This is a genomic window from Eubacterium segne (assembly GCF_014287775.1).
Lineage (GTDB): Bacteria > Bacillota > Clostridia > Lachnospirales > Lachnospiraceae > Eubacterium_G > Eubacterium_G segne.
In genome coordinates, this window is the sequence record NZ_JACOOZ010000007.1 from 1 (window position 1) to 57,671 (window position 57,671).

At 36.0% G+C, this 57,671-nt stretch carries 43 protein-coding genes (1 of these 43 running past the window's edge); 7 read left to right on the plus strand and 36 right to left on the minus strand.

The annotated features are described in order from the left end of the window. Positions 1-401 precede the first annotated feature (401 nt). The 6 genes from H8S00_RS09990 to H8S00_RS10015 all read right to left on the minus strand — a co-directional run bounded on the left by H8S00_RS09990 (position 402) and on the right by H8S00_RS10015 (position 10,899). The gene (locus H8S00_RS09990; RefSeq protein WP_118590404.1) at positions 402-1,634 is read right to left on the minus strand and encodes a nucleotide sugar dehydrogenase; all 1,233 of its coding nucleotides are present in this window, start codon (positions 1,632-1,634) and stop codon (positions 402-404) included. A gap of 227 nt (positions 1,635-1,861) precedes the next feature. Then, complete coding sequence (locus H8S00_RS09995; RefSeq protein WP_118590401.1) at positions 1,862-3,349, minus strand: glutamate synthase subunit beta; 1,488 nt, start codon at positions 3,347-3,349, stop codon at positions 1,862-1,864. Positions 3,350-3,363: 14 nt separating this feature from the next. Beyond that, entirely contained in the window at positions 3,364-7,911 is a 4,548-nt protein-coding gene (gene gltB / locus H8S00_RS10000; protein ID WP_118590398.1) for a glutamate synthase large subunit, read from the minus strand. Positions 7,912-8,121: 210 nt separating this feature from the next. After that, positions 8,122-9,228, minus strand: a complete 1,107-nt coding sequence (gene rpoD, locus H8S00_RS10005) for an RNA polymerase sigma factor RpoD (RefSeq protein WP_243169579.1) — start codon at positions 9,226-9,228, stop codon at positions 8,122-8,124. Positions 9,229-9,544: 316 nt separating this feature from the next. Continuing rightward, entirely contained in the window at positions 9,545-9,982 is a 438-nt protein-coding gene (locus tag H8S00_RS10010) for a hypothetical protein (RefSeq protein ID WP_021951825.1), read from the minus strand. A gap of 110 nt (positions 9,983-10,092) precedes the next feature. Continuing rightward, positions 10,093-10,899, minus strand: coding sequence for an HAD family hydrolase (locus tag H8S00_RS10015; RefSeq protein ID WP_118590395.1), 807 nt, complete (start codon positions 10,897-10,899; stop codon positions 10,093-10,095). 165 nt (positions 10,900-11,064) lie between these two features. On the opposite strand from H8S00_RS10015, the gene H8S00_RS10020 reads away from it, so the two are divergent. Next, complete coding sequence (locus H8S00_RS10020) at positions 11,065-12,654, plus strand: potassium/proton antiporter (RefSeq protein WP_021951823.1); 1,590 nt, start codon at positions 11,065-11,067, stop codon at positions 12,652-12,654. Positions 12,655-12,741: 87 nt separating this feature from the next. On the opposite strand, the gene H8S00_RS10025 is transcribed toward H8S00_RS10020, so the two are convergent. Then, positions 12,742-13,281: a ferritin-like domain-containing protein gene (locus H8S00_RS10025; protein ID WP_021951822.1), complete on the minus strand. Its 540-nt coding sequence runs from the start codon at positions 13,279-13,281 to the stop codon at positions 12,742-12,744. Between the two features lie 243 nt (positions 13,282-13,524). Here H8S00_RS10025 and H8S00_RS10030 point away from each other — a divergent pair, with 243 nt between their 5' ends. After that, the gene (locus tag H8S00_RS10030; RefSeq protein ID WP_021951821.1) at positions 13,525-14,445 is read left to right on the plus strand and encodes an aldo/keto reductase; all 921 of its coding nucleotides are present in this window, start codon (positions 13,525-13,527) and stop codon (positions 14,443-14,445) included. Positions 14,446-14,759: 314 nt separating this feature from the next. Here the strand turns inward: H8S00_RS10030 and H8S00_RS10035 are convergent, their stop codons facing one another. The 5 genes from H8S00_RS10035 to H8S00_RS10055 all read right to left on the minus strand — a co-directional run bounded on the left by H8S00_RS10035 (position 14,760) and on the right by H8S00_RS10055 (position 22,586). Then, entirely contained in the window at positions 14,760-15,395 is a 636-nt protein-coding gene (locus H8S00_RS10035; RefSeq protein WP_021951820.1) for an HdeD family acid-resistance protein, read from the minus strand. 340 nt (positions 15,396-15,735) lie between these two features. After that, positions 15,736-19,491, minus strand: a complete 3,756-nt coding sequence (locus tag H8S00_RS10040) for a phosphoribosylformylglycinamidine synthase (RefSeq protein ID WP_118590392.1) — start codon at positions 19,489-19,491, stop codon at positions 15,736-15,738. Between the two features lie 144 nt (positions 19,492-19,635). Then, the gene (locus tag H8S00_RS10045; RefSeq protein ID WP_118590390.1) at positions 19,636-20,391 is read right to left on the minus strand and encodes a TIGR03915 family putative DNA repair protein; all 756 of its coding nucleotides are present in this window, start codon (positions 20,389-20,391) and stop codon (positions 19,636-19,638) included. Continuing rightward, complete coding sequence (locus H8S00_RS10050) at positions 20,384-21,715, minus strand: putative DNA modification/repair radical SAM protein (protein WP_118590387.1); 1,332 nt, start codon at positions 21,713-21,715, stop codon at positions 20,384-20,386. Before H8S00_RS10050 ends, H8S00_RS10045 begins: the two co-directional genes overlap by 8 nt. A 190-nt stretch (positions 21,716-21,905) precedes the next feature. Further along, entirely contained in the window at positions 21,906-22,586 is a 681-nt protein-coding gene (locus H8S00_RS10055) for a hypothetical protein (protein WP_186840501.1), read from the minus strand. 281 nt (positions 22,587-22,867) lie between these two features. On the opposite strand from H8S00_RS10055, the gene H8S00_RS10060 reads away from it, so the two are divergent. Continuing rightward, the gene (locus tag H8S00_RS10060; protein WP_021952111.1) at positions 22,868-23,671 is read left to right on the plus strand and encodes a zinc dependent phospholipase C family protein; all 804 of its coding nucleotides are present in this window, start codon (positions 22,868-22,870) and stop codon (positions 23,669-23,671) included. Positions 23,672-23,747: 76 nt separating this feature from the next. Here H8S00_RS10060 and H8S00_RS10065 read toward each other — a convergent pair whose 3' ends face one another. From H8S00_RS10065 to gatC, 18 genes are all read right to left on the minus strand, one after another. Then, positions 23,748-24,572, minus strand: a complete 825-nt coding sequence (locus H8S00_RS10065; protein ID WP_118590381.1) for a hypothetical protein — start codon at positions 24,570-24,572, stop codon at positions 23,748-23,750. A gap of 938 nt (positions 24,573-25,510) precedes the next feature. Next, a complete protein-coding gene (locus H8S00_RS10070; protein WP_118589861.1) occupies positions 25,511-26,641 on the minus strand; it encodes a glycoside hydrolase family 25 protein in 1,131 nt (376 codons plus the stop codon). 70 nt (positions 26,642-26,711) lie between these two features. Continuing rightward, positions 26,712-27,899, minus strand: a complete 1,188-nt coding sequence (gene coaBC / locus H8S00_RS10075) for a bifunctional phosphopantothenoylcysteine decarboxylase/phosphopantothenate--cysteine ligase CoaBC (RefSeq protein ID WP_118589903.1) — start codon at positions 27,897-27,899, stop codon at positions 26,712-26,714. Positions 27,900-27,923: 24 nt separating this feature from the next. Continuing rightward, on the minus strand, positions 27,924-28,325 hold the full coding sequence (gene panD / locus H8S00_RS10080) for an aspartate 1-decarboxylase (RefSeq protein ID WP_118589863.1): 402 nt from the start codon (positions 28,323-28,325) through the stop codon (positions 27,924-27,926). Positions 28,326-28,339: 14 nt separating this feature from the next. Next, complete coding sequence (gene panC, locus H8S00_RS10085) at positions 28,340-29,182, minus strand: pantoate--beta-alanine ligase (RefSeq protein ID WP_118589865.1); 843 nt, start codon at positions 29,180-29,182, stop codon at positions 28,340-28,342. Positions 29,183-29,194: 12 nt separating this feature from the next. Then, entirely contained in the window at positions 29,195-30,022 is an 828-nt protein-coding gene (gene panB, locus H8S00_RS10090) for a 3-methyl-2-oxobutanoate hydroxymethyltransferase (protein ID WP_021952116.1), read from the minus strand. Continuing rightward, positions 30,019-30,858 carry a Rossmann-like and DUF2520 domain-containing protein gene (locus H8S00_RS10095; RefSeq protein WP_118589867.1) on the minus strand — a complete coding sequence of 280 codons (840 nt, stop codon included), beginning with the start codon at positions 30,856-30,858 and terminating at the stop codon, positions 30,019-30,021. Before H8S00_RS10095 ends, panB begins: the two co-directional genes overlap by 4 nt. A gap of 214 nt (positions 30,859-31,072) precedes the next feature. After that, positions 31,073-32,185, minus strand: a complete 1,113-nt coding sequence (locus H8S00_RS10100; protein ID WP_186840502.1) for a PP-loop family protein — start codon at positions 32,183-32,185, stop codon at positions 31,073-31,075. A 103-nt stretch (positions 32,186-32,288) separates the two neighbouring features. Next, the gene (locus H8S00_RS10105; protein ID WP_186840503.1) at positions 32,289-32,594 is read right to left on the minus strand and encodes a hypothetical protein; all 306 of its coding nucleotides are present in this window, start codon (positions 32,592-32,594) and stop codon (positions 32,289-32,291) included. Positions 32,595-32,865: 271 nt separating this feature from the next. Then, positions 32,866-35,139 carry an amidase gene (locus H8S00_RS10110; RefSeq protein ID WP_186840504.1) on the minus strand — a complete coding sequence of 758 codons (2,274 nt, stop codon included), beginning with the start codon at positions 35,137-35,139 and terminating at the stop codon, positions 32,866-32,868. A 205-nt stretch (positions 35,140-35,344) separates the two neighbouring features. Next, a complete protein-coding gene (locus H8S00_RS10115) occupies positions 35,345-36,514 on the minus strand; it encodes an FKBP-type peptidyl-prolyl cis-trans isomerase (protein WP_186840505.1) in 1,170 nt (389 codons plus the stop codon). Positions 36,515-36,751: 237 nt separating this feature from the next. Continuing rightward, positions 36,752-37,612, minus strand: a complete 861-nt coding sequence (locus tag H8S00_RS10120; protein WP_021952122.1) for a phosphoribosylaminoimidazolesuccinocarboxamide synthase — start codon at positions 37,610-37,612, stop codon at positions 36,752-36,754. Then, the gene (locus H8S00_RS10125) at positions 37,599-37,847 is read right to left on the minus strand and encodes a hypothetical protein (RefSeq protein WP_186840506.1); all 249 of its coding nucleotides are present in this window, start codon (positions 37,845-37,847) and stop codon (positions 37,599-37,601) included. Before H8S00_RS10125 ends, H8S00_RS10120 begins: the two co-directional genes overlap by 14 nt. 115 nt (positions 37,848-37,962) lie before the next feature. Then, the gene (gene purB / locus H8S00_RS10130; protein WP_186840507.1) at positions 37,963-39,393 is read right to left on the minus strand and encodes an adenylosuccinate lyase; all 1,431 of its coding nucleotides are present in this window, start codon (positions 39,391-39,393) and stop codon (positions 37,963-37,965) included. A gap of 27 nt (positions 39,394-39,420) precedes the next feature. Beyond that, on the minus strand, positions 39,421-40,863 hold the full coding sequence (purF, locus tag H8S00_RS10135; protein ID WP_347497913.1) for an amidophosphoribosyltransferase: 1,443 nt from the start codon (positions 40,861-40,863) through the stop codon (positions 39,421-39,423). Positions 40,864-41,496: 633 nt separating this feature from the next. Further along, entirely contained in the window at positions 41,497-42,927 is a 1,431-nt protein-coding gene (gatB, locus tag H8S00_RS10140; RefSeq protein ID WP_021952125.1) for an Asp-tRNA(Asn)/Glu-tRNA(Gln) amidotransferase subunit GatB, read from the minus strand. Positions 42,928-42,938: 11 nt separating this feature from the next. Continuing rightward, a complete protein-coding gene (gene gatA / locus H8S00_RS10145) occupies positions 42,939-44,411 on the minus strand; it encodes an Asp-tRNA(Asn)/Glu-tRNA(Gln) amidotransferase subunit GatA (RefSeq protein WP_118589877.1) in 1,473 nt (490 codons plus the stop codon). A gap of 30 nt (positions 44,412-44,441) precedes the next feature. Further along, positions 44,442-44,738 carry an Asp-tRNA(Asn)/Glu-tRNA(Gln) amidotransferase subunit GatC gene (gene gatC, locus H8S00_RS10150; protein ID WP_021952127.1) on the minus strand — a complete coding sequence of 99 codons (297 nt, stop codon included), beginning with the start codon at positions 44,736-44,738 and terminating at the stop codon, positions 44,442-44,444. 236 nt (positions 44,739-44,974) lie between these two features. On the opposite strand from gatC, the gene H8S00_RS10155 reads away from it, so the two are divergent. From H8S00_RS10155 to H8S00_RS10170, 4 genes are all read left to right on the plus strand, one after another. Continuing rightward, positions 44,975-45,940, plus strand: coding sequence for a glycosyltransferase family 2 protein (locus H8S00_RS10155; RefSeq protein WP_118589879.1), 966 nt, complete (start codon positions 44,975-44,977; stop codon positions 45,938-45,940). After that, positions 45,941-48,250 carry a polysaccharide pyruvyl transferase family protein gene (locus H8S00_RS10160; RefSeq protein WP_118589881.1) on the plus strand — a complete coding sequence of 770 codons (2,310 nt, stop codon included), beginning with the start codon at positions 45,941-45,943 and terminating at the stop codon, positions 48,248-48,250. Between the two features lie 9 nt (positions 48,251-48,259). Further along, complete coding sequence (locus H8S00_RS10165) at positions 48,260-49,216, plus strand: lysylphosphatidylglycerol synthase domain-containing protein (protein WP_021952130.1); 957 nt, start codon at positions 48,260-48,262, stop codon at positions 49,214-49,216. A gap of 151 nt (positions 49,217-49,367) precedes the next feature. Next, a complete protein-coding gene (locus tag H8S00_RS10170; RefSeq protein ID WP_021952131.1) occupies positions 49,368-50,015 on the plus strand; it encodes a phosphoribosyltransferase in 648 nt (215 codons plus the stop codon). Positions 50,016-50,223: 208 nt separating this feature from the next. Here H8S00_RS10170 and H8S00_RS10175 read toward each other — a convergent pair whose 3' ends face one another. From H8S00_RS10175 to H8S00_RS10200, 6 genes are all read right to left on the minus strand, one after another. Beyond that, entirely contained in the window at positions 50,224-50,769 is a 546-nt protein-coding gene (locus H8S00_RS10175; RefSeq protein WP_021952132.1) for a TIGR01440 family protein, read from the minus strand. Positions 50,770-50,876: 107 nt separating this feature from the next. Then, complete coding sequence (gene glpK / locus H8S00_RS10180) at positions 50,877-52,367, minus strand: glycerol kinase GlpK (RefSeq protein ID WP_118589883.1); 1,491 nt, start codon at positions 52,365-52,367, stop codon at positions 50,877-50,879. A gap of 232 nt (positions 52,368-52,599) precedes the next feature. Then, positions 52,600-53,385, minus strand: a complete 786-nt coding sequence (locus H8S00_RS10185; protein WP_021952134.1) for a peptidoglycan DD-metalloendopeptidase family protein — start codon at positions 53,383-53,385, stop codon at positions 52,600-52,602. A gap of 55 nt (positions 53,386-53,440) precedes the next feature. Next, on the minus strand, positions 53,441-54,427 hold the full coding sequence (locus tag H8S00_RS10190) for a SpoIID/LytB domain-containing protein (RefSeq protein WP_186840508.1): 987 nt from the start codon (positions 54,425-54,427) through the stop codon (positions 53,441-53,443). Positions 54,428-54,556: 129 nt separating this feature from the next. Beyond that, complete coding sequence (locus tag H8S00_RS10195; RefSeq protein WP_118589887.1) at positions 54,557-55,078, minus strand: hypothetical protein; 522 nt, start codon at positions 55,076-55,078, stop codon at positions 54,557-54,559. Positions 55,079-55,503: 425 nt separating this feature from the next. Further along, positions 55,504-57,671: the 3' portion of a glycogen/starch/alpha-glucan phosphorylase gene (locus tag H8S00_RS10200; RefSeq protein ID WP_118589889.1), read on the minus strand. Its footprint extends 310 nt past the window's final position; the window shows 2,168 of its 2,478 coding nt (coding positions 311-2,478); its start codon lies beyond the right edge, outside the window; it ends in the stop codon at positions 55,504-55,506.

Here is a 57,671-nt window from a genome sequence, read left to right on the forward strand (position 1 = left end):
TAAACACATCTGCAAATCTCACATTATCTGACATGTACTTCTTGGTTGCTATATCCTTGTTTCCCATATAACACCTCTTTCCTTTAATATTTCGAGGTGTATACTATTAGTTTTTCTTAATCTTTTTATAGTATACACCGGATGTAAAAAAAATACAATAGTGAGCATTAGAATCCACTTGCAATCCTCACATCGCAGTATTTTTATTACATCTTACATTTATTATATTACATATATTTTGTTGTGTAGTCAAGTTGTTTTTGTTGTTTTACATATTTTTTGTGTTTTATCGTGTAACCAGCATAAAACATAAATTGCATATTCATTGTCAAGTACCCCACAAAAAATGGAGACATCCTGCGACATCTCCACTTTCACTTAATCTCTATTATTTATCCACATTAATCTCTTTCAAAGATATCTCTTGTGTATACCTTGTCTCTTACATCATCTAAGCATGAATCATATCTGTTGGCAATAATTGCCTGGCTTAATTCTTTAAACTTAGCCAAATCATTTACAACCCTGCTTCCAAAGAATGTTGAACCATCCTCTAATGTTGGCTCGTAAATAATAACTGTGGCACCTTTAGCCTTGATACGCTTCATAACACCCTGGATTGATGACTGACGGAAATTATCTGAATTAGACTTCATTGTAAGTCTGAATACACCAACAACAACTTCCTTTTCCTTTGATGCATCATAAGCATCACTACCGGTATATGCGCCTGTCAGTTCAAGAACTCTATCTGCTATATAATCCTTACGTGTTCTGTTAGACTCAACTATGGCAGTCATCATGTTCTGTGGAATGTCAGCATAGTTGGCAAGCAACTGCTTTGTATCCTTTGGAAGGCAATATCCACCGTAACCAAATGAAGGATTATTATAATGAGTTCCAATACGAGGATCTAAGCAGACGCCGTTAATAATCTGCTGGGTATTAAGTCCCTTAGACTCTGCATAAGTATCAAGTTCGTTAAAGTATGATACACGAAGTGCAAGATATGTGTTAGCGAAAAGCTTTACAGCCTCTGCCTCTGTAAATCCAATAATTAATGTATCAATATTTTCCTTAATGGCACCTTCCTGTAAAAGACCTGCAAATGTATGTGCAGCCTCTACTAAACGAGGATCGTCTAAATCAGTTCCCACAATAATTCTTGAAGGATAAAGATTGTCGTAAAGAGCCTTAGACTCACGAAGAAATTCAGGGCTGAATATAATATTCTTTGTGTTGTATTTTTCACGTACTGACTCAGTGTATCCTACCGGAATAGTTGACTTAATAACAATAATTGCCTCCGGATTATACTTAAGAACCAATTCAATAACAGCTTCAACTGCTGATGTATCAAAGAAGTTCTTCTTGCTGTCATAATTAGTAGGTGCAGCTACAACTACAAAATCTGCATCCTTATAAGCTGCTTCGGCATCAAGAGTTGCTGTAAGATTCAAATCCTTCTCTGCCAAATATTTTTCAATGTAATCATCCTGTATTGGTGATTTCTTATTATTAATTAACTCTACCTTCTCCGGGATAATGTCAACAGCCATAACCTCATGATGCTGTGACAAAAGTGTTGCTATAGACAAGCCAACATAACCTGTTCCTGCTACTGCAATTTTCATAAAGTAACCTCACTTTCATTTATGTTTATAAAATAGTATTTTCTGTTTAATCAAAATGCTTTCTATATTATAAAGCATTTTGTTAAAGTGTGCAAATTATTTAAAGATTTTATTATTAATATTTCAAACTTTTCAAAGAAAAAGCGGAAACACCTCTACGATGCCTCCGCTTTTTCACTATATTTGCTTCACTAATGTAAAGCCATTATTTTTATCCTAATTTTTTCCTACAAATTCGTATATCCCATCAGTGACTCATCTACTTCCTTTGCGCAGTCTCTTCCCTCACGGATAGCCCACACAACTAATGACTGGCCTCTATGAACATCTCCTGCCGTGAATACGTTTTCTACACTTGTTGCATATTTTCCGGGCATTGTGGCAATGTTGGTTCTAGGAGTTGTATCCACCTTAAATGCCTTTGTCACATAATCTTCACTACCTAAAAATCCTGCTGCAATAAGTACTAACTGACAATCAACTTCGTATTCACTGCCCGGTATTTCTACCATGTTCATACGACCTGTTTTCTCGTCTTTTTTAGCCTCCAGTTTAACAAGGATAAGTTTACATAAGTTTCCTTCTTTGTCTTTAACAAACTCCTTAACTGTAGTCTGGTATACTCTTGGGTCATGACCAAACACAGCTATGGCTTCTTCCTGACCATAATCTGTTTTGCAGATTCTAGGCCACTCAGGCCAAGGATTATTAGCTGCTCTCTCATCCGGTGCCTTAGGCATCATTTCCAACTGCAAAACACTTTTAGCTCCATGTCTGATACTTGTTCCCACGCAGTCATTTCCTGTATCACCACCACCGATTATTACTACATCCTTATCTTTTGCAGACACATAGGTGCCATCAACTAATTTGCCGTTATCCAGAAGGCTTTTGGTAGTAGACGTAAGGAAGTCAACAGCGAAATAAATTTCCTTTGCATCTCTTCCCTTTGCATTAATATCTCTTGCATGCCTTGAGCCACAGGCTAAAACTACTTTATCGTATTTCTTAAGAATATCTGCTGCCTTAACATCTTTTCCTACATTTGTGTTAGTAACAAATGTAACTCCCTCTTCCTTCATAATATTAACTTTTCTGTCAATAATATGCTTCTCTAATTTCATGTTAGGAATACCGTACATGAGAAGTCCGCCGATTCTGTCGTCTCTTTCATATACCGTCACACTGTGACCACGCTTATTAAGCTGATCTGCCACTGCCAGTCCTGAAGGGCCTGAGCCAATTACAGCAACCTTCTTTCCTGTTCTTACATGAGGTGCCTTTGCACTGGCATATCCCTTTTCATAAGCATTTTCTATAATAAGGTGTTCATTTGCCCTGACACTTACCGCATCACCGTTTAAACCGCATGTGCAGGCTTTCTCACATAATGCCGGACAAACTCTTGAAGTAAACTCCGGAAAGTTATTTGTTTTATGAAGACGATTATAAGCCTGCTCCATATTTCCGTTGTATAACAAATCATTCCACTCAGGAATTAAATTGTTAAGAGGACATCCTGAAACCATTCCTGCTATAACCTTACCATTCTGGCAAAACGGGACTCCACAGTCCATACATCTTGCAGCCTGACATTTCTGTTTATCCACAGACAGAGGTTCGTGGAACTCGTTAAAATTTTTTATTCTCTCTTTTGGCGAAGTTGCCTTTGCTTCTTCACGTTCATATTCTAAAAATCCTGTTGGTTTACCCATCTTCGTTTCCTCCTCTATCTTGTAGCTGCATAGAATGCTTCAATCTGTGCCTGTTCAGGATTAAGACCCTTTTCTTCCATCTTTGCTATTGCGTTAAGCATCTTCTTATAGTCATAAGGTATAATCTTTTTGAATTTCGGAAGGTACTCTTCAAAATTATCCAAGATTTCTTTACCCTTAACTGAATTTGTATATTTAACATGGTCTTCTATCATTGCCTTAAGTTCTAATACATCGTACTTATTTGAAAGTTCCTCCGTAGATACCAATGACTTATTAACCTTTCTGTACAAATCATTATTTTCATCTAGTACATAGGCAACTCCGCCACTCATACCTGCTGCAAAGTTCTTTCCTACCTTACCGATTACTGCGACACGTCCGCCTGTCATGTATTCGCATCCGTGATCTCCTACTCCTTCAACTACAGTAGTTGCACCGGAATTTCTTACACAGAAACGTTCTCCGGCAACACCGTTAATATAGGCTTTACCACTGGTTGCACCATAAAAAGCAACGTTTCCAATGATGATATTTTCATCCTGCTTAAAGGTTGAACCCTTTGGCGGTTTAACAACAATTTTACCACCGGACAATCCCTTTCCTAAGTAGTCATTGCTGTCACCTGTAAGCTCAATTGTCATGCCGTTTGGTATAAATGCACCAAAGCTCTGACCACCTGCACCGTTACATTTAATAATATACATATCATCATCTAATGTGTCGTTATAGCGTTTTGTTATTTCAGAACCAAATATTGTACCAAATGACCTGTCAATGTTAGTTACATCTACCTCAACTGTTGCAGGCTTTTTAGCCTCCAGCGCCTTTCCTAATTTTTTAAGAAGAACTGTCACATCCTTAGTACTTTCTAACTTAAAGTCATATACATTTTTCTTTAGGTACTGAACCCTTGTGTCTGCAAAATCTGTGCTTAAGATTCTTGACAAATCAACTTCCTTTGCTCTCTCAGGTGCAATATTGTCTTTAACCTTTAATAAATCAACTCTTCCTACTAATTCATCTATTGTTCTTACACCTAACTTAGCCATGTATTCTCTTAATTCCTGAGCAATAAACTTCATGAAATTAATTACATATTCAGGTTTTCCCTTAAATCTCTTACGAAGTTCAGGATTCTGTGTTGCCACACCTACAGGACATGTATCAAGGTTACATACTCTCATCATTACACAGCCCATTGTTACAAGAGGTGCTGTGGCAAATCCATATTCCTCTGCACCAAGCATGGCTGCAATTGCCACGTCTCTACCACTCATTAACTTACCATCTGTTTCCACTACAACCTTATTTCTAAGTCCGTTGGCAATAAGAGTCTGATGAGCTTCTGCCAATCCTAATTCCCAAGGAAGTCCTGCATTGTAAATTGAGTTTTCAGGAGCTGCTCCGGTACCTCCGTCAAAACCTGAAATCAGTATTACCTGGGCACCTGCCTTTGCAACACCTGCCGCAACTGTACCAACACCTGCCTCTGACACTAATTTAACTGAAATTCTTGCATCTCTGTTAGAATTCTTCAAGTCGTAAATCAACTGTGCCAAATCTTCAATAGAATATATATCATGATGTGGTGGTGGTGAAATAAGACTTACTCCCGGTGTCGAATATCTTGTTTTAGCTACCCATGGATAAACCTTCTTTCCAGGCAAGTGTCCGCCTTCTCCCGGTTTTGCTCCCTGTGCCATCTTAATCTGAATTTCTTCAGCACTTACAAGATATCTTGATGTAACACCAAAACGTCCTGATGCCACCTGTTTAATTTTTGAACATTTATTAAGTCCGTCTTCTCCTATTGTAAGACGCTCTACGGATTCTCCACCTTCACCTGAGTTTGAACGGCCGCCAATCATATTCATGGCAATAGCCATTGTCTCATGAGCCTCCTGTGAAATGGAACCATATGACATGGCACCGGTTTTAAATCTCTTTACAATAGAATCAACACTTTCTACTTCATCTATAGGAATACCACCGTCTTCCGGATAATTAAAGTCCATAAGACCTCTTAAATGTACCGGTGACATTTCCTCATCTATCATATGAGTATATTGTTTAAACAGCTCATAATTATTAGTCCATGTTGCCTGCTGCAATGTATGAATAGTAGCAGGATTGTACTTGTGTTCCTCCTTACCGCTTCTAAGCTTGTGGTCACCACTGCTTTCCAATGTAAGGTCTACATCTAATCCCAATGGGTCAAATGACTTAGAATGAAGTGTTTCAACACTGTTTTCAATATCCTTTAATGTAATTCCTTCCACACGGCTTACTGTTCCTGTGAAATATTTATCTATAACATCTTTACTGATACCAATTGCTTCAAATATCTGTGAGCCCTGATATGACTGGATAGTTGAAATTCCCATTTTTGATGCAATTTTAACTATTCCGCTAAGTATTGCCTCGTTGTAATCATCAATTGCCGCATATGGATCTTTGTTAATCATTTCCTCTTCTACCATTTGTTTAATGGTGTCATGGGCAAGGTATGGATTAACGGCACTGGCACCATATCCTAATAATGTTGCAAAGTGATGTACGGCTCTTGGCTCACCACTTTCTAATACCAAAGAAAGTGTAGTTCTTTTCTTTGTTTTAACTAAATACTGATGTACTGCCGAAACTGCCAGCAATGATGGAATCTGTACATGGTACTCATCCACTCCTCTATCTGATAAGATAATAATGTTAGCTCCATCTTTGTGTGCCTTATCCACATCCACAAATACCTGATCTATAGCTTTTTCAAGAGATATTCCCTTGTAATATACAATAGGAACAACTGCTGTTTTAAATCCCGGTACATTAATGTTTTTAAGTTTCAAAATATCCGTATTAGTAAGTATCGGATTGTGAATCTTCAATACTTTACAGTTTTCCGGCTTTTCCTCTAAGATATTTCCGTCTTTACCAATATATACCGATGTAGAAGTTACTATTTCCTCTCTGATTGCATCAATTGGAGGGTTAGTAACCTGTGCAAATAACTGCTTGAAGTAGTTAAATAACGGATGGGTTCTGTCACTTAAAACTGCAAGAGGTGTATCTTTTCCCATTGCCTTTGTAGCTTCCATTCCATTATTTGCCATTGGAATAATTCTCTTTAAATCTTCAAAAGAATATCCAAAATTTTTCTGCAATCTTTGTCTTTCTTCTTTTTCATATGTTTCTACCTTAACATTAGGAATATGAATGTCCTTTAAGTACACAAGATTGTTGTTAAGCCATTCACCGTATGGCTTTCTTGCTGCATATTCTTCTTTTAATTCATCATCATCTATTAGCTTTCCATTTACTGTATCAACTAACAGCATACGACCCGGGCGAAGTCTTTCCTTGGCAACTATTTTAGACGGATCAATATCTAAAACACCTACCTCTGAAGAAAGGATCAGCTGGTCATCATTTGTAATATAATATCTTGACGGACGAAGACCATTTCTGTCAAGAATTGCTCCCATGTAATCTCCATCGGAAAACAGGATAGATGCAGGTCCGTCCCAAGGTTCCATCATTGTGGCATAATACTGATAGAAGTCTCTCTTTGACTGGCTTATTGTGTCATTTTTCTCCCATGGTTCAGGGATACACATCATAACTGCCAATGGCAAATCTACACCATTCATTACTAAAAACTCTAATGTATTATCAAGCATTGCTGAGTCTGAGCCCTGTGTGTCTACTACAGGCATAACCTTTGTCAAAGACTTCTGCATATATTCGCTGGACATGGATTCTTCTCTGGCAAGCATATTGTCGGCGTTACCACGGATTGTATTAATTTCTCCATTATGAACAATAAATCTGTTTGGATGTGCACGTCTCCAGCTTGGCTGTGTGTTAGTTGAAAATCTTGAGTGAACCAAAGCTATTGCTGACTCGTAATTTTTGTCCATAAGGTCTGCGAAAAACGGACCTAACTGATTAACAAGAAACATTCCCTTATATACAATAGTTCTGCTGGAAAGAGATACTGTGTATGTTCCTGTATTACTGTGAGAGAAAACTCTTCTTACTATATAAAGCATACGGTCAAAGGCTATTCCCTTTTCAACTTCTTCCGGTTTCTTAATGAAACACTGCATTATATGTGGCATGCACTCTAATGCCTTTGTTCCCAACACTTCCGGATGAACAGGTACTTCTCTCCATCCTAAAAACTCTAATCCCTCTTTCTGGGCAATGATTTCAAACATTTTCATTTCCCTGTTACGCTTTAACTCATCCTGTGGCATGAAGAACATACCTACGCCATATTCTCTTTCTCCTCCAATGTCAAAGCCTAAAGGTTTAGTAACCTTCTTAAAAAATTTGTGGGAAATCTGTAGCATAATACCTACACCGTCACCGGTTTTTCCTTCAGCATCTTTACCTGCACGATGTTCAAGGTTTTCTACAATTTTTAAGGCATTTTCTACTGTGGCATGACTTTTTACACCTTTGATGTTTACAACAGCTCCTATACCGCAGTTGTCGTGTTCAAAGCGTGAATCATACAAACCATCTTCTTTTGCTTTTTCAAATAACACATTTTGATCCATGAATTTGTCCTCCTGTAAAAAAAGAGGTGCAAAGGGACATAGTATCTCTACTATGGTGCCCCATTGCACCTCTTTCTTGTTCTTTACTTAATTTTATAAACTATTTTATCAAAAAAATCAAGTAAAATTAAGTTTAAATATTAAGTTTTATGATTTTATTAAGTTCTGATGTGTTAAACTTTCCCACCAGCCCTTTGTTTCTTTAAATTTTTAATCATTTAAGAAGTCTTTAATCTTTTTGCTTCTAACAGGATTTCTCAGTTTTCTTAATGCCTTTGCTTCAATCTGTCTGATACGTTCCCTTGTTACGTTAAAGATTTTTCCTACTTCTTCAAGAGTTCTCGGATGTCCATCCCTTAAACCAAATCGTAAAATAATTACTTCTCTTTCTCTATCCTTCAAATCCTTAAGCAGCACATCAATATGTTCACGAAGCATAACCGACTCAATATTGGCTTCCGGTGTAACCGTATTATTGTCTGCTACAAAATCTCCTAAGTTAGAGTCATCCTCTTCACCGATAGGTGTTTCAAGGGATGCCGGCTCTCTTGCAATCTGCATAATCTCTAAAACCTTCTCCTCAGTCATGTCTAAGGCATCTGCTAATTCCTTAGTAGATGGCTCATAACCTAACTCAAGAGTAAGTTTTCTCTGCATCTTTGACATTCTATTAATAGTTTCTACCATATGAACAGGTACTCGGATAGTTCTGGCATGATCCGCTAAAGCTCTTGTAACGGACTGTCTAATCCACCATGTTGCATATGTACTTAACTTGTAACCTTTAGTATAATCGAACTTTTCTACGCCTTTAATAAGACCTAAGTTTCCTTCCTGAACCAAATCAAGGAAACTCATTCCACGTCCGGTATATCTTTTTGCAATACTAACTACAAGACGGAGATTAGCCTCTATTAATTTCCCTTTTGCGGCAACGTCACCTTCTGTCTTACGTTTTGCAAGTTCAAGTTCTTCATCGGCGGTCAACAATGCTACTGTACCAATTTCCTTTAAGTACATTCTTACAGGATCTTCAGTTCCTACACCCTCGAGCAAATCCACGGCATCTAATTCTACTGCCTCTTCATCATCATTTTCAAAATCCTCGTCTGTAGGTCCTAATAAATCTTCTGCATCAATGTCTACCAATGCTATGTCTTCATCAGTCGGTTCGGCAGCAAGGTCTGAATCACTGGGTTCTACATCATCTAGTGAATCTGACTCAAACTCATCTTCCTCATTACCTTCCTCAACCGGTTCCGGTTTCTTAGCATCTTTCACATCTTTTTCTGCACTTTTTGGCTCTGCATCAGACATAACAACGCTAATTTCAGCCTCACTTAGTCTCGCAAGTATAGTGATTTCCTGCTTTGCAGTCAACTTGTCCTCTGAAAAATAATCTTTAATTTCTGATGTTGTTATCTGGTTATTCTGTCCCTGACATTTTTCAACCAGCTCTTCAACTTTTTGATTAAAATCTTGTTGTTTCAATACAGTATCCTTTCTAAATCACGAAACTTCTGTTTCTCTTTAAAGTATCTGTCGGTCCACATTATATTATACACAAAAATTGACCGGTGTAAACACACCAGTCAATTTTTTTTGTTTTCTTGTTGAAAATTACAACTATATGTTATTTTTTCAAATCATCCGGTGATACAATAGGTGACCAGCCGTCATCCTGCCCCGGATATTCTTCTGTTACTGTTTCGCCTTTTTTATTTGTCTTTGGCTCTTTGTTTTGAGATTCTTCTATAATAGAAATATTATCCCAGTAGTTTGTTTCTTTATTGTTCTTATTACCTTTTTTGCTGCTCTTTTTTGAGTTTTTTTTGCTTTTTGCTGTTGTTTCATCACCTGCTACCGGTAAATCTTCGTTACCATTTTCAGCTGTTGTCACATTTTCATTACCTGCTTTCACTGTTGTCTCAACCTGAGCTGCTGTTGCGTTATTAGTCTGCGGTGTATCACTATCTTTGCCTTTTTTTGAAACAACTACTGCCACTATTATTGCAATTACTATAACTGCTACTAATGCTATGGCAATTATATTTTTTTTCTTTTTATCCATCTCTATCTCCTCCTTGTATAATATGCGATGCCACCTTCTTCGATCAGCGGCAGTTCATCGGAAACGTTTTTCTAAAATGTTCCCTCCTCTTTATTTAGTGTAACATTTTTCTATAATTGTCCCAATTCCATTATAATCCGGGCTATGGCATTTTCTGTGTTTTTAACCGTAATTCTGTCTGCTATTTTCTTTACATATGGAATAGCATTACCCACTGCATAGCCTATATCTGCACATTCTAAAAGAGATATATCATTTTCATAATCTCCTATGCCTAACGTGGTATGAATGTCAATACCTAAATGTTCCTTCATGTATCTGACCGCTGCCCCCTTACCACTGTGTGCACTGTTTACTTCAATGCCCTCCGGCCAGCTTAAATCAAATATGAAGTCTTCTCCAAACTTCTCCTTTAAATCCTTTTGAAGTTTAGGGGTTATATTTTCATTTTGGAAAAGCAATATTTTTAACGGTTCACTGTCTAAACTGTCCATAAACCGGGCTAAAGCTTTAGGTTCGCCTTTATGCTCCTTTGAATCAAAATGAGCACTTTCAAACTTACCGTCTTTACTTATTGTGTTAACCCAATAAGTTTCTGCTTCCTTCCAGTTGTCATTTACATATGTTAAAAGTTCAAGGGTCTTTTTCCTGTTCATATGCCAGGTTTTAATAATCCTATCCCTTTTCTCATCATAAATAACTGCACCATTCAGTGATACTATGGGAGCATTCACCTTGAACTGACCTTCAAACAGCTTTGCATGGTCGGGAAATCTCCCGGTGGCTAAAGTAAACAACCCACCTTCTTTTTGAAAATATCTGATAGCTTCAGCATTTTCCTGTGATACTTTTCCCGGTTCATATGTTAATGTTCCATCGCAATCTGTACAAATCAAATACCCTGTAAATTTTCCCATTTTACTTTTCCTGTTTTTGTATTTCTATCCTTTTCGACACATTTTACAATTATACCAAAAAAATACAGCTAAATCAATGGCTATTGGATATAAATCATAAACTAACATTTTAAAGTCATTTTTATGTTAATATAGACATAGTTTATCATCGAAAGGAGGCTTTATATGGCAATAACTCTCACTTTAATTGCTATTGTTTTATTTTCATGTATATTAGCAGACAAATTTTCCGGCAAATTTGGTATGCCTGCTCTTATTCTTTTTATGACTATCGGTATGCTGTTTGGATGCGATGGTTTCTTTAAGATTCAGTTTGACAACTACGACTTTGCAGAAAAAATATGTACTGTTTCTCTTAGTTTCATTATGTTTTATGGTGGTTTTAATACCAAGTGGAAAACTGCCGGAAATGTTGCCGGACGTGCTATATGCCTGTCTACTGTAGGGGTACTTATTACTGCCGGCATAACAGGTGTGTTTTGCTATTTTGTTTTACACCTTAGTTATGCGGAAAGTTTTCTTATTGGTGCCGTATTATCATCTACTGATGCCGCCAGTGTTTTCTCTATTCTCAGGACAAAAAAACTTAATCTTAAAAATAGCACTGCCCCTCTTTTAGAAATTGAAAGTGGTAGTAACGACCCTGTTTCATACCTTCTTACAATGATAGGTATCATTATATTAAATGGTGGGAAACTTACTAATCTTCCATATTTTACTTTTGCACAGATTGTTTACGGTATTGCTATTGGAGTAATCATTGCCGGTTTAGGTATTGTAATTCTTACAAAAACCTCCCTTATTTCCGATGGATTAGATACTATTTTTATGATTGCCCTTATTATTTTTTCCTTTGGTGTTTCAACTGCCATTGACGGAAATGCCTTTTTAACTGTGTATCTTTTAGGAATAATATTAGGAAACAGTAAAATTAAAAATAAAAAAATTATGATTCCTTTTTTTGACGGACTTACAAGTCTGGCGCAAATTCTTATTTTCTTTTTGTTAGGACTTCTTGCATTTCCTCATAAGTTTGTGGCAATTATAATTCCGTCTCTTTTCATTGCAATATTTTTAACGCTAATAGCACGACCTATAGCCGTTTTTTCAATATTAGCACCTTTTAAATGTAGTTACAGGCAATGTCTTTTAGTTTCATGGGCAGGACTGCGTGGTGCTGCCTCCATTGTGTTTTCCATTATGGTTGTAGCCAGTGGCAGGGATGTTCCTTTTGACATTTTTCACATAGTTTTTATGGTGGCACTGTTTTCCGTAGCAATACAGGGTACCTTAATTCCCTATGTAGCCAGAAAACTTAATATGATTGATGACAATGATGATGTCCGTAAAACTTTCAACGATTATCAGGAAGAATCTGCCATTACATTAATGCGAATGTATATACCTAAAGGACACAACTGGGAAAATAAGCTTGTAAGTGATGTTAATATGCCTACCAATTCCCTTGCCATTATGATAAAAAGAAATGGCGACACCATTATTCCCAATGGTGATACGAAAATCCTTGGAGGCGACAGCGTTATATTAAGTGTTCCTTCCTATGAACCTTCCGGAAAAGAGAATCTTGAAGAAGTGGTTATTGACAAAAATCACAGCTGGTGTGACAAGCGTATTCAGGATTTAGATCTCCCTGAGAATGTGCTAATTGCCCTTATAAAACGTGGAGACGAAAGTCTTATTCCTGATGGAGGGACATATATAAGAAGGAACGATGTAGTGGTTACTTATAGGTAATTTTTTTAACTACATATTCTTAATACAAAGCAGCAGATTCCGGCACCATATTATTTCATTCCGGAATCTGCTTATTAGTTTTTAATTTTATTTATCCAGCAACGCCCTAAGCAACATAATATGATATTCTTCATCTTTTATTATTCTTGCCATTATCTGATTGATATTTTTATCTTTTATCATATTCATATGTCGGCGGTACTGGTTAATGGCAATTCGCTCACCTTCAATGTCTGCCCACAGCATATTTCGTATATCTCCACCTATTTTTACATTAGACGGTGACCACATTACCTGCCTTCCTGTGGAATTTTTTGTTGTAAAATCTAATGTTCCTCCCAACAGGCATATTAATTCTCCTAATTTTTGAAGATGAATCATTTCTGCCATGGCTATTCCCAATATAATTTGAGCTATCTCGCATTTATTGCCGGACATTCTTCCTTCCTGATTTATATACTGCATGGTTGATGTCATTTCAGATGACTGACCGCAATAATCCAATGCAAGCAACTCTGCATACGCCTTGTTTCTTTCTTTTACCTTTATTTCCGGATACGGAAGTGCAACCAGTGCTGGCTTTACACTGGAAAAATTGCATTTATTAGTTAGCATGTCTTCTATCATTTATTTTCCCCACAATGTTTTATATATTAATATATGTATTTTTAGGCAAAGGGTACTTGTTTATAATAAAATTGCTTTTGTTTTAATAAGGCATTACTTTTTTGCTGCTAAAATAGTATACTATGAGTATGATTTTTAAGTAGAATATGATGTAAGCGAGTGGCATAATGTATTTTTGCACACACATCATATTATAAAAGGAAATCTTTATCAGGTATTATGAATTAACAAGGAGGCAACAAGATGAATACAATAAAATTAAGCAATACAGATTTTCATGTTCCAGCAGTTGCTGCCGGATGTATGCGAATTAACTGCTTAGATGAAAAAGCCCTTAGCAGTTATATCGAGGGATGTATTGAACTTGGAATTAATTTTTTTGACCATGCTGATATTTACGCAGGTGGCGAATGTGAGAAACTTTTTGGACAGGCTCTTTCTAATATGAATATTAACCGTGAGGATATTGTTCTTCAATCAAAATGTGGAATCATTCCCGGTGTAATGTACGATTTTTCCAAAGAACACATTATCAATTCTGTGGATGGCATTCTTAAAAGATTAGGTACTGATTATCTTGATATTCTTTTACTTCACCGCCCGGATGCATTGGTGGAACCGGAAGAGGTTGCCCAGGCTTTTGATATTTTGGAAAGCTCAGGAAAGGTTAGACATTTTGGTGTTTCTAACCAAAAACCTATGCAAATGGAACTGCTTCAGAAATATGTTAGACAAAAGCTGGTTGTAAACCAAATTCAATATAGTATTCCTTTTTCTAATATTGTAGCTAATGGTATGGAAGTTAATATGCTTACTGATGGTGCAATTGACCGGGACGGAAGTGTTTTAGATTACTGTCGTCTAAAAGATATAACTATTCAGACATGGTCGCCTTTCCAATATGGATTTTTTGAAGGTGTTTTTATTGGCAGTGACAAATATCCGGAACTTAATAAAGTCCTAAATGAATTAGCAGATAAGTATAATGTTACTCCAACCACCATTGCTACTGCATGGATTTTAAGGCACCCTGCCAATATGCAGGTTATAGCCGGCACTACAAAGCTTTCAAGAATGAAAGAGATTGCGGCTGCAACCTCTGTTAAATTAGAACGTTCCGAATGGTACCGTCTTTATTTGTCAGCCGGACATATGTTACCATAATGGAAATTTTATGACGATAATGCGTTTATTGTGTTAGCACAAATGATGTTGTTACAGTGCCAATAATGTTGTATTTATTTAAGTGGTGTACCAGACATACTTTACTAAAAAATCCACATAGCATTACTCTTTAACGGGTGTTTGCTAAGTGGATTTTTATATGCACTTATATAATTGTGCTATTTATTCTTTTTTCAATATTAGTTCTTACGATATTTTTAATTAGGACGGATTAGTTATGGTCACCATCTTCTATTATTTAATTAGAATAGATTAGTCATTGTCACCATCTTCTATTTTTTTAATAGGATAGTTTAGTCATCATCACCATCTTCTATTATTTCGTCTTCTATATCTCTATCGGCATCAAAAGCTATCTGCTCTATGGTCCAACGTTTTATTTTTCCTGAAACAGATAATGTTGTAATAAGGTCAATCAGTCCTGTAACGGCAAAGATAATACCTGTGCATTGAATAAAGAAATCGCCTGCAGTCTTTGTTCCATTATCATTGGAATTCATTGGCATCATTAAAACTGAAATTCCCAAAAGAATACATATTATGGCAAATACGAGTAATGGCACCCAATGGTTGCCCATTCTTTTAAGGTCAATGGCATTTTCAACTTTCATTAATCCACTTATTATGATTATTATTGCTATAACATAAGTTATAATTGATAATATAAGTTTCATGCATGCTAATACAAGTATTCCTGCTGCAATAAGCACTATGCCTACCACTAATTCATATCTGTAAAAGTCTTTTATTACATTGCTTCTTTTGTATTCAATGATATTTCTGATTCCCATTACAAACAAAATCATTGCCAAAATAACGCATACTCCTGTCATTATTTTGCCGGGATATTTCCACATAAGTATTCCCATTAAAATACTTAGCAATGAGTAGATAATCATTTCCCATTTTAGATTTTTTAAATAACTCATAGTCGGTACCTCCTTTTATTTGGTAGTTGTGAAAGTCTATTTCGTTTCGGGCTGCGCACACCTTTTTGAGAATGCAAAGCCATGTAACTCATAGACCTTCGGTCTATTTCGTTTCGGGCTGCGCACACCTTTTTGAGAATGCAAAGCCATGCAACTCATAGACCTTCGGTCTATTTCGTTTCGGGCTGCGCACACCTTTTTGAGAATGCAAAGCCATGCAACTCATAGACCTTCGGTCTATTTCGTTTCGGGCTGCGCCCTATATAAATAAAAGTGAAAATGCTCTCTTGAAAGCAAGCTTTCATCGAGCCTTTTCACTTTTATTTATGCATGGCTTTGCTTACGAAAAGTATTCAACGCCTGATTCAAAGACTTTAAGGTCTTGTTCACCATAGATGTTTGTGGCAACTGATGTGCCTTTTCTTTCTATGTGAGCCATTTTACCTAAGCATCTTCCATCCGGACTTGTTATACCTTCTATTGCATAGTATGAACCATTTACATTCCACTCTTCATCCATTGTTGGTATACCCTGTTCGTTTACATACTGTGTTGCTACCTGACCGTTAGCAAACAATTCTTTTATGCAGCTTTCAGGTGCTACAAATCTTCCTTCTCCATGGGATGCAGGATTTACATATACACCACCTAATTCTGCTTTCTGTAACCAAGGCGACTTATTAGATACAACCTTTGTATATACCATCTTTGATACGTGACGGTTAATTGTGTTATAAGTAAGTGTTGGCGAATTAATATCCTGTCCTGTAATTTTTCCGTTAGGAACCAAGCCTAACTTTATAAGTGCCTGAAATCCATTACAAATACCTAATGCCAAACCGTCTCTCTCGTTAAGCAATTTGTGTACTGCCTCTTCAATCTTTGCATTTCTAAATGCTGTAGCAAAGAACTTAGCTGAACCGTCAGGTTCATCACCTGCACTAAATCCACCTGGGAACATAATAATCTGTGCCTGTGAAATAGCCCTTTCAAAGATATTAACTGAATCTCTGATATCTTCAGGTGTAAGGTTTTTAAATACCTTTGTTATAACATTTGCACCTGCATTTTCAAAAGCCTTAGCTGAGTCATATTCACAGTTTGTTCCCGGAAATACAGGAATAAATACTGTTGGTTTTGCTACTTTATTCTTACATACATATATGCTGCCCTTGTCATAAACAGGTGTATCTAATAATGACTTATCATTATGGCTTCTTGTTGGGAATACCTTCTCTAATGGCTTCTCCCATACCTTTAATGCTTCATCCATAGGTATTGAATCGTAGCCATATTCAAATGTAGCCTTATCATTTGTTTCACCTATTAAAACATAGCTTGCTGTTATATCATCTAATTTATCTGACGGTATTTCAGCAATAATATCACCAAATGATGGTGCGAACAAATCAGCGCCAGGTATTCTTCCGCTGATGCTTACACCAATGTTATTACCAAATGCCATCTTACTTACTGCCGGTATAATACCCTTGCTTTCAAGAGCATATGCTGAAATAATTACTCCATTCTGAATCATGTCATGAATCTTATCGTATAGCTTCATCACTTCTTCATAAACAGGCTTCTCATACTGATCTCTTACAATTTCAAATTTAACAATCTTATTACCTGCTGCTTTAAATTCAGGTGTTATAATATCTTTTTCCTTTGCAACATCCACTGCAAATGAAACCAGTGTCGGTGGTACATCAATATCATTAAATGTTCCTGACATACTATCCTTACCACCTATTGATGGTAAACCAAATCCCATCTGTGCGTCATATGCACCAAGAAGTGCTGCAAACGGCTGGCTCCAACGACGTGGTTCTTCAGTCATTCTTCTAAAGTATTCCTGGAAAGTCATACGAATCTTCTTATAATCACCACCACTAGCAACTACTTTTGCAATAGAGTCAACTACTGCGTAAATTGCCCCGTGATATGGGCTCCAGCTTGAAAGATACGGATCAAATCCATAACTCATCATTGTTACTGTATCACATTTTCCTTTAAGTACAGGTAACTTTGCCACCATAGTCTGTGTTTCTGTCTTCTGGTATTTTCCACCATGTGGCATAAACACTGAACCTGCTCCAATTGAACCGTCAAACTTTTCAACAAGTCCCTTCTGTGAACATACATTTAAATCTGATAATGTTTCAAGCCACTTATCTTTTACATCATCTACAACCGGTTTCTTGAAGAAATTCTTTTCTTCATCAGGCATATCCACCTCAACTGTTGTTTCCTGATGAGCACCGTTTGTATCAAGAAAAGCTCTTGAAATATTAACAATTTCCTTTCCTCTCCATTCAAGAACCAGTCTAGGTTCTTCTGTAACGTAAGCTACAACTGTAGCTTCTAAGTTCTCTTCATTTGCATACTTAAGGAACTGTTCTACGTCATCTTTATCAACTACAACAGCCATTCTTTCCTGAGATTCTGAAATAGCTATTTCTGTCCCGTCTAATCCTGCATATTTCTTAGGAACTTTATCTAAATTTACATGAAGTCCGTCTGCCAATTCGCCAATAGCTACTGACACACCACCGGCACCAAAGTCATTACATTTCTTAATTATGTGGCTGACCTCTTCTCTTCTAAATAATCTCTGTAACTTACGTTCTGTAGGTGCGTTACCTTTCTGTACTTCTGCACCACATGTTTCAATAGACTCTTCTGTGTGAATCTTTGATGAGCCTGTTGCTCCACCACATCCGTCACGACCTGTTCTTCCACCAAGAAGAATAATAATATCTCCCGGATCAGATGTTAATCTCTGAACGGCACGTCTCGGGGCTGCCCCCATAACTGCACCTATTTCCATTCTCTTTGCAACATAATCAGGATGATAAATTTCTTTTACCAATCCTGTTGCAAGACCTATCTGGTTTCCATATGAACTATATCCGTTAGCGGCACCCTGAACTAATTTCTTCTGTGGAAGCTTTCCGTGAAGAGTTTCACTCATTGGCTTAGTAGGATCTGCTGCTCCTGTAACACGCATAGCCTGATATACATAAGTACGTCCTGACAACGGATCTCTTATAGCTCCTCCAAGACACGTTGCTGCGCCACCAAAAGGTTCAATTTCTGTAGGATGGTTATGTGTTTCATTTTTGAAGTTTACTAACCATTCCTCTGTCTGTCCATCTACTTCTACAGGCACCACAATACTACATGCGTTAATTTCATCTGATTTTTCCTGATCATCTAACTTGCCTTCCTTCTTTAACTTTCTCATAGCTATAAGTGCTAAATCCATAAGGCATACAAACTTATCTTTTCTTTCACCAAAAACATCTTTTCTGGTATCTAAATAACTCTCATAGGTTTTCTCAATTGGTTCATTGAAATATCCTTCATCAAACTTAACATCTGTAAGTTCAGTGTTAAATGTAGTGTGACGGCAATGGTCAGACCAATAAGTATCCAACACTCTTATTTCTGTCATGGATGGATCTCTGTTTTCTTCATTTTTGAAATAATTCTGGATATGAAGAAAATCCTTAAATGTCATAGCCAGTCCAAGGGAATCATAAAGCTCTTTAAGAGGCTTTTCTTCCATATCTTTAAATCCCTCAAATATAATAACATCTGCCGGTTCTTCAAACTCTGTAACTAAAGTTTCCGGTTTTTCCAAGCCTGTTTCTCTTGAATCTACCGGATTTATGCAGTAATTTTTAATCTGTTCAAATTCTGCATCTGATATATCGCCAACTAAAACATATGTTGTAGCTGTTTTTATAACAGGATTCTCATCCTCGTTTAAAAACTTAACACACTGTACCGCTGAATCTGCTCTCTGATCAAACTGTCCCGGCAAAAACTCAACACTAAATACTTTTGAATTTGCTTCATCATATGGGAATGTTTCTTCATAAACATCATCAACAGGCGGTTCTGAAAATACTGAAGTTAATGCCTTCTTATATGTGTCCTCTGAAAGATTTTCAACATCATATCTTACAAGAACCCTAACTTCTTTTAAACCATCAATCTCCAGATATCCTTTAATATCCTCTGTAAGTTCTTTTGCAGTAACAGCATATGGCTGTTTTTTCTCTACATACACACGTTTAACTTTGCTCATCGATTCCTCCTAGAATAGTACAATAAATCTTGTGTTATTAATTTTGCCAACCATTACAATATGGCAAAACTACTTCGGTTAGTATAACACTAAAGCAATAAAAAGTGAAGAAAATACGCTTAAATCTTTGTAATATTTGTAATATTATTTCATTTCTATCATATACTTTCGGTACCATTGTGGAAGATTAGTCTGCTGGCATTTCGGATTGTACCTTTCATCAATACCTATTGTATCAAAAAACACCTTCCATAAATCTCTGTATTCATCATCCTTTTGAAGTCCCTCAGTTACTACTTCTATATCTCTTCCTTCAACTAAAATAACCTCTGAATCATGCCTGTGAACTGCTGACTTTTTTCTTTTTGTGTCATATATAATCCAGTCTTCTCCCGGAAATCTGTTTTTAAAATGCTCTGTTAAAAGAGGAATAACATCACACTTAGGCTCAATTTTTCCAAATAAAACTCCTCCCCTCAATTCATCAAATCTAATAAATCCCTTATATAAATGTGCCTCATTTACTGCTTTTCTGCTTAATTCCATAACCCGCATCACATACTCATTTCCCAGCATTTTAGTTACCTTTGCCCCAACATTATATCCCACTTTCAGGAAACCGAAAACGGCATCCCCCCGGTCTTCTTCATAATGCATGCATGCTCTGAAAACCATCGTATATGCCTCTAATGATATCTTTACCCTGATAGACTTAGCTACCTTTACCGCCTTTTCCAAATCTGTCTCAACAGGCACAAATTGAGAGAAAAATGTAGGTGCGTAATTTTCCCCCGGATGTATGCTCACATTGTATCCTCTATTCATATATACCCAGCCGTCATAAACGGCAGTCATTATTCCATCAAAACTTTCATGGCAAACTAACGTAATATTATCCATTAACTCTCACTCCCATATCCATAAGGGTCATCTGCTTATATGTTGTATCCTGCTCTATAGCGTATGTCTGCCTTTTATCTGTATCTGCAAGACTTCTGGCTATAAAATCCTGATTCATATTAAGAGGAAACATAGTTTTTCCGTTGCAGGTAATAAAATAAGCTGCCCTTTTTAATACAACTCCCATCTTTTTCAAACTTTCAAAATTAAGATTGTTATATCTCCTTGCTGATGTAATTCTTTTAGCTGACTTTACTCCAATTCCCGGAACCCTCAACAATGTATAATAATCTGCCCTCATAATTTCCACCGGAAACCGCTCCAGATGATTTACTGCCCAGTCACATTTTGGGTCTAAAACCACGTTAAAATTAGGTCTTTTTTCATTTAAAAGTTCATTTACCATAAAACCGTAATATCTTAAAAGCCAGTCTGCCTGATACAGCCTGTGTTCCCGCAAAAGCGGATTAGGACCTACCGGTGCAGGTGCATCAATGTTATGATTTACATTAACAAATGCTGAATAAAACACCCTCTTCATCTTGTATTCCTTATACATATATTCTGTTACAGACATTAGCTGATAATCTGTCTCAGGAGTTGCCCCGATAATCATCTGGGTGCTCTGACCTGCCGGAACAAACTTAGACTTCATCTTGTTACCCCTTCTTGTAATAAGACTGTATCCATCATTCACCGGGGCAATAAGATTTCCGCTTCCAGCCTGTATCTGCCGCATAGGTGCAAGTATATTCTTCTGATTCTTATTAGGAGCCAGCGCTTTTAGACTCTCCTTAGTAGGTAACTCCAGATTAGTGCTCATTCTGTCTGCTAAAAATCCTATTTTTTCAATGATTTCCGGCGAAGCTCCGGGAATTGCCTTTACATGAATGTATCCGAAAAAATGATGTTCATTACGAAGCTTCCACAGTGTTTCATATATAAGTCCCATAGTAAAATCAGGGCTTTTTAAAATGCCTGAGCTTAAAAACAGACCTTCAATATAGTTTCTTCTGTAAAATTCCATGGTCAGCTTACACACTTCATCCGGTGTAAAAGAAGCCCTCTTCACATCATTAGACTTTCTGTTAATGCAATATTTACAATCATAAATACATTCATTTGTATATAAAATTTTTAATAAAGAAACACATCTTCCGTCTGAAGCAAAAGTATGACAAATGCCACAGGCATGGGCATCTCCCATACCCTTACCTTTATTATTCCTGTCAACGCCACTGCTGGTGCAGGCAACATCATACTTGGCTGCATCTGTAAGAATTTTTAATTTTTCTGAAATGGTCATGTCCTGCTGTATTTCCATTGTCTGCTCCTTTTCTCGAACGTTTGTTCTGTTTCGTTTAGTATATCCCATTTTGAAATATAAATCAAGCCCAAAAATTTGGAAATTCAAATTTATAAACATTCCCCGGCCGGATACAAAAATACCGGTCTTCAATATATTTGAAAACCGGTACCTGTAGTTTTTATGTTTTTTCCTAATTCACAGTGTCCTACTCTTTTATGCCGTATACGCATTTTACAAATTTCACTGCCGCCTCTTTATTTTTAGAGAATTCCGGAAAAGCTATAACTGCATCCTTGTAATTATCACTGTAACCCTTGTAAAATTCAGTATCAGATATATCAAGTCCATATACTACACCGTCATTTTTATCCTTGTCTGTTTCTTTTTCAAACCTGGCATACACAAAATATGGTTCCAATTTCTTGTATAAATCCTCCGGCAACACATCCTTTACCCCAACAAGAAAACCTTCACTTTTTACCCATAAAAGTGAGCTTCTGTCAGTAATAATTACATCCATTTCTTTTGCTGACTGAACACTCATAAATCTAATGGATGAGCCTGCATCAATGCGGTTGTAACCGTATTCATCTGACATTTTAAAACCATATCCCATGTCCACTTTAATATCATTTTTTTTGCAGCCTGTGTACTCGGAATACTTTTCCTTAACACGATCCTCTATTTTTTCGTTATTTAAGTCATTAAACACTGCACAGTACAATGGTTTTCTATTATTTGTTGCCACTCCATGTATTATTGCCGTCCCAAGGGCAATGGACAGAACCACAATAGTAATTCTTAATTTATAAAATTCCCAAGTATATTGAATTTTTGCCGTAAATGATAATGCTCTAAATTTATCTGACATTAATTTTCCTGACATTTTTTCTCCAATCGTAACATATAATAAAATGAATTTTCACATACAAATAATTCGGTTAAATACATTCATTAACCTGATAATTTTCATTTAATTTTTCATTAATCAGGCTCCGCTAAATGTTCTACCCTGTCAAAGCTATTTATTTACTGTACAATATTGTCTGCTAAAATGCAACTGACATACTTAATGTTTTTATCCAAATACAACCTACAAATTTTAATGTTTTATCTTCTTTCCTTATGTGTTAAACTAAGGTAAAGTTATTTTATGGGGGTGATTTTATGCCATCAACTTATGCACATAATAAATTTGGCAAATTAGTCATTGCCAAATTATCTGGCGACACAAAAGATATCATACGAAAATTTCCTGACTCCTTCCGCATAGGACTTCAAGGACCGGATTTTCTGTTTTTTTACAGAGCATTTTATATTAATAAAATAAACCAGACTGGTGTTAAACATCATAGGCAGGATGTTTATGATTTTATGGAACATGCTGTTTCCGTTATAAAAAAATATGGCAAAAACAGCCCTGAATATAGTTATATTTTGGGATTTATATGCCATTTTACCCTTGACTGCAATTGCCATCCTTATGTAAATAAATTTATGGAAATAACAGGCTGCGGTCATGTTGAAATAGAGGGTGACTTAGAACATCTTATGATATCAAAGGATAATTATATCCCCCAATATTACCCTATGGATTACCTTATTCCTGCAAATAGGGAAACTGCATTAAGCATGGTTTCATTTTATGAAAATTTATCTTCTAAAATTATTTTAGAAAGTCTTAAATGGATGAAATTTTTAAAGAGATTTTTTGTAGCTCCGGGATTTTTCAAAAGACATCTCATAGATACCTGTTTCCATATGACTATGAATTATAAAAAACTAAACGGTCACGTTATTAAACCGGGTATTAACAAAAAATGCAGACAGCAAACAAAATTTTTATATAAAGTTCTGAGAAATTCCGTTAAAAATGCCGTATTTTTAATTAATGATTTCAATAACGCAGTAGAACGCGACACTTCTTTATCAAATGAATTTCATAAAGATTTTAATGGAAATCCCTATTAGGAATCAATTCTGTAACTTAGGGCTGTGGCTTTAACGATTTATAATCCTTAGAGCCCGGCTCTTTATTTATTTGATTTTACACAAGAAACTCTTCTATATTTTCTGAAACTATTCTCATACTTAATGGATGTTGTTTTGTCTCAAATGTCATAATCAAATTCTTTCCCGGAAATATTCCATTTTTTTCATAATTTTCGATTTTTTTTATTGTTTTTTCTGCATACTCCCTATCATCCATCATCCCGAAATGCTCCCAGTAATACTCTTTTCTAGTCTTTTTGTTTAGAATTTTAAAGTCCGGCAATACATATCCGTATCCATTAAGCAAAACCGGTTGCTCATATGCATAAGGTATTCCCATTGACTTAAATTTATCAGCCAGAATTTTTTCTGATTTAGATTTAACCTTTTCGCCATTTTCTGTGATAATTTCTAATTCATCTTCTATCATATATCTCTTTGCAATTTTATTGCTTAATTTTTCCTTTTCATTCTTCTGGTATTCATACCAATATTCAACATAATCTTCTTCCGGCAAAACATACGGATGCACTATGGTTTGTTTCAGGGGATTTAATTTTTCGTACACCTGTACTCCTTCGTCAAAATTATACTTATTCAAAATTTTTTCAATGTATTTTTTATTTTCTTCTACTTTAGTTAGTAATTTTAATGTATATTCTTTTTGAGCCAAATCCCAAATCAGTTTTTTATTTTTCTTTTTAATATAGACACCATGCCTGTCTTCTTTACTTTTTCTCCAATAATACTGACACTGTTTCTTATTATTAGTAATATACAAGCTTCCTTCCGGTGCTTTTTTTAAGAATTCTACACTTTTGTTTTTCAATATATCCAATCTATTCAGCTCATCCATTAAAATCTCTCTTAAATTTATCATCGCTCTCCTTTGTATGTAACTTATGGTTTAAATATTATAATTTATTATATATTATTTCTTTCTTTATTTCAATATAGTTATTCATACTTTATATGTCTTTGTTGCAAATATTTTGTTCATTTCTGTAATTTTGTTTTTGTAAATCAGCAAGAGACGCTTCATACCGGGACTTCTCTATGAATTCATTATTTTCCCGGTTCATTTCACTTCTTTCAACTGATACGGAGATGATTCTTGCCAGGATTTTCTCATGAGTTCATTATTTTCCCGGTTCATTTCACTTCTTTCAACCGGTACGGAGACGATTCTTACCAGGATTTTCTCATGAGTTCATTATTTTCCCGGTTCATTTCACTTCTTTCAGCCGGTACGGAGACGATTCTTGCCAGGATTTTCTCATGAATTCATTATTTTCCCGGTTCATTTCACTTCTTTCAACTGATACGGAGACGATTCTTGCCAGGATTTTCTCATGAATTCATTATTTTCCCGGTTTATTTCACTTCTTTCAACCGGTACGGAGACGATTCTTGCCAGGATTTTCTCATGAATTCATTATTTTCCCGGTTTATTTCACTTCTTTCAGCCGATACGGAGACGATTCTTGCCAGGATTTTTCTACGAATTCATCATTTTCCCGGTTTATTTCACTTCTTTCAACCGGTACGGAGACGATTCTTGCCAGGATTTTTTCATGAGTTCATTATTTTCCCGGTTCATTTCACTTCTTTCAACTGATACGGAGACGATTCTTGCCAGGATTTTTCTACGAATTCATCATTTTCCCGGTTTATTCAAATGAAAATAAATTAAGGTATTGATTTTACGCAAAAAATCTCCGGCTTCTAAGTTTTAAAACCTGAAAACGGAGATTTCTATTTTTCCATTCTATTTTTCCTTTGTTTCCTTACTCCTACTTTTCCCCTATTTCTGCTTCACTATTTTACTCTTACCTTCTTAACCTTACTCCACTTCTTTGAATATACCTTTTTCTTTCCGTCCATTTTGTAGGCTTTAACTCTAAAATAATATACTTTTTTGGACTTTAATTTCTTTATGGTAAGAACATTTTTTGTGGTTGTTTTTGTTTTGGTATTTTTTTTCTTAAAGGATTTAACAGTGGAATATTGTATCTGATATCCTTTTATTCCTTTAACTTTTTTGATGCTTATCTTAGCACTTTTCTTTCCTTTGGCAAGCTTGCTGATGGTGGAAGTTTTTGGTGCAGTAACCTTAACTGCCGGCTTAGTTGTTGGCTTTTCAGTTGTCGGTTCAATTATAGGCTTATAATTTCTTGCATTGTATGTACTATCTCTTACCGGTGCCAACCAGAAATTAATATCACACTTTCCATTTACACCAGCCACTGTTCCTGACTCCGTATATTGCCACATTTCATAATTATAACCAAAGTTTGTTCCCACATTGTTATATTGTGCAACCCACTTAAAATAATTAGGATTTGTAGCCACTTTGCTCTCTATTCTATTAGTCCACCAGTCTAAATTAGAATATACTCCACATTCATACCCCTGCTTCATTATTTCCTTAGAAAAAGTGTCTATTAATTCTGTAATCTGTGACTTAGTAAGCTTCTTCTGAACATCAGCCTCCACATCATAATATATAGGAAAGCTTAATTTATGACCGTCAACAAGTCTTAAAACGTGTTTTGCCTCACTTAATGCCATTTCTTTAGTAGTAGCATAGGAATAAATATACACACCATATGGAATGTTATTATCTTCGCAACCTTTCACATTTTGCTGCCAATATGTATCGTCCTGATTGGCCTGATCATTGCCGTATCCGCATCGTATAATGGCATAATCTATATCACTTTCAGCTACTGTTTTCCAATCTATGTTGCCGTTGTAATGACTTACGTCAATACCTTTCATAGTTGCACCTTTTATTATGTCACCATTTCCATTTACAAACTGTCCATTTTCATTTTTAGTCCATGGAGCAGTTGCCGCAAAAACAGTTCCCGTGCCAATGGTTATGCAACCTATAAGAACCGCCAGTGTCACAATGGCTGATAACATTTTATATACAATATTCTTCATGTAAAATCCTTTCCACAAATCCTAATATAATTTTTTCAGAAATCTATCTTCCTCAAAAATCCGCTTACCATTACAACCTTCCAACAATCTCACTTATAATATCATATGCCACCTTTTCCTTAGACTCAATAGGAAGTTCCTTTGCGCCATCCTCTGTTATGATTGTTACTACATTAGTGTCTGTTCCAAAACCGGCACCTGATACCTTTAAGTTGTTGGCACAAATCATATCCAGATTCTTCTTTTTAAGTTTTGCCTTGGAATTTTCAATCATATTTTCTGTTTCCATTGAAAATCCACACATAAACTGTTTTGTCTTTTTAGCAGACATTGTTCCTAAAATATCATCTGTGCGCTGCAACTCAATGACAGCATCCTTATCCTGCTTTTTGATTTTTTCTAAAGCCACTATTTTTGGCCGATAATCAGCTACGGCTGCACTCATAATTACAATATCCTGATTTTCAAATTCACCATTAACTGCATTAAACATTTCCTTTGCACTGTAGGCTTCAACTATTTTTACAAAATCAGGCTTTTTAATGTATGTTTTTCCTGTAACCAAGGTAACATCTGCACCACGAAGCATGGCAATTTTTGCCAGGGCATATCCCATCTTTCCTGTGGAATGATTACTTATAAATCTCACAGGGTCAATTTTTTCCATGGTAGGACCCGCAGTAATTAAAACCTTCTTTCCCTTTAAGTCCTTTTCAAAAGCAACTTCCTTAATAATATAACTTTCTAAAACCTCCGGGTCAGGCATTTTCCCTGCTCCCACATCTCCACATGCAAGATATCCGCTATCAGGCTCTATTACTTCGTAACCATAGTTTTTTAACTTTGATATGTTGTCCTGAACAATAGGATTTTCAAACATGTTGGTATTCATTGCAGGCGATATGATTTTATGGCATTTAGCTGCCATAATAGTAGTTGTAAGCATATCATCTGCTATCCCATTTGCTATTTTGCCTATAACATTGGCACTGGCAGGAGCCACCATAAATACATCTGCCGCCTTTGCCAATGAAACATGTTCCACGCTAAATTCAAAATTTCTGTCAAAGGTATCCACAAGACACTTATTTCCCGTAAGGGTTTCAAAAGTTATGGGATTAATAAAATTTGTGGCATTTTTCGTCATGATAACGTGAACCTTTGCCCCTTTTTTTACCAGCATACTGGCTAAATTAGCTATTTTATAAGCTGCAATACTGCCTGTAACTCCCAATACAACTGTTTTATTCTGCAATATTTTATCCATACAAAACTCCATTAACTATGCTTCCTTCATTATGTCAAACAACTTACCGTGCTTTTCATAATTTGTAAGCCTTGTCATCTTATTATCATCATCAACAAAAACAACCTTAGGCTTATTTTCCTTTGCTTCTTCAGGTGTCATTTGTGCATAACACATAATAATGATTTTATCTCCAATATTCACCATGTGAGCTGCTGCCCCGTTAAGACAAATCATTCCTGAATTTCTCTCACCGGCAATAACATAAGTTTCAAATCTGTTGCCATTGTTTACATCGGCTATCTGTACCTTTTCGTATTCATATATTCCTGCAGCTTCCATCAATGCCTCATCTACGGTTATGCTACCTACATAATCAAGCTCTGACTGAACTACTGTTGCTCTATGAATCTTACTTTTTAACATATTTATCTGCATATATTCTCCTTCATTTACCCTAATATATAATTGTCAATTAATCTTGTTTTTCCAATATATACTGCCATGGCAATAAGCATTGGTGCCTTTATTTCCTTCTGCTGCTGCATTGTTAAACCATTTACCGCCTTAACGTAATCAATTTTTGCCAAAGGTTCCTTTTCAATGTTTTCCTTCATTTTTGATACAACAACATCTGCGTCTGTCTCTCCATCAGCAATAAGCTTCTTACATAATTCCACTGTCTGGCTTAATATTAATGCTGCCTTTCTCTCTTCCAGTGAAAGATATGTGTTTCTTGAGCTTTTTGCAAGACCGTCTTCTTCCCTTACAATAGGGCATCCGATAACTTCAATGTCCATATTTAAATCCTGCACCATATGTTTAATTATGGCTAACTGCTGAGCATCCTTTTCTCCAAAATAAGCACGATCAGGCTGTACAATATTAAATAATTTATTTACAACAGTACATACACCTCTGAAATGTACCGGTCTGCTAAGTCCACATAATTCTTCTGTAAGCACTGACATATCTACATATGTGCTAAAGTCATCGTGATACATTTCTGATGGTTCCGGATGGAATATTAAATCTGCCCCAAGGCTTTCACAATATTTACTGTCTTTTTCCAAATCTCTCGGATAACTTTCTAAGTCCTCAGTGGGACCAAACTGCATAGGGTTTACAAAAATACTTACTACAACTCTGTCATTGTTGTTTCTTGCAGCTGTAATAAGGCTTCCGTGTCCCTCGTGTAAATATCCCATAGTAGGCACAAATCCTACTGTTTCTCCATTTTTCTTCCACTGTTTTACATAATCTCTTACTTCTTTAACTGTTGTTACAACCTTCATTTTTTTATCTCCTTAATATAATTTATCAATTATCTCATCATCAATTTTGTATGTGTTTTCTTCCTTCGGAAAGCTTCCATCACCAACTGCATTGATGTAATCTGTAAATGCCTGTTTCATTACTTCACCTACATTGGCAAACTGTCTTACAAATTTTGGAACATAGTCTGTAAACATTCCCAACATATCCTGATATACCAATACCTGTCCGTCACATCCGTTTCCGGCACCAATTCCAATAGTTGGAATATCAAGCATTTCCGTAATTTTTGTTGCCAACTTGGCTGGAACTGCTTCAAGAACAACCATGGTAGCTCCTGCTGCCTGTACCGCCTTTGCATCTTCAATTAATTTTCTTGCAGCAGCTTCCGTTTTTCCCTGTACCTTAAAACCGCCAAATGCATTAATTGACTGAGGTGTAAGTCCAATGTGGGCGCAAACAGGAATTGAAGCCTTAACTATTGCTTCTATCTGTGGTACAACCTCCACGCCACCTTCTAATTTAACCATGTTAGCGTGTCCTTCCTTCATAAGTCTGCCTGCATTTACCACTGCATCATAAACTGATGTCTGATAGGACATAAATGGCATATCACAAACTAATAAAGTATTCTTAAGACCTCTTGATACTGCTGCGCTGTGGTGAATCATATCCTCCATTGTAACCTGTATGGTATCTTCATAGCCAAGCATTGTATTTCCCAATGAGTCTCCCACTAAAATAGTGTTTACCCCTACTTCTTCCATTAACTTGGCTGTTGAATAATCATAACATGTAAGCATTGTTATTTTGTTTCCATCTTTTTTCTGCTGTAAAAGTGTATTTACTGTATTCTTCATTTCAAAATCTCCTCTATTTTACTATAATCTCTATCCTTATTTTTTCTTTTGGCAACCTCTAACACCTGACGGGACACTGCAATATATGTTTCCCTGTCATTTCCACTAATTGTCGCTAAATGCTTTTTAATGGTATCCGCATCTCCACGCTCTATAGGGCCTGTAAGTGCTTCTACCACACCATTATTTAATATGTGTTTTATATTGCCCCACACTATAGGTGCTAAGGCATCTCCTGCCTCGTCTCTTTCAAATCCGCATTCCATCAGCAGTTTTTCACTTAAATCAATAAGACCTACCACAAGGTTGCTTGCTATTGCTGCTGCCGCATGATACTTAACCTTATCCTTTGCAGAAATAATGCATATCTTATTTCCCATTTTTTCAAATATCTGTCTTATTTCACCTATTTTTCCCGGTGAACCTTCTATTGTAAAATAACTGTTGGAAAGCTCCTTGTATGAATTGTATCTGTCACTTACTGCAAAGAGCGGATGGATAGAATAACCGAAACCTCCCAGTTCCGATATATCCGAAAAGACTTTTGATGATAAAGCGCCACTACAATGGCACACAACTTTTCCACTAATACCTGTTTTCTTTACCTGATTCCAGACCTTCTCAATTGCTCCGTCAGGAACCGTCAAAAACAAGACATCACTATCTCTTACTAAATCCTCAATATTTTTATAAACTGATGACTTTGTAAATTTTGACGCTTCTAAGGCGTCTTCCTTAAACTCACTATAATAGCCGACTACTTCCATTTCATTGTCAGCTAAGTATTTTCCCAGGGAAAATCCGACTTTCCCTGCTCCTATAAATCCAAATTTCATGGGCATCCCTCCTTAACATAATTAATTTCGGGACAATGAGTCTCATTCTAAAAGATATGAGCTGCGCTCACTAGTTTATAGTGAAAAAATAATTATATCGGTATAGTTTCTTTTCTGAATACTATCCGGAGATAAATTTATCACAATAAGGTATTTTATGCAACAAAAAAAGGAAGTAATTGGCCAATTATTTTCACTAATTACTTCCCATATTTTAATAGTTGTCTAAGAAGTTGTGCTTAACTCCTTTGCTTTTGTATGCGATTACCGTATCAAGATTTACATTTTCAACGCTCTTAAAAATATTCCCCTCCACATATGGATTGGTTTCTTTCATGGTCTTAATAAGCTGCTTTATTTCTAAACGTTTTGATGTATTTTCTCCGTTATTACACGTGGTGCAGGTATCTGTAAACTTGCATGCACACTGAATAAAATGAAGGTCATTGTAATCACGCCATGCTTTTATGTCATCCTCCCTCACTAAATACAAAGGTCTTATAAGCTCCATTCCTTCAAAATTGGTACTATGAAGTTTCGGCATCATAGTCTGCACCTGTGAACCGTAAAGCATACCCATAAGTATTGTTTCAATTACATCATCGTAATGGTGTCCCAATGCAATTTTGTTACAGCCTAATTCCTTTGCCTTATTGTAAAGATGACCTCTACGCATTCTTGCACATATATAGCAAGGTGATTTTTCTATGTTAAACACTGACTCAAATATATCTGATTCAAATATTGTAACAGGAATATTTAATTTTTTTGCATTACCTTCAATTATCTTCCTGTTGGCAGGACTATATCCCGGATCCATAACCAGGTATTCCACGTCAAAATCAAATTTACTGTATCTTTTTAATTCCTGAAAAAGCTTTGCCATAAGCATTGAATCTTTTCCTCCGGAAATACACACTGCAATCTTATCTCCCGGCAGTACCAGCTGATATTGATTTATTGCCTTTGTAAATTTGCTCCAAATCTTTTTTCTAAACTTCTTCTGAATACTTTTTTCTATGTCTCCTGCCACAGTGTCTTTATTCAGCCTTTCAAGAAGCCACGCCTGATATCCGCCTTCTAAATTGTATGCATTGTAGCCCTTCTGACAAAGATTTTCTGCCACTTCTTCGCTGATTTGTCCCATTTTGCAGCAGATAATAATTTTTTTATCCCTGTACTTTTTCGCCTCTTCTTCCACATCTTCCGGCTTTACATTAAGTGCTCCCGGTATGTATCCATGCATATAGGCAATGTTATCTCTTATGTCAAATATAATGTACTTGCTTATCTCTAATCCCTCTAACTGCTGAATGTTTATGTTCATCTTGTCCACCTTAATTGATTTAGTATCTGACTTTCCTCCTTCAAATCTGTTATATATATTATCATATTTTAAAAATATTATACAATACTTTCTATTATGAAATTTATCTCCTGATTTTAACCTTCTTCACTTTTGACCACTTCTTTGAATAAATCTTTATCTTTCCTTTAAGTACATAAGACTTTGCCCTAACGTAAAGTTTCTTTTTGTTCTTAAGTTTTTTGCCCTTAATTGTAAAGGATACTTTCTTTACATATTTCTTTACAAGAACTTTTTTAAACTTCTTAGATTTAGAAATCTGTACATAATATCCCTTGGCTTTTTTCACTTTCTTAAGACTTATTTTGATTTTTGATGAAGATTTCTTCTTTATGGCTTTTTTTACTTTCGCTATACCAGGTCTTACCACTTTGGTAAATTGTGATTTTTCTTCATTAATTTTTATTTTAATGCTACCTGTATTAGCCTTCCCACCATTTCCGTCATCAAATGTTGCACCGGCATAATTTGCATTACCATTAAAACTGTAGATTAATTCATTTTGTTATCCGCCACCCCAAACTTCGTAATGCAATTGAAAACTTTATACCACCTATAACGGAAGAATAAAGTAGAACCCATATCAGTCATAAGCTGACATGGGTTCCTTTTGTATTTTTAAATTCTAATTTTTAAGTTTTCTATTTCTTTATTTTTATTGTTTTAACAGCTGACCATGCCCCGTATTTTTTAGAAGTGCCGTTTTTAACATATGCTCTCACCTTAACATAATACTTCTTATTCTTTTTCAGATTCTTAATGTTAAAAGTTGTTTTAGCAGTGTAAATGGTCTTAGTAGTTTTTTTGCTAAACTTTGTTCCTGTAGAGTATTTTACCTCATATCCTTTTGCTCCTGAAAGCTTTTTAAGACTGAGTTTAACACTCTTGTTGTTTTTAGCTCTTGTAATCTTTGTGATTTTTCCCTTACCTGGTGCCTTAACCACCTTCACTGTTTTAACATTTTCATCTAAAACATCCATTACCTTATCATATGCTTTTGCCAAATCATATGCCGCGCTGTAAGTTGCATACACATCACTTTCATCTACATCTGCTGCCTTAGCATACTTATTAATCATTACCTGAATTTTACCCTGTGGATAAACAGTGTAATTATCATAATTTATTGTATCAACCTTTTCCATAAGGTTATCTAAATATTTATCCAGGTCTTTATCCTCTAATGCCGGTGTAGTATAAGGTGCTGTTCTTATGTTATCATATCCTGATGTTTCCTGATAACCGTAAGCTATCTCTATTAACTCTTTTTCGTTGCCATAGCTTGTAAAGAGATTAAAGCCCATGGGCATCTCTTTGTCATATCCCAAAGTTTCATCTGTATCACATAATCCCATTGGAATAGCCATTTCCGGTAATCCTGCTGTTGGTCCGAAATGACTTGTATAATTTGCAGAGTTTGCATAACTTGCATTCTGTGAATCAGCCTCTTTATTAGCAGGCTGTGTATAAGGCACAAACATAACTGCATCAATGCCATTGTCTTTAAGTATTTTATTTACTTCATTTCTAAACTTAAGCCTGTTTGTAACTGCATTTGTGTAACTTTCTAATGACCTTGGATTAGTCATTTCTGCTAGTGAAGTTGCAGGATTTCTTACATATACATTAGTATAATCCACACCATAAGTGTAATTTGTTACTAAATCATACACTGATTTAATTGGTGCATTTTCTCCTAATGAAGCAAAGTAATTATTTAAATCCCATTCAAATACGTTTCCTACTCCTGTATTAGAACGAAGAGACGTTATTAATGAATCAGGAAGAATTTCTGACATATCGACTAATTCTGCTCCGCCCTTCTTCAAATTACTTTTAGCTCTTTCTACTATCTTTTTCATGCATGTTGCTGTTTCTTTTGGATTTTCCACTGCCTCACCTTTGTTGTTATAATAATATCCAAATGAATTCTGAAGGTATCCTATTTTCTTTCCTTTAAGTCCATCTGCCTTTAGATATGATGTATAACCATCTGCCGGTATCATGCTGTCTGAATCTTTAGTCCATGAATCATTGCTATCGGTTCCTGCCATTACGCTTAACATAAGTGCCAAATCCTGTGCACTTCTGCATAGCGGTCCTGCAATATCATTATCAAGACTTAATGGAACTATTCCATCTCTTGATGTAAGTCCTAAAGACACTCTTAAACCAAAAAGGTTATTCATGGTAGACGGTGCTCTTACTGATGAACCGGTGTCTGTTCCAAGACCTGCTGCAGCAAAGTTTGAAGTTATTGCCACACCGGTACCACCTGATGAACCGGCCGGAGTTCTTGTTGTATCATATGGATTATGTACCGCACCGCCTATTGTACTTCTTGAGTTTCTTCCACTTGATGCAAATTCTGACATATTTGCCTTTGCCAAAATAATTGCCCCTGCGTCCTTTAACTTTTTAACTACAAATGCATCATCCGGTGCAATGGAGTTCATTAAAGCCTTACACCCTGCGGTTGTAGGTAATCCTCCAACATCATAATTATCTTTTACTATAATTGGGATTCCATGTAATTTACCCTTTATGTTTCCTTTTGCTCTTTCCTTATCTAACTCTTCTGCCTGAGCTACCGCATCAGGATTTATGGATATTATTGAATTAAGTTCTAATTGCTTATCATATGCATTAATTCGGTCAATATACATTTCCACTAATTCCTTAGATGTAACCTGTCCCTTTTCCATTGCCTGTGTCAGTTCACTTATGGTCGCATCCATTAAATCAATGGTTGTAAACATATTTTCCAACTTTGCCACTTCACTTGGTGTTTCAACCTTTTCAGTTCCGTATACATGATTAGAATTAATATCTAACGCCGGAATTGATGTAGTTGCCAATGCCAATGAAAGTGCTAACGCCCCAAACATTCTCGTAAATCTTCTGTGTTTTCTCATGATTCTTCCTCCTGGCTTATATTTTGATGCAGAAAAAAAGGGAGCTATAAAAAACTTATAACTCCCTTGCTACATCATAGCCACAATTATATCATCATTTTTTTGTTTGTCATCACTAAACCGCATTATTGTTAAAAAATTAACCAAACTGTTTATTAAATAACAAATTTACATATGATTAAAAGTATCTATCCTGATTTTTTAATTATTTTGCTGTTGTTTCTTCAGCTGTTGTTGCCTCTGCTGTTGTAGCTGCTTGTGTTGAAGCCGGCTCTGTAGTAGGTGCTGAACCCTTTTCTACCTTAACATTATCAGCAATAATATCAATAATCTGCTGCATAGCTACCACATACTTTAAGCTGTCTGTACCGTAACTTGCACCATAGTATGAATCATACTGTGCTTCTAATGACTCAACCTCCGTAGAATACTGCTTTGCAAGTTCTTTTGTCTTTTCATCGTAAATCTTGTCAAAGTCTACACCCTCTTTTTTAAGGATTGCAAATGGAATCATCTTAGCCTTCATAGCTTTCTTAACATCATCATCCCAATCTTTGTCTGACATGCTACATGCTTCCTTATATGACTTTAAGTCTGTGTTGTAATTTGACTGGATAAATGATTCAAATAATGATTCATATTCAGTAATTGATTTGTCATTGTATTTAGTTACCTTACACTTATCAACATATGATTCCCAAACGCCGTTCATAATCTTGTTGTTTCTTAAATTCTTCTTTAAGTAATCCTTGTATTCTGAAACCGTTGTAAGCTTCTCTGTGCTGTAATTTTCTTTTACAAACTTATCATTAAGTTCAGGCTTTACTTTTTTCTGAAGTGATTTTACAGTAAATGTAAACCAAACATCTTTTCCTGATAAATCAACATTTTTTCCATCAATCTGAGTTGTTTTGCCATAATTTGATGGGAATTTAAGTTTCTTTGTAAACTTGTCTCCAACCTTATGACCCTTTAATGCTGCAACGAAACCATCAATCATTGTGCTTCCGCCTACTGTTGATGTAGCCATATCAGCTGTCTGATCCTGTGCACTACCACCATCAAATACAACTTTCTTTCCGTTTACTTCTATCTGTCCCTCAAAATCGAATACAACAGATGAGTCATCTTTAACTGTTCCCTTCTTTTCAGTCTTAGTAGTTGAATGACTTGATAAATCCGAATCTATAGATGACTGCACTTCTTTATCTGTTACGGCTATATCATCCTCATATACTACCAATCCCTTATAATCTGCCAATGAGATTGTTCCGTAATCTGTGGCAATTCCCTTTGAGTCCTTTGAAGAACCACATCCTACAAAACTTAATGCCATAGTTGCTGACAAAGCAACTGCTAAAAATTTCTTAAACATTTTACTAGTTTCTCCTCTTTTAAATTTTGTGCTTAGCTTCTAATTTCATACATAATGCATAAAATCAATCGCTCTTTTAACACATATGTCATTAATTTTACCACATTTGTTTAATTATTAAAAGTGTTTATTTTTAATAATTAAACTGTTCGTAAAGATACAAAAAGTACAGATAGTGCTAACAACTATATGTCAACGCTAACTGCACTCTTCTGTTTATATTACGTAAAGATAATATTAAAGCTTCTTTCCTGTAATTTTCTCATATCCTTCGAGATAAATTGCAATTGTTTTGTCTTCAACTTCTTTTGGAAGTGTCCAATTGTTATCCTTGTTTGCCTTAAGCCAGTCTCTTGCAAACTGCTTATCAAATGAAGGCTGTCCATGTCCCGGTTCATATACATCTGCCGGCCAGAAACGTGAACTGTCAGGTGTAAGCATTTCATCACCAATAACAATGTTTCCATTTTCATCCAAGCCAAATTCAAACTTTGTATCTGCTATAATAATACCACGCTCTAATGCGTAATCTGCACATTTCTTATAGAGAGCAATTGTGTAATCTCTGATTTTTGAAGCATATTCCTCACCTTTACCAGGGAATTCCTTTTCTAATACTTCAATACTTTTTTCGTATGAAATATTTTCATCATGATCACCAATTTCTGCTTTTGTTGATGGTGTGTAAATCGGCTCAGGCAATTTATCTGATTCCTTTAATCCCTCAGGAAGTTTAATTCCACAAACTGTTCCATTTTCCTGATAACTTGCCCAACCACTACCTGTAATATATCCGCGGACAATACACTCTATTGGAAGCATCTGAAGTTTCTTGCACATCATGCTGTTTCCATCAAACTTAGGCTGTCTGAAAAATTCAGGCATATCATTTACATCAACTGAAATCATATGATTAGGTACAATATCTTCTGTCATGTCAAACCAGAATTTTGACATCTGTGTAAGAACTGTTCCCTTCTTTTCAATTACATTTTTAAGAATTACATCAAAACAGCTGATTCTGTCAGTTGCAACCATAATAAGGCTGTCACCATTGTCGTAAATTTCCCTAACTTTTCCTTCTTTAATAGGTTTCATTTTGTTTCCTCTCTTTCATTTTATATTCTGCATATCGTGTAAATCCACGAATTGCTTCGTTGCTTCGCAACTTGCACAATTCTGCACACACTCTGTCTTTTACATATCGTGTAAATCCACGAATTGCTTCGTTGCTTCGCAACTTGCGCAATTCTGCACACACTCTGTTTTTTACATATCGTGTAAATCCACGAATTGCTTCGTTGCTTCGCAACTTGCGCAATTCTGCACACATGCGGATTTTCAAAATTTTCTTGCGAAAATTTTTTCATCCTTATGTGTTTGAAGGTTGTTAATAAAATAACTTTTCTCAGCGAGCTGGAAAAGTTATTTTATTTCAACCTTTGGATTTACACGTTTATTTCCGCGCTCATTCCAAGTATGTCTTTGTTTGCCTCTAAAATAGGATTTATTTCACTGGCAAGGAATTCGTCTACCTGTTCTGGTGAACGTCCCACATACTTACTTGGATTCATGGTTTTCTGAAGGTCTTCTAATGACATGTTGAAAGCTTCATCATTAGCAATAAGTTCAAGGAGGTTGTTATCAAGCCCCTTCTGCTTAACGTTAGCTCCTGCCTCCATTGAAAGTTCACGGATTTTCTCGTGAAGTTCCTGTCTGTCTCCTCCTGCCTTAACTGCATCCATCATAATATTTTCTGTTGCCATAAACGGAAGTTCACTCATAAGTCTCTTTTCAATAACCTTATCATAAACAACCAATCCATCTACAACGTTTAAGTACAAATCTAAAATTCCATCAATTGCAAGGAATGATTCCGGAACACTAAGTCTCTTGTTAGCTGAGTCATCTAATGTTCTCTCAAACCACTGTGTAGCTGATGTAATGGCAGGATTTAATGCTGTAACCATTACATAGTTAGCCAATGAAGCAATTCTCTCGCTTCTCATTGGATTTCTCTTATAAGCCATAGCTGATGAACCAATCTGATTTTTTTCAAAAGGTTCCTCAATTTCCTTTAAGTGCTGTAATAATCTGATATCATTTGAGAACTTGTGAGCACTTGCTGCAATACCTGCTAATATATTAAGAACTCTTGTATCCATTTTTCTTGAATATGTCTGTCCTGATACAGGGAAGCACTTCTCAAATCCCATTTTCTTTGCAATTTTCTTTTCTAATTCTTTAATCTTTTCATGGTCACCCTCAAAAAGTTCAAGGAAACTTGCCTGTGTTCCTGTTGTTCCCTTACTTCCTAAAAGCATCATTCCATCTAATACATAATCTAAATCATCTAAATCAAGCTTTAATTCCATAAGCCATAATGTTGCTCTTTTACCAACTGTTGTAGGCTGTGCCGGCTGAAAATGTGTAAAGGCAAGTGTAGGCTGTGATTTATATTTATCAGCAAACTTAGCTAATTCATTAATTACATTTATAAGTTTCTTTCTAACAAGTTTAAGGGCTTCAGTCATTACAATAATGTCTGTATTGTCCCCAACATAACATGAGGTTGCACCAAGGTGAATAATTCCCTTAGCTTTAGGACACTGCACACCATATGCATACACATGTGACATTACATCGTGACGTACGATTTTTTCTCTTTCTTTTGCAACATCGTAATTAATGTCTTCTGCATGTTCCTTTAACTCGTCAATTTGTTCCTGAGTAATGTTGAGACCTAACTCCATCTCTGATTCTGCAAGGGCAATCCATAATTTTCTCCATGTTTTAAATTTCATGTCAGGTGAAAAAATGTACTGCATTTCTTTACTTGCATATCTCTCTGATAATGGACTGTTATATCTGTCGTTCATAAATCCTCCTTGTTGCGCTTTGCGCTGTTATTTCTGATATACGCCTCTAATATCTTCAGTAGGCGGTTCTAACGGATATTCTCCCGTAAAGCAACCTTTACATATAGCCTGTCCTCCGGACAGTTCCTCTAATCGTTCAACCTTTAAATAACCAAGGCTGTCACAACCGATTACATCTCTTATTTCATCTATGGTTCTATGATTTGCAATAAGCTGATCCTTAGATGGAATATCTGTTCCAAAGTAACATTCACTGATAAATGGCGGTGAACTGATACGCATATGAACCTCTGTAGCTCCTGCATCTCTTACCATCTGCACAATTCTGTCACTTGTAGTTCCTCTTACAATTGAGTCATCAATCATAATAACTCTCTTGCCTTTTACTACTTCCTTTAACACATTTAATTTAACACGTACACTTGACTCCCTGCTTTTTTGCTGTGGCTTAATAAATGTACGTCCCACATAACTGTTTTTAACAAATGCTGTTCCATAAGGTATTCCTGACTGCATTGCGTATCCCATTGCTGCAGCATTTCCTGATTCCGGAACACCAACTACTATGTCTGCATCCACCGGACTGTCCATTGCCAAGAACTTACCTGCCATAATTCTTGAGTCGTAAACATTTACGCCATCAATATATGTATCCGGTCTTGAAAAATATATATATTCAAAAACACATCTTGCCTGTTCATCCGGTTTAAGACACATAGACTTGTCAGAACGTATTCCTTTTTCGTCTATGGTTACTACCTCTCCCGGTTCAACGTCTCTTACAAATTCTGCACCAATAGTATCAAGGGCACAGGTTTCTGACGCAAGAATGTAAGCGTTATCTCTTTTTCCAATGCAAAGGGGTTTAAATCCATATGGGTCTCTTGCACCAATTAATTTTCTAGGGCTGGATACAACTAAAGCATAGGCACCTTTAAGTTTTTTCATTGCATTTACTACTGCCTGCTCAGCTGTTTTGGTTTTGATTCTTTCTCTTGCTATAAGATAAGCAATAACTTCTGAATCGATGGTTGTTTGAAAAATAGCTCCTGTATATGCTAATTCTTCACGAAGTTCATTGGCATTAATAAGATTTCCGTTATGGGCAAGCATCAATGTACCCTTTACATAGTTAAGTACCAATGGCTGTGCATTACCTGGAATGCTGTCACCTGCTGTGGAATATCTGCAATGTCCCACGCCTATATTTCCCTTTAGACTGCTAATATTATTCTGGTCAAAAACTTCATTTACAAGTCCCATTCCTTTTAACAGGTCTACTTTTCTCGGGCCTTTGGTGTCTGATACTGCAATACCACAGCTTTCCTGTCCTCTGTGCTGGAGTGCAAATAATCCATAGTAAATAGTGGAAGCAACATCATTGCCATCAAAATCATAAATACCGAACACTCCACATTCTTCATGAGGCTTATCCGGTTCCCAAGTCATACTAACATCTCTCTGTTCCATTATTTTCTCCCTCAAAAAATAAAAGAGAAGAATGAAAATAAATCTATTTATTTTTCACCTTTCTCCTTCATAAGTCTAAAATATTTTTCAGTTGCGGCTTTGACACCACGCATACATTATAATTCTAAGGTGAAAGAAAATCAATACTGATTTTGAAGGTGAAGATGCATGCGTAAGATGCGTGTTTTTGAAGCGCTTTTGAAGTGGAAGATGCGTGGAAGATGCAAGGGAAATACAAAAGTAATGCTTGATGTGAGGGTTCTGTAATAGTTGAAATTAACTCTAGTGAGGTGTACCGGGCTACTATTGTAGCTGAAATTAACTCTAGTGAGGTGTACCGGGCTACTACATAATAAATAAAATATGAATTTCTACCGGGATTTAACTATAAAATTGCTATTTTCCTGGTTAATTGTCTTGCCCATAACTATAAACAAAAAAAGGATCAAATCCTGCCTAATCGCAGAACTTAACCCTTTTATGTTTTGAACTTAATTCTTTTATAGTCATCCGGGAATGATACAATTTAAAATTCCTATAGATTTTTTAAATTGTCCCTGGCATGGGTTCAATCCAAAACACCTATTACCAGAACACCCTTTCCCTATTCCTCTATTTAATTTGCTGTCTTAATTATAAAAGTTCCTTTAATAATTTATTTACCACTGCCGGATTTGCCTTACCCTGAGTTGCCTTCATAGTCTGACCTACTAAAGCACCAATTGCCTTACCTTTTCCGGAGCGTACATCTTCCACTGCCTTTGGATTTTCCTCAATAACTTTCTTTACTATTTCTCTTAAAGCATCCTCGTCGTTATCCTGCTTCATGCCATGTTCTTCCACGTACTTTTCAGGATCAACGTCTGTCTTAAACATTTCTTCAAAAACTTCTTTTGCAGCGCCTCTGTTGATAACACTATCTTCAATAAGCTTAATAAGCTTTGAGAGATTTGCTGCTGAGAACTTTATCTGGTCAGGATCAATGCCTTCCTCCTTGCAAAGTCTCATTGTTTCGCCCATAATCCAGTTACTTACTTCTTTAGGCTTGTTGCCAAGGGCAACTGTTTCTTCAAATAAATCAGCTAAAGGCTTATACAATGTGATAATATCCGCATCATATTCAGGAAGTTCAAACTCTTCCACATATCTTGCCATTTTTTCGTCCCTAAATTCAGGCTCGCGGGATTTTACTTCCTGAAGCCACTCTTCACTGATAATTACAGGAACTAAATCAGGGTCAGGGAAATATCTGTAATCCTGAGCATCTTCCTTCGAACGCATTGCGTAGGAATACTCCTTTGTATCATCCCATCTTCTTGTTTCCTGAATAACCTTCTCACCTGCTTCAATTAAATCAATTTGTCTTTCCGTTTCATTTTCAATGGCACGGGCAATTGCCTTAAATGAGTTAAGGTTCTTCATTTCAGTTCTTGTACCAAATTCCTTAGCTCCAACCTCTCTGACTGATAAGTTTACATCAGCTCTCATGGAACCTTCATTAAGCTTACAGTCAGATGCTCCAAGATACTGAATAATCAGGCGAAGCTTTTCAAGATAAGCAACAACCTCATCTGCACTTCTCATATCCGGTTCAGATACAATTTCAATAAGAGGCACACCTGAACGGTTTAAATCCACTAATGAGCAATCGTAAAAATCGTCATGAATTAATTTTCCCGCATCTTCCTCCATATGAATTTCATGTATCCTAACCTGCTTAGTTTCTCCATTATCACCTTTGATTTCAACGTATCCGTTAGTACAAATAGGCTTGTACAACTGGGAAATCTGATAGTTTTGTGGATTGTCCGGGTAGAAATAATTCTTTCTGTCAAATTTTCCGTTTCTTGTAATGTCACAATTTGTAGCAAGTCCTACTGCCATTGCGTACTCAACCACCTGCTTATTTAAAACAGGGAGTGAACCCGGCATACCTGTACAAACAGGGCATGTATGTGTATTTGGTGCTCCTCCAAATTCCGTTGAACAGGAGCAGAATATTTTTGTTTTCGTTGCTAACTCTACATGAACTTCAAGTCCAATGACTGTCTCGTATGCTTTCATTTTGCTCCCTCCTAATCTCTTTCTTTGGCAATATCACATCTGTTGTAGTCTCTTGACTGTTCAAATGCATATGCTGCTCTTATTATATTATTTTCCTTAAAGCAGTCTCCAATAATCTGCATTCCAATTGGAAGTCCCTTACTATCCATGCCGCAAGGAACCGAGATTCCCGGAAGACCTGCTAAGTTGACGGAAATAGTATATATATCTCCAAGGTACATTTTAATCGGGTCTGACAAACTATCCCCTAACTTTGGTGCTGTAGTAGGTGCCGCCGGTCCGATAATCACATCATACTTAGCAAACGCCTCATCAAAAGCTTTCTTTATTAAGGCTTTTGTTCTAAGTGCCTTTAAGTAATATGCATCATAATATCCTGAACTTAAAACAAATGAGCCAAGCATTATTCTTCTTTTTACTTCCTCACCAAATCCTTCAGAACGTGTTTTTTTGTACATATTGTGAAGACCGTTATATTCCTTAGTTCTATAGCCATATTTTACTCCGTCAAATCTTGCAAGGTTTGAGCTTGCCTCTGCTGCCGCAATAACATAATATGCAGGAATGGCATATTCAACCAGACTTAAATCAAACTCTTCAACTATGGCACCTTTTTCTTCTAATACCTTTACGGCATTCATTATGCTTTCTTTAACTTCTTTATCAAGACCTTCTCCAAAGTAATCCTTCGGAATACCAATCTTCATTCCCGCCACATCATCAACAAGGGCTGATGTAAAATCATATTTTTCTCTTTTAACTGATGTAGAATCCTTTGAATCATATCCTGCTATTGTTTCAAGAATGGTAGCACAGTCAGTAACATCCTTTGCTACCGGTCCAATCTGGTCAAGAGATGAACCATAGGCAATAAGTCCGTAACGGGAAACTGTTCCGTATGTTGGCTTAATACCTGTTACTCCACAGAAAGAACTTGGCTGTCTTATGGAACCACCGGTGTCTGAACCTAAAGCATATGAACATTCCTCTGCTGCAACTGCCGCACAGGAACCACCTGAAGAACCTCCCGGAACATGTTCCGTATTAAATGGATTCTTTGTTACTCCATAATAGGATGTTTCCGTTGTACTTCCCATGGCAAATTCATCCATGTTAGTCTTTCCTATTATAATGGCACCGGCTTCTTCTAACTTCAAAACCGCTTCTGCCGTATATGTGGGATAAAAATTTGAAAGAATCTTTGAACTACATGTAGTTAAAACATTCTCTGTACACATATTATCCTTTATTGCCACAGGTACACCTGCAAGAGGTGATGTAAGTTTTCCTGCATCAATCTTTTTCTGCACTTCTTCTGTTTTTTTTAAAATCTCTTCCTTATTTAAAACAGTAACATAACTGTTAATGTTTTCCTCCACTGCTTCAATCTGGGCGAATGCATCAAGAACCGCATCTTTAACCTTAACTTCGCCGCTCTTAATCTTCTTTCCCAGTTCAACAGCTGTTAAACTCATTAAACTCATATACAAATCTCCTAATGTTTATAAAAACTATTATTCTTCAAAAGTTTTTGGAACTACAAAAGCACCATCTCTTTCTTCCGGTGCATTCTTTAATATATTGTCCCTGTCATCGCCATTTGTTACAACGTCTTCCCTGAATACATTGCTAACAGGAAAAACATGACTCATAGGCTCAACACTGCTTGTATCTAATTCATTTAACTTATCAATATAGTCAAGCATTTTTCCCATATCTGCTTTTGCTTTTTCCTTTTCTTCGTCAGACAATTCCAGCTTTGCCAAAATTCCAACATACTCAATTGTTTCATCTGAAATGATATTAGCCATCATTACCTCCTTGTACTATGCCCTCCACACAAAAAGGCATAATTTTTACACTTAACTTATATCTTAAAAAATATCTAATCAAATGTCAATTTTAATTAGAAAGAAGTTAATAATAATTAGTAGCATATTCACATCATAATTAAAAATTTGTTACATTGACATTTTTCGTCACGGGACTTATACTAACTCTATCTATGTGATTATGGATAAAAGAAACTATTAATAAGGAGAAAACAATGAAACTTATTATTCAGGTGCCTTGTTATAACGAGGCAGAAACTTTGGAAATCGCTTTAAATGATTTGCCTAAACACATCGACGGTATTGACACAATAGAATACTTAATTATCAATGACGGCAGTGCGGATAATACTGTAGAAGTTGCAAAGAACTGGGGAGTAAACTATGTAGTAAACTTCAAACAGAATAAAGGTCTGGCTAAGGGATTTATGGCAGGACTTGATGCATGTCTTAGAAATGGTGCAGATATTATTGTAAACACTGATGCTGATAATCAGTATTGCGGAGATGATATTGAGAAACTTGTTCGTCCTATCTTAGACGAAAAAGCTGACATTGTAATAGGTGAACGTCCTATTGATAACACGGCACATTTCTCACCTTTAAAGAAAAAACTTCAGCATTTAGGAAGCTGGACTGTAAGAGTTGCATCTCATTCAGATATTCCTGATGCTCCTAGCGGATTTAGGGCATACAGCCGTGAAGCTGCTATGAGACTTAATGTTGTAAATGAATACACATATACTTTAGAGACTATTGTTCAGGCAGGAAGAACAAAGATGGCAATGACATCTGTTCCTATCAGAACTAACCCTGAACTTAGAAAATCAAGATTATTCAGTAGTATGTTTGGTTACGTTAAGCGTTCCACTGTTACTATTGTAAGATCATTTATGATGTACAAGCCTCTTAAGTTCTTTGGAATTATAGGTGGAATCCTTTTTCTTTTAGGTGTTACCCTTGGAATAAGATTCCTTGTATATATGTTTATGGGAAGTGGAAATGGTCACATCCAGTCGCTTATATTAGCAAGCACATTCATTCTTATGGGTGTTCAGACATTTATTATTGCACTTCAGGCTGACAACATTGCCGCTAACCGAAAGATTCTTGAGGATGTACAGTATCATGTACGTAAATTAGATTATGATTCTGAAAAAGACAAACAGGAGCAGAAATAAATGAGAGACGTTTTTATCGGCATTACTGCAGCTTCATACAGTGGTAACAAGGGAGCTGCCGCAATGCTTCAAAGTTCAATAAAGCAGTTGCATGATATTTACGGCGACAGACTTAACATTAATCTTATGTCTGTGTATCCGGGCGAGGACAAAAAGCAGTTGCCTTACGACTTTATTAATATAACTTCTACCAAACCGGAACAGCTTCTATTTATAGCTTTTCCTTTGGCCGTTTTATATAAGCTTTTAAAATGGTGTCCTCCTATAAAAAAACTTATTGCAAAAAATAAAATAATAAAAACTTACTTAAAAACCGATTTGGTTGTAGACGAAGCAGGTATTTCTTTTGTAGACAGCCGTGGATTTGTAATGAACACATACGCTTTTGTATGTGCCGCTGTTCCTATGCTTGTAGGAACTCCCGTTGTTAAATATTCACAGGCTCTTGGTACTTTCAAAAATCCATATAACAAATTTCTTGCTAAATGGATTTTGCCAAAGTTAAAACTTATCTGTGCCCGTGGTCAGAAAACCTATGATAACCTTATGGGCATCGGCGTTAAGGATAATGTAAAGCTCTGCGCCGACGGAGCTTTTTCCATGGAAGACAGTCCATATTGGAATGAGGAAGTAAACAGGGTTTGCAGTGAAGATTCTTTTTACAATGACAATGTTGTGGGGCTTTCCATTAGTTCAGTTGTGGAGAAGAAATGTACAAAAATGGGAATTGCCTACAAGGATACCATGGTTTCTTTTATTAACTGGTTAAATTCTAAAGGATATAATGTTGTTCTAATTGCCAATGCTGCAAGAGTTAACAGTGAAAAGTCAAGAAACAATGACCTGATGGTGGGAGATGCCATTTATGCTGATGTAGCTGACAAGGATAAGGTTCGCTGGTATCACAAGGAAATGGATGCAGAAGAAATCAGGGCATATATCGGAAAATGCCGTTTTCTGGTAGCTTCAAGATTCCATGCCATGATTGGTTCCCTTGAGCAGAAGGTTCCTGTACTTCTTATTGGCTGGAGTCATAAATATCAGGAAGTTCTTGATATGTTTGAGCTGGGTCAGTACGCCATTGACTTTTCTAAATTGGAATTGTCAGAGCTTGAAAAAAGCTTTAACGACTTTGTTTCAGCAGAAGATGATATTCGTAAAAAGCTTGACAAAAATCTTGACAGTGTTCTTGCAAGTTCAAGAAATAATATTAAATACATTAGCGAAATCATTGACGAAATTATGGCAAAGCCTTACAAAAAAGCTAAACTTCTGGATTTTAAAAACCCTGATAAATATATCGGTCCTCATATAGGATGTAAGAAGGGATATGGAACCAATGAGGGAATCAGAGCCAATGCAGCTTCCGGCGGTATGGTTACATCATTACTTTGTAATCTGTTAAAGCACGGAGACATTGATGGTGCATGGGTAACTAAAACTGATTTTGTAAACGGTGAATTATCATACAAGACTTATGTTGCAACTACAGAAGAAGAAATACGCGATGCTTCATCTTCTGTTTACATGACTATTCCTCTTCTAAAACATATTGATGTAATAAAGAATTTTAACGGAAAAGTTGCGGTTGTTATGACACCTTGTATGCTTCGTGGATTAGATGCCATACTAAAAAAGGACGATGCTTTAAGAGAGAAGGTTGTTCTTAAACTTGGATTATATTGCAGTGGTACCCACTCACCAAAAGCTACTACTCTTTCCATGGAGAAGTCAGGCATTCCATCTGAGGATGCTACCCGTCTTTATTACAGACGTGGACATTGGCGTGGTACCTCAAGTGTTATATACAAAGACGGCAGCGAAAAGCAGTTTTCATATTCAAAAACTATTTGTGCTTACAAAAATGCCTACTTTTTTGAAAAAGACAGTTGTATGTACTGTCAGGATCACTATGCTAATTCCAGTGATATAAGCTTTGGTGATATTTGGCTTAAAGAAATGAAGGGCAATCCTATTAAACACACAAGCTGTGTTATCAGAACTCAGAAGGCTTATGATTTTCTTGAACGTGCCATTAAAGACGGTGACATTTATGCAGAGCATATTAGCGACAGAGATATGGTAAGAAGCCAGAAACGTGCTTTAGTATTTAAGTTTAATGCTGCTAAGGCTAAGATGAATGCCGCACTTGATACCTCTGATAAATGTAAATGGAATCACAGGCTTGCCTTCCGTCTTGCAGAAAAGAACAAAAAGTATTCAGAAAAGCACTACGATAAGCTTGCTAAAAAACCAACCTGGTTTATTTACTACTATATGTGCTTTATAAGGGTACTTCTTAGTTTTTAGGAGATTATAATGAAACAATATTTTAAAAATAACAAAGATAAAATTCTCAAAATAAGTAAAATTGTTTTCCTTATTCTTGTAGTGATTTTTCTTGCAAAATATTTTGCCACAAACATTGATGACATTAAGAAGCTTGATTTTAAAATGAACTGGGGTGTTTTTGCCCTGTCAATGATTTTCTATTTTATTTACAAGATAACTCTTGCGTCACTGTGGCATTATATAACTTATTTAAATGATTCATCTATTAAATATAAGGATGCGGTAGTCAGCTATCTTTACTCCATTCTTGGGAAATACATTCCGGGGAAGGTCTTTATGTTAGCTGCACGTATTCCGGCATACGAAAAAGCCGGAGTTAAAATGAGAAAAGTTACTATATGCTTTTTCCTTGAAAACATATGCACTCTCTTAGGAGCTGCTTTTCTCTTTCTTATATCTCTGTTCTTTTTCCCTAATGCAGTTTTAAAGGATTACATGTGGGCAGTTGTTGCTCTTATTGTTGTTTTCTTTATCTGTATTAATCCAAAGATTATTAACTTCTTTTTAAGAATCCTTGGAAAAGCCATTAAGAAGGATGATATGGAAATTCCAATGACATATCTTCAGATGATTAAGGTTGTTGTTTTATTTATTGGTAACTGGCTCATAGTGGGAATGGGATTTTACATGCTTGTTTATTCCATTTATCCGGTTCCAATCAGTGAAGCCCTTTACTGTGGTGGAATTTATGGATTGTCTGCAATAATCGGTATTCTCGCCATTTTCACTGTTTCAGGTCTTGGGGTAAGAGAAGGTATCATTGCTGTTGGACTTGCTCTTATAATGCCTAACAGCTACGTTGTAATCGTATCTATTATTTCAAGATTATGGGCAACTGTGGCAGAGCTTATACTTATTTTCATTGCCTTTATAATAACTAAGATTATGGCTTTTAGGGAAAAGAAAAACATTGCAAGCAAATAAAATTATTTAATACAGATTATATAAAATACTGAAGTGGAATTTTCTCATTTCAGTATTTTTTTCATTGAAAAAAGCTTCTCTTGTATGTATAATATCCTTATAGTTATGGTCGGAATAAAACTAAATATTTACAAGCAGGGAGGACAATTCTATGATTAAAAACAAGATTGTTAAATATTATGCCAGAAAAGACAGAAATATTGCCATTAAGGTAATTAACGGTCATTTTGTTACTACACATTCACACTTAAATTATTATCTGGATATGACTACCATGAAAACCCGTCAGAACGAGGCTGAACGTATCGCCATTGCTCTAAAGGATTACTACAATGTTATGGGAAAACCTATCGATACTATTGTATGCCTTGACAATTGCGAAGTCATAGGTGCATTTCTTGCCAGTGAACTAAGCCGTTCCGGAGTATTATCCATGAACGCCCACAAGACTATTTATGTGGTTACTCCTGAGTTTAATGCCAACGGTCAGATGATTTTCAGGGATAATTTAAAGCCTGAAATTTACGGAAAAAATGTACTGCTTCTTTTAGCTTCTGCCACTACCGGCAAAACAGTAAGAACCAGTATTGAATGTATTGAATATTACGGTGGTATTCTTCAGGGGATATCCGCCATTTTCAGTGCTGTAGATTCCATTGACGGACACAGAATCGATGCTTTGTTCAGAGCTGAGGATATTCCAAACTATGAGGCATATCCATCCCATGACTGCCCTATGTGTAAAGCCGGTCAGTCTGTTGATGCCTTAGTAAACGGCTACGGATATAGCGAAATATAAAGTAAATAATTGTGATAATATAAAAATGCCCAGGTTGTATAAGGCATTGCAATGATAGAAAAAAAGACTTTGACTGTAATCAGACAGAGTCTTTTTCTATGTCTAAAGTCCGCACAATAAAAAATGATGTAGCCCGTGTTATTCGGATTACATCACTCTTTTTAAATATGATATTATTAACTCCCGGAAAAATATATTTTTTATATTTCTACATTAATTTGTCATCATAAACAGCTCTTTCACCGCCAATATATTTTGGTCTTACTCTTGCTGCCAAAACCAGGGCTTCTCCTAACTTATTGTTTTCCAGACGTACCGGAACTGCAACCTTCTTTAAATGCATTCCTATAAGAGTGCCGCCAATATCAATTCCTGCATCAGCCTTTATTTCTTCCACCACAACAGGATTCTTAAATGTCTTATACGCCGTAGTTCCAAAAGAACCACCTGCCTTTGGCTGTGGCACAACGTTAACAATTTCTGCAAAAGGAACTGCTTCTCTCTCCACTACTATTGCCCTGTTAAGATGTTCACAACACTGTGCTGCTAAGTATATTCCCTTTTCTTCCAGCACACTGTACAATCCTTTAAACAATGCCTTGGCAACTTCCAAATTAGAATTGCTTCCTATTTTGTCACCACAAACTTCACTAGAGGAGCATCCCACCACAAGAATCTGTCCTTTTTTTAATTTTGCCTTTTCTATAATTTCATTGGCAATATTTTCTGCCTGCTTTGTAATTTCTGAATACATAATAGCCTCCTCTTTTAATGTATAAAATTCTTCCACATCAAAATACATTATAGCAGTGAATGGTATTATTAATATGCCCAATTTATGCAAAAATTATATTATCAGTTTTAAGATTCTGCGTAGAAAATAGCACAGTCTACAGCCTTTTTCCATCCTGCAATTTTCTTTTCCACAATATTTTCATCCATTTTTCTCTGGAATCTTCTGTCAATTTCCATATTCTCCACTATCTCCGCCTTACTACTCCAATATCCTGTAGCAAGTCCTGCAAGATATGCCGCACCAAGGGCTGTAGTTTCTATTACTTTAGGTCTTGCAACGGTCTTTCCTGTAATGTCTGACTGAAACTGCATTAAAAGATTGTTTGCACAGGCTCCACCGTCAACCTTTATGGAGGTTATTTCATCTCCGAAATCCTGTTCCATTGCCTTTAATACATCATATGTCTGGTATGCAAGAGATTCCAGGGTTGCCCTTACAAAATGCTCCCTTTTAGTGCCTCTTGTTATTCCCACTACCGTTCCTCTTGCTTCCTGTTTCCAATATGGAGCTCCCATACCGGTAAATGCCGGAACTACATACACTCCTCCTGAATCTGAAACCTTTGAAGCCACATCCTCACTGTCTGATGCATTGTCAATCATTCGCATTTGGTCCCTTAACCACTGAATGGATGCACCTGCCACAAACACACTGCCTTCTAAAGCGTACTCTGCCTTATCTGTAGATGCGGCAATGGTAGTAATCAAACCGTTTTTTGACTCTACCGGAGTATTGCCCGTATTCATTAACAAAAAGCATCCTGTCCCATATGTATTTTTTACATCTCCCCTGTTAAAGCACCCCTGTCCGAAAAGTGCTGCCTGCTGGTCTCCTGCCACACCGCTTATAGGAATTTTTTTGCCCAAAATATCCTCTTTAGTATATCCGAAGACTCCGCTGGAAGGCTTTACCTCCGGTAACATATTTTGGGGAATATCAAGAATTTTTAGCAAATCTTCATCCCACTTTAACTGTTTTATGTTAAAAATCATGGTTCTTCCTGCATTGGTGTAATCTGTAGCATGAATTTCACCGCCGCTTAATTTCCACATAAGCCATGAATCAATTGTTCCAAATAAGAGCTGCCCTTTTTGCGCCTTAACCTTTGCTCCCTTAACGTTGTCTAGTATCCATTTAATTTTTGTTCCTGAAAAATATGCATCAGGCACTAAACCTGTTTTTTTTCTTATTTCGTCCTTATAGCCTTTAGCTATTAAATCATCAACTATATCTGCCGTTCTTCTGCACTGCCATACAATTGCATTATATATAGGTTTTCCTGTATCTTTGTCCCAAACCACTGTGGTTTCACGCTGATTCGTTATTCCTATGGCCTCTATATCCTCTCCTGTGGCCCCTGATTCCTTCATTACCTCTTCCATGGTGAGAAGCTGTGTCATCCATATTTCCTCAGGATTGTGCTCAACCCAGCCGGGATTAGGAAAAATCTGTTCAAATTCTTTATTTGCCTGGGCTATAATTCTGCCTTTTTTATCAAATAAAATAGTTCTTGAGCTAGTGGTTCCCTGGTCTAATGCCATAATATATTTTCCCATGTTCATCCTCCGTACATTAATAATCCGTAACAGAATAATTGTAATTCATTTTAATTAATTTGGCAAACTTTAGGCAATAGAAAAAAGCTGCCATATTTGCTTTTTTGCATCTATGACAGCCAAATCTATTTAAAGCAACAGGTAAATACCTTATTGCCTGCTGCACCCTATAAATACAGCCAATAGACTTTTCATAATCTTATTCTATTCAGTTTTTAGTTAAGTGTTACTGTTAATCTTCATAATTAATAAAATTTAACGGGTCAACAGTTTCACCATCTTTAGCTATTCCAAAGTAGACATTGTCTCCTTCTTTTGTGTAATATCTTGTAGGAGAATTAACATAAGCAATTGTCTGACCTGCCTCAACATAATCTCCGGCTGCCACCTCAGGATTTACTATCTGTCCATAGGTTGCAATATACCCATTACCAATTGCCTGATTTATGCATACTCCCAACTCGTCATCTTCATCAATAGCAGTAATAACTCCGGCTGCTGCCGCTTTAATTGCAGTACCCTTAGCACTTTGGATTACAATGCCCGGATTACACTTGTATTCATTTAATGTTGAATAATATACAGTGCTTTCCATATCATAAGGGATTAATATGCTTCCCTCTACCGGCCACAACAACTTACTGTTTTTGTCAAATTTAAGAGATTTTATTTGTGCTGCAGCAGCTTCTGACAAGCCATACATATAATCATCACCTTTGGCATTTGATTCAGTGTTTTCGTCTACTACCTTATTTGCATCTGCTACATTAGTGTCATTTTTTACCGTTCCAAAGTAGCTTTCTAAATCTGCCACACGGTCCCCTTCTGTTGTTGTTTCTTCAACTACATTCTGTGCTGCTTCTACATTTTTATCATCTGCAGTAGTTGCAACGTTTTCTGCTTTTTTTAAATTAACGACATTTCTCTGACCTTTCTGTCCTATAAAATATGTTCCTGTGGCCACTACTGTTAATGCCATCACGCAGACAACGATTGCTGCAATAAATTTCTTATCCATACTCATCACCTCATTGATAGTATGACCGCTATATTACAAATTTATGCAATTAATTTTAATTTTCCACTATAGAAGCATCATAAAACCTTTCCAAAATCTCCTTCCAGGTTTTTCCTTCCCCTGCAAGGCCTGCACCATATGTAAGACTCATTCCAAAGCCATGACCTACACCTTTTGTGGTAATTCTTATCCCCTTTTCATATTCTTCAATAGTCATGTCAGTGGATTGCAATCCCAGAGCCTTTGCAAAAACACCTCCTTCCACAACCGTATCTCCGATTTTTACAATTTTCACATAGCCGCTTTTGTCCCTGTTGCTAATATCAATAAGCCCTAACAGCTCCTTTGTACTAACATTTTTGTCCACAAAAATTTCCTTCTTATCTTTATAGGCTATAATTCCCTGTTCCTTAAGCACATTTCCAAACTCCCCGGTTTCAAAATATTTTATTCCTATGTAATTTTCCTGCTGAATATCATTCCCGCATTTTTCTCTTTTTAAGTATTCATATTTTTTTCCCAGAACTTCACTGCCACTTCTGGTTTGTCCGTTACTGGTTTGATGAAATAGAGGAAGTATTATCTCACCATTACTTTTTAACACCATGCCATTTGTTTTTTTAATAATTCCATATAAGTATTGTGTATTTTCCCTGTAGGGTATGCTTTTTCCCATTCCTGATATGTTACATAATATTCCCCTTATATTTCTCAAATTATTCTTTTTATATTTAGCAAACCACATCTCCCTCAGCTTTCCATAGCTTATATAAGGTAAGGACAATTCCTTTGCATTTATTGAGTCCTTCTTTCCCATTTTATTTATAATATATGTTCTTATTACCACCGCCTGTGCCTTTAATAGCTCCTGAGGGCTGTCAATAGGTAACTGCGCCATTAATACACAGGGAATAAAATATTCTACATCTATTTTTTTTGTAACTGTATCATCAGATAAGATTACATACTTACCTGACAAAACTATATTATTATCATTTTCCGGTTTGCTATTAATCCTGCCTAAAAGCATTGTAAGTATCACCGGAAATAATATAACTAAGGTTCCATACAAAATTACATATTTATTTTTTACTTTAATCTTTTTTCTCCCATATATGTGTTCTTTATAATATATTTGTAATAATGTCAAAAAAGACGTGTACATATTACATTACAAAAGATACTTATTTACCATTTTTTCTAAAATAATCATATTGAGCGGTGAATCTGATGCCTCTAAGGTTATCAGCAGTTTTTCCCCGGGATATATCTCATTTTTCTGAAAACATTCTATTTTCTTTATTGCATTTTTCGCATATTCATAATCATCCATCATTCCAAAATGCTCCAGATAATATTCTTTTTTTGTTCTTACATTGAGTATTTTGAAATCCGGCACCACATATCCATATCCCTTTAAATACAAGGGTTGCTCGTAAACATATGGTATTTTCTTCATATATAATTTATCAGCAATTATCTTTTCAGACTTTGAGCGAACCGCCTCCCCTTTTTCAGTTATTATTGCATTATCTCCACCAATTAAAATATACTTTTCACTTACTTTACTCATGTTTTGTTCTTTTAATTCATTCTGCTCCTGTTGCCATGTAACAGCATATTCTTTATCTGATAATACATAAGGGGTTATAAACATTTTTTTCTTGTGAGAAATATCTTCATACGCCTTCATTGTCTCTTTAAACTCATATTTGTTTAGCATATTCTCTATACAATTCCGATTATTTTGAATAATTGTCCATACCCTTTTTTCATATTCTTTCTGAACAAGCTTCGGAATTATGTCCTTATTACTTTTATTAATATATTGTCGGGTTCCGTCCTCTCTTTGCCAATAATACTGATATGTATTTTTATTTTCAATAGCATAAATACTGCCCTTAGGAGCATATCTTAATTTCTTTTCACATTTACAAAATCTAGAATCCTGTAATTATCCTTATTTCACTTAAAATCAACAGAAACCGGCAGGTAAGCCTCTCATAACACATTTGCCCCAGTATGTAGCATCTCCTCAACCTGCCTTAGCTCACAAAAAAAGATATATGCAGCCCTTAAACACTGCATATATCTTTTTTTATAATTTCATATATTCAATTAGTCCATCTTTACTTCAACTTTTTGAAGATGCCATATATCATCAACATATTCTTCAATTGTTCTGTCAGATGTAAACTTGCCTACATTTGCAACATTAAGTATAGCTGATTTAGCCCAGCCTTCTTCGTTTCTGTAAGCTTCTTCTACCTTCTTCTGTGCTTCTGCATAAGAACGGAAATCCTTTAAGATGAAGTATCTGTCAGCAACACCTGTCTCTTCTTTTGTAAGAAGTGAATTGTAAATAGGTCTGAACAATTCAGGATTCTGTGGTGAATAGAAGCCGTTAATTAACTGCATAAGCACTCTTCTAATATCCATATCTGAATTGAAAATTTCCATTGGATCATATCCGCCGTTATTTTCATAACTAATAACTTCATCAGATGACATACCGAAAATAAATGCATTCTCTGCACCAACTTCTTCAACAATTTCCACATTAGCTCCATCCATTGTTCCCAATGTTAAAGCACCGTTTAACATAAACTTCATATTACCTGTTCCTGAAGCTTCTTTAGATGCAGTAGAAATCTGTTCGCTGACATCAGATGCTGCAAATATAATTTCTGCATTTGATACACGGTAATTTTCAATAAATACAACCTTAATTTTTCCGTTGATTGATGCATCATTATTAATAACATCAGCAACACTGTTTATTAATTTAATTGTAAGTTTTGCAATCTTGTATCCTGCTGCTGCTTTAGCTCCGAAAATAAATGTTCTTGGATAGAATTCCATTTCCGGATGATCTTTAATCTGATTGTACAAATACATAACATGCAAAATATTAAGTAACTGACGTTTATATTCGTGAAGTCTCTTAACCTGTACGTCAAATATTGATCTCGGGTCTACTTCAATTCCGTTATGCTGTTTAATATATTTAGCCAGACGTAATTTATTCTGATATTTAATATTCATAAACTCTGCCTGTGCCTTTTTATCATCAGCATAAATTTCAATTCCCTTAATCTTTGGAAGGTCTGTTATCCAGTCATCTCCCACCTTATTTGTAACCCAGTCAGCTAAAAGTGGATTTGCATGAAGTAAAAATCTTCTCTGAGTGATTCCGTTTGTTTTGTTATTAAACTTCTCCGGCATCATTTCATAGAAATCTTTAAGCTCCTGCTTTTTAAGAATTTCAGTATGAAGCTTTGCAACACCGTTTACTGAATAACCTGCACAAATAGCAAGATGTGCCATTTTAACCTGACCATCATAAATAATAGCCATCTTTGCAACCTTTTCGTGATTTCCAGGATACTTCTGCTCAATTTCCTGACAGAATCTCCTATTGATTTCCTCAATAATCTGGTAACATCTTGGAAGAAGTCTTGAGAACAATTCAATTGGCCACTTTTCAAGAGCTTCGCTCATAATTGTATGGTTAGTATAAGCTACGCACTTTGTTGTAACTTCCCATGCGTCATCCCATCCTAAATAATATTCATCCATTAACAGTCTCATAAGTTCTGCTACTGTAAGAGTCGGATGTGTATCGTTCATCTGGAAAACTACTTTTTCATGTAATTTCTTTATATCATCATGATTTTTCAAATATTTCTTAATTGCTGTCTGAAGTGAAGCAGAAACAAAGAAATACTGCTGTTTAAGTCTAAGTTCTTTTCCTGCATAATGATTGTCATTAGGATAAAGAACTTCTGTAATTGTCTTTGCCAGATTTTCCTGCTCAACTGCTGCCATATATGCACCCTTGTCAAACTCTTCAAGGTTAAAATGTACAACAGGCTCTGCATCCCATATTCTAAGGGTATTTACTACATTATTTCCATATCCAACTATAGGCATATCGTAAGGAACAGCCATTACTGCCTGATATCCTTCCTGAACAAAGAAGTTTCTTCCATCCCTGTATTCAATATTAACGTGACCACCAAATCTTACTTCACATGCATATTCTTCACGTTTAATTTCTAACGGATTAATATGTCTTAACCAATCCTCCGGAATTTCCTTCTGGAATCCATCTTCAATCTTCTGCTGGAACATTCCGTATTTATATCTGATTCCACATCCATATGCCGGATAATTAAGTGTAGCAAGGCTGTCAAGGAAACATGCTGCAAGTCTTCCAAGACCACCGTTTCCAAGAGCCGCATCAGGTTCCTGATCCTCAATAACATTAAGGTCAAGTCCTAATT

Bases quoted from the DNA above. Each gene is read 5' to 3' on its own strand.
- H8S00_RS09990 (WP_118590404.1), bottom strand. From the start codon at position 1,634: ATGAAAATTGCAGTAGCAGGAACAGGTTATGTTGGCTTGTCTATAGCA.
- H8S00_RS09995 (WP_118590401.1), bottom strand. From the start codon at position 3,349: ATGGGTAAACCAACAGGATTTTTAGAATATGAACGTGAAGAAGCAAAG.
- gltB (WP_118590398.1), bottom strand. From the start codon at position 7,911: ATGGATCAAAATGTGTTATTTGAAAAAGCAAAAGAAGATGGTTTGTAT.
- rpoD (WP_243169579.1), bottom strand. From the start codon at position 9,228: ATGTCTGATGCAGAGCCAAAAAGTGCAGAAAAAGATGTGAAAGATGCT.
- H8S00_RS10010 (WP_021951825.1), bottom strand. From the start codon at position 9,982: ATGGATAAAAAGAAAAAAAATATAATTGCCATAGCATTAGTAGCAGTT.
- H8S00_RS10015 (WP_118590395.1), bottom strand. From the start codon at position 10,899: ATGGGAAAATTTACAGGGTATTTGATTTGTACAGATTGCGATGGAACA.
- H8S00_RS10020 (WP_021951823.1), top strand. From the start codon at position 11,065: ATGGCAATAACTCTCACTTTAATTGCTATTGTTTTATTTTCATGTATA.
- H8S00_RS10025 (WP_021951822.1), bottom strand. From the start codon at position 13,281: ATGATAGAAGACATGCTAACTAATAAATGCAATTTTTCCAGTGTAAAG.
- H8S00_RS10030 (WP_021951821.1), top strand. From the start codon at position 13,525: ATGAATACAATAAAATTAAGCAATACAGATTTTCATGTTCCAGCAGTT.
- H8S00_RS10035 (WP_021951820.1), bottom strand. From the start codon at position 15,395: ATGAGTTATTTAAAAAATCTAAAATGGGAAATGATTATCTACTCATTG.
- H8S00_RS10040 (WP_118590392.1), bottom strand. From the start codon at position 19,491: ATGAGCAAAGTTAAACGTGTGTATGTAGAGAAAAAACAGCCATATGCT.
- H8S00_RS10045 (WP_118590390.1), bottom strand. From the start codon at position 20,391: ATGGATAATATTACGTTAGTTTGCCATGAAAGTTTTGATGGAATAATG.
- H8S00_RS10050 (WP_118590387.1), bottom strand. From the start codon at position 21,715: ATGGAAATACAGCAGGACATGACCATTTCAGAAAAATTAAAAATTCTT.
- H8S00_RS10055 (WP_186840501.1), bottom strand. From the start codon at position 22,586: ATGTCAGGAAAATTAATGTCAGATAAATTTAGAGCATTATCATTTACG.
- H8S00_RS10060 (WP_021952111.1), top strand. From the start codon at position 22,868: ATGCCATCAACTTATGCACATAATAAATTTGGCAAATTAGTCATTGCC.
- H8S00_RS10065 (WP_118590381.1), bottom strand. From the start codon at position 24,572: ATGATAAATTTAAGAGAGATTTTAATGGATGAGCTGAATAGATTGGAT.
- H8S00_RS10070 (WP_118589861.1), bottom strand. From the start codon at position 26,641: ATGAAGAATATTGTATATAAAATGTTATCAGCCATTGTGACACTGGCG.
- panD (WP_118589863.1), bottom strand. From the start codon at position 28,325: ATGCAGATAAATATGTTAAAAAGTAAGATTCATAGAGCAACAGTAGTT.
- panC (WP_118589865.1), bottom strand. From the start codon at position 29,182: ATGAAGGTTGTAACAACAGTTAAAGAAGTAAGAGATTATGTAAAACAG.
- panB (WP_021952116.1), bottom strand. From the start codon at position 30,022: ATGAAGAATACAGTAAATACACTTTTACAGCAGAAAAAAGATGGAAAC.
- H8S00_RS10095 (WP_118589867.1), bottom strand. From the start codon at position 30,858: ATGAAATTTGGATTTATAGGAGCAGGGAAAGTCGGATTTTCCCTGGGA.
- H8S00_RS10100 (WP_186840502.1), bottom strand. From the start codon at position 32,185: ATGAACATAAACATTCAGCAGTTAGAGGGATTAGAGATAAGCAAGTAC.
- H8S00_RS10110 (WP_186840504.1), bottom strand. From the start codon at position 35,139: ATGAGAAAACACAGAAGATTTACGAGAATGTTTGGGGCGTTAGCACTT.
- H8S00_RS10115 (WP_186840505.1), bottom strand. From the start codon at position 36,514: ATGTTTAAGAAATTTTTAGCAGTTGCTTTGTCAGCAACTATGGCATTA.
- H8S00_RS10120 (WP_021952122.1), bottom strand. From the start codon at position 37,612: ATGAAACCTATTAAAGAAGGAAAAGTTAGGGAAATTTACGACAATGGT.
- H8S00_RS10125 (WP_186840506.1), bottom strand. From the start codon at position 37,847: ATGTGTGCAGAATTGCGCAAGTTGCGAAGCAACGAAGCAATTCGTGGA.
- purB (WP_186840507.1), bottom strand. From the start codon at position 39,393: ATGAACGACAGATATAACAGTCCATTATCAGAGAGATATGCAAGTAAA.
- purF (WP_347497913.1), bottom strand. From the start codon at position 40,863: ATGGAACAGAGAGATGTTAGTATGACTTGGGAACCGGATAAGCCTCAT.
- gatB (WP_021952125.1), bottom strand. From the start codon at position 42,927: ATGAAAGCATACGAGACAGTCATTGGACTTGAAGTTCATGTAGAGTTA.
- gatA (WP_118589877.1), bottom strand. From the start codon at position 44,411: ATGAGTTTAATGAGTTTAACAGCTGTTGAACTGGGAAAGAAGATTAAG.
- gatC (WP_021952127.1), bottom strand. From the start codon at position 44,738: ATGGCTAATATCATTTCAGATGAAACAATTGAGTATGTTGGAATTTTG.
- H8S00_RS10155 (WP_118589879.1), top strand. From the start codon at position 44,975: ATGAAACTTATTATTCAGGTGCCTTGTTATAACGAGGCAGAAACTTTG.
- H8S00_RS10160 (WP_118589881.1), top strand. From the start codon at position 45,941: ATGAGAGACGTTTTTATCGGCATTACTGCAGCTTCATACAGTGGTAAC.
- H8S00_RS10165 (WP_021952130.1), top strand. From the start codon at position 48,260: ATGAAACAATATTTTAAAAATAACAAAGATAAAATTCTCAAAATAAGT.
- H8S00_RS10170 (WP_021952131.1), top strand. From the start codon at position 49,368: ATGATTAAAAACAAGATTGTTAAATATTATGCCAGAAAAGACAGAAAT.
- H8S00_RS10175 (WP_021952132.1), bottom strand. From the start codon at position 50,769: ATGTATTCAGAAATTACAAAGCAGGCAGAAAATATTGCCAATGAAATT.
- glpK (WP_118589883.1), bottom strand. From the start codon at position 52,367: ATGGGAAAATATATTATGGCATTAGACCAGGGAACCACTAGCTCAAGA.
- H8S00_RS10185 (WP_021952134.1), bottom strand. From the start codon at position 53,385: ATGGATAAGAAATTTATTGCAGCAATCGTTGTCTGCGTGATGGCATTA.
- H8S00_RS10195 (WP_118589887.1), bottom strand. From the start codon at position 55,078: ATGAAGGCGTATGAAGATATTTCTCACAAGAAAAAAATGTTTATAACC.